The following is a 55,934-nucleotide window of genomic DNA, read 5'->3' as shown; positions in this document are numbered from 1 at the left end:
GACGGGGCTGATCTCGAACGCGTTGTAGTGGTCGGTCATGTGGCCATCGTGAAACATGACGTAACGTCAGGGTCAAGCCGGCCTGGAAGCCCCCGCCGCCCGGGTTCGGGACGCGGCGCCGGCCCCGGAGGTTCTCCGATCGCGCGGATCCGGCCGCCGCGCACCGCTCCGTAGGCGTCGGCGGACTTCCGGCGCGGGCCGGGGCGAGGGCGCTCCCGGCCCGCGCCGGTCGGGCTCGCGGGGTTCAGCCGGCCAGCTGGGCCTGGAAGAGGGCGCGGTTGAAGTAGGCCCTGGCGTCCCGGATGAGGCCGGCCTCGTCCAGTTCGTAGATGTTGATGCCGGACCAGTTGACCGGCCTGCCGTCCAGGGTGACGGCGGCCCCCCGCCAGGAGACGGCGACGTGGTTGCCGAGGGTGTGGGCCTCGGTGGGGGTCAGCCCGAGGAAGGGCTGGAAGGCGGGCAGGACGGCGGCGATGAAGTCGCGGATCGCGGCGCGTCCGAGTATCGGCGGGGTGCCGACGGGGTCGTGGAAGACCCCGTCCTCGGCGAACGCCTTCGCCCAGGTGTCGGCATCGCCCTCCTGAGAGGCGCTGAAGAACTGCAGGATGGCGGGAGGCATGGCCGGGAACGTCATGATGGTCCTTCGTGTCGGGTGCTTGACTCGTTGCGTCTGTGTCTGCTTCTGCGCGGCCGGGCGCGGCGGCGGTGGCGGTGCCCGCGCCGGGGTGCGGCGGCCGTTCACCGTGGTGGGCCCGTGGGCGTGGCGACGGGCTCCGCGACGGGCGACTTCCCAGGCCGCTGGCGGCGGTCGGTGAGCCGGGCGGTGAGGGCGAGGGCCGCGGCGAGGGCGATGAGTGCGCACACCCCGGGCCAGTCCAGCAGGGCGTAGGCGCGGATGCCGAGCCAGGAGCCGGCGCTGCCACCGAGGAACGAACACGTCATGTAGGCGGTGTTGAGCCGGCTGCGGGCCTCGGGGCGTAGCGAGAAGATGCGGGCCTGGTTGGCGATCTGGCTGGTCTGCACGGCCAGGTCGAGCAGCAGGAGCCCCAGGGCGACGGCCGCCAGCCCGGCCGCGCCGCCCGCGACACCGGCGGTCAGTGTCAGGGCGGCGGCGAGGATGCCGCCGGTGCACCAGGTGGTCACGCGGTCCGCTCCACGCCGGTCCACCCAGCGGCCGGCGGCCGGGGCGCAGGCCATGCCGGCCGCGCCGATCAACGCCAGAACACCGACGGCCTGGGCATCCATGTTGTAGTGCGGGCCGGTGAGCAGCAGGGCGAGTGCCGTCCAGGCGGCACTGAAGGCGCCGAAGAGGGCGGACTGGTGGACCGCGGAGCGGCGCAGGTGCGGCTCGGTGCGCAGCATTCGCACGCTCTCCGCCAGGAGTGCCGGGTACCGGTCGCGGGTGGCGGGCGCACTCGTGGGCAGGACCAGGCCGAGGGCGAGGGCGAGCAGGCCGGTGAGCACGGCGGCGGCCAGGTACGGGGCGCGCCAGCCGAGGTGTTCGCCGATCACGCCGCCGAAGGTGCGCGCGAGCAGGATTCCGCCGATCAGGCCGCCCTGAAGGGTGCCGATCACCGAGCCGCGCCGGTCCGGGGCGACCAGGCCCGCGGCCATCGGCAGCAGGAGCTGCGGGACGACGGTGGTCAGGCCGACCGCGACGCCGGCGATCATCAGGGGCGCGGCGGCCGGGGCGAGGCCCGCGGCCAGCAGCGCGCAGGCGGTCGCCGCCAGCAGGACGGTGATCAGCGGGCGACGCGGGAGTCGGTCGCCGAGCGGGACGAGGAGGAAGATCCCGGCGGCGTAGCCGAACTGGGTGACCGTTGCCACGCTCGCCGCGGCGGACGGTGTGATGCCCAACCCGCCGGCGATGAGCGGGGTGAGGGCCTGCGGGAAGTAGACGTTCGCCACGCTGACACCGCACGCCAGCGCCATCACCAGTGGCAGTCGCCGCCCGGGCCGCGCGGTGATCGGCGGGACGGGTGGATTGGTTCGGGGCACCGCGACTCCAATCGAACGAACTAGATGGTTCGGAAGCTGGAGTGAGACTCGCAGACCGGTGCCGGATCGTCAAACGAACTGGTTCGTTACTCTCGCTCCATGGCATACGACTCCACGGCGACCAAAGAGCGCATCCTCGCGGCAGCGACCGCCGAGTTCGCCGCCCACGGCGTCGCCGGCGCCCGCGTGGACCGCATCGCCGCCCAGGCCGAGGCCAACAAGCGGGCGATCTACGACTACTTCGGCGACAAGGGCAGACTCTTCGCCGCCGTCCTCGAACGCCTCATGGCCGACCTCGCCGAGGCGGTCCCGCCCGGTGACGAGGAGCTGCCGACCTACGCCGAGCGCCTCTTCGACTACCACCGCGCCCACCCCGAGGCTCTGCGTCTACTGATGTGGGAAGCCCTCGAACTCGGGGACCAGACCGTTCCCGGCGAACAGGCCCGTACCCGGCACTACCAGGACAAGATCGACGCGGCTCGTACCACGGACGGCGACGCCGATCCCCGCACCCGACTGTTCTTCACCCTCGGCCTGGTCGGCTGGAGCCTGGCCATGCCTCAGCTTCGCCGCATGATCCTCGGCGCGGACCACCGTCTTGACGACCTCCGCCCCGCCATCGCACGCGCCGTCCGGGTGCTGCCCACCGACAACCGCCCCAGCCGGCCGAATCCCGGCAGTGCGTAGGACCGGGAGGCGCCTCGGTCGAGGAGCAGGGGAACGCCGGCGGTCGACGACGCGCGGAGGCCGCCCGTCAGGGACCCGCGTTCGACGTCCGGGGCCGCCCGGTCCGCCTTCTCTCCGGCCGAGGTAATGGTGTTCGCGCGGGCAGGTCCGGACGCGTGGGCCGGGTGGTCGGGGCGCCGGCACCTTCGGGCGCCGGCACGGACGGTCGCTACCTGGGCTTCTTCCCGTGGGGGCCGTCGTTCTTCCGGCCCTGCTGCTTCTGCTTGCCCTCGCTCCCGCGGCCGGCGGAGGACCGGGCGGGTGCGGCGGGGGGCGCGGGGGCAGCCGGCTGGGCGACGGGAGCGGCGGTCGGCGCGGAGTCGCGGGCCGGGGGCGGCGTGCTCGGAGCGAGCTCCGTGGCCGCGGGGGTCGTCGCGGGTGCGGGGGCCGTCGAGGGTGCGAGGGCCGTTGAGGGTGCGAGGGCCGTTGAGGGTGCGGGTGCGGTGGGCGGGGGCGCCGAAGGCACCGCGGCGGGGGCCGGGAGCGCCCTCGGCGGGTCGTCGACGAAGGCCGTACTGCCTCCCGCGCCCGCCAGCGTCAGCACGGAGGCCGCCAGCAGGAGGACGGGCCGGGGGGCGGCGACGTGCGGCCTCCTCGAGGGTCGCGGTAGGACCGCGGTCCCGGCCGCGGCCGGTTCCGGCGCGGGCGGCGGTACGGCGAGCAGCCGGGCGCAGGTCGCCGCCGACGGGCGGTGGTCGGGGTCCATGTCGGTCATCCGGCGCAGGACGGCCACCAGGTCCGCGGGCAGGTGGGGCGGGATGGCGGGCGGGCGGTGGAGCCGGGCGGCGGCGGCTTCGATGGGGGCGCCGGTGTACTCGCGGTGCCCGGTCAAGCATTCGATCAGGAGCAGGCCCAGGGCGTATATGTCGGCGGATGCCAGGGCGCCCCGGCCGCGGATCTGCTCCGGGGCCAGATAGGCCGGGGTCCCGACGATCAGCCCGGTGCAGGTGAGTGCTTCGTCGTCGGACGATGCCTGCCGGTCGAGGATCCGGGCGACGCCGAAGTCCGCCAGTCGCGGGCGGCCGGCGGCGTCGACGAGCACGTTGGACGGTTTGACGTCCCGGTGGACCACCCCGTAGGCGTGGACGTGGGCGAGGGTCTGCGCCAGGTCCCGCCCCAGGTGTCGAACATCGGCGGCCGGCAGCGGGCCGGACCGCAGGACCGCTGCCAGGGTGGGGCCTTCCACCAGCTCCAACGCCAGGTAGGGGTGCTCCGCGACGGCGCCGTAGTCGTACACCTCGACCAGGCCGGGATGGCTCAGGCGGGCCAGCATCCGCGCTTCCGTGGCGAAGCGCCGGACGGTGTCGGCCGTCGCGTCCGGGCGGGGGATCTTGAGGGCGACGGCCCGGTTGAGCCGTTCGTCCACGGCCCGCAACACGTCCGCGCCGCCGCCGCGCCCCAGGACCGAGTCCACCCGGTACCGGCCCGCGAACAGTGTCCCGGTGCTCCTGCTGGCCGTCACGGTCATGTCGCTCTCCGATGCTGGATCCTCGCGCCTGCGGGACGCGCCCTCGGTCGCCTACCCGGGGATCCCCGGGGAACACGGGTCGTTTCGGCACCGGTCGCCGGGTCGTATCGCACTGGCCGAGGGCCTGCGCGAGGCCACCGAGTCGTGGGCCGACCTGCTGCGCGACTGCCACCGACGTGGCATGCGCGACCCCGAGCTGGTGGTCGGCGACGGCGCAATGGGGCCATGGAAGGCCCTTCGGGAGGTATTCCCCGCCGTGCGGCATCAGAGGTGCTGGGTTCACAAGGCCCGCAACGTCTCGAACGCCCTGCCGAAGTCCGCGCGGCCGGGCGCGACGAAGGCGATGCAGGAGGTCTACAAGCCCAGGACCACGCCCACGCCCACGCCCACGCCGAGAAGGCGATCGAGGTGATCGCCAAGACCTACGGCACCCAGTGGCCCAAGGCCGTCGCGAAGCTCACCGTCGACGCCGAGGAATTGCCGGCCCTCTACGACTTCCCGGCCGAGCACTGGATCCACCGGCGCACCACGAACCCAACCGAGTCCACGTTCTTCACGGTCAAACTCCGCACCAAGGTCACCCGCGGCGCCGGCAGCCCGGCGGCCGCACTTGCCATGGTCCTCAAGCTCGTCGAGTCAGCTCAGGCCCGCTGGCGCGCGATCACCGGCCCCCACTTGGTGTCCCGGTCCGCGCGGGAGCCCGCTTCGAACGCGGACAACTGGTCGAGCGAGAAGAACGGGCAGCCTGGTGGCCCCCTGGCCGGCTCACGCGTAGAGGTCCAGAAGGGCCTGGATGTAATCCTCCAGCCTGCCGGTCAGCACGATGGGGGTCAGGTCGGTGCGGCCCAGTTCCCGCCAGGGGACGGCGACTTTCTCGGCGTCTGGTGCAAAGGCCAAGGCGTCCAGGAGGCGCCAGTACAGATGTGCGGTGCGATCGTCGGTCAGGGAACCGCCCGCCTCGACGTAGCGGTCGGCGAAGCTCATGCCCGCAGGAACGCCGTGGAGCAGGGCCAGGGCGGTCGAGCAGTGGGCCACATCCAGGTCTGCTGGCCCCCAGGAGGTCTCCACCCAGTCGACGACGCCGCTGATCCGCAGGTCGTCGCCCTCACCGTCGAAGAGGATGTTGCCGGGGTGGAAGTCGCGATGCAAGAAGCAGGGCAGATAGTCAGGAGGTTCGCGGCGGATGACGTCCACGGCGCGCTGCCACAGATCCGGGCGCGCGGTATCCGTGGGCAGGTTCACCTGCTCGGGGCCGGTCCACGCCTGGTAGGCCCGCGGTCGGGTTTCCTCGTTCACCTGCACCTGGTGAATGCGCTGCAGTTGGCGGGCCAGTAGGTCGGCACGCCGGTCCGCCTCCTGGTCGGTCAAGCGAACCGTGCCCGGCAGCAGGGTCATGAGCAAGGAGGGATGGTCGCAGCACTCCGCCGTGGCATCGACGGCCACGAGCTGGGCGGCGGGCACATCCGTGTCGTTCAGCAGCCGCTGGATGTTCGCCTCGCGTGTCAGCAGCCCTTCGGCATGCTGGAGGTAGAAGGGCTTGACGAAGGACCGAAGCACCAGCGAGCGCCGGCCTCCCGGTCCGCAGATGTCCAGACGGCGCATCTGCGACGTCCATCCCCCACGCAAGCGCACGACATCTTCGATGCGCTCCGACGCGAGCAGTCCCTTCTCTACCCAGGATCGCGTCGCGTCCCAGCCCTCACCGTCGAGATCCACACCAAGGCGCTCGGCGCCCTCACCCACATCCATGGGTGGCAGGCTATCGAACACTCAACGACGCGAGGCCGAGCACCCGCTCACGCAGCGCGGCCGCGAACGCGGACACCGTGACGTCCTCGGGCCGCCGGCCGGCGGCCCGGGCGAAGTGCAGCGGCGTCGCGCCGTCGCCAGCCGCCTCGACCACCGAGAGCACCGCGACGGCCGCCGCGCGACCTCCATCCGGTCCAGCGGGGTCCGGGCCCGGCCGGGAGCGGCGAGGTGGCTCTCGACCAGGTCGGGCCCGCGGCCCGGATTGCGACGGTAGCCCCGTACGAGTTCATGGGTGAGCGCTTCGGCGGCCGGGAACTCGCCGCCCGTCCGTCTGCGCATCGCCGAGGCCCCCGTAACCCGCTGGGAGATGGCCCTCGGCGTGGGCGACGACATCGAGCGGACCCGGCCCGGGTAGCGGATCGGGTTCGAGACTGAGACGAACATGGGGAGTTTTGCCGACGCCATGGCCTGGCCGGTGCTGACGGGCCCGCTGCTGGACTTCTGGTGCGGGTTCCAGGGCGGGAACCGGCAGCCCCGACGCACGGAGAGCCTCTTCGACGGCGCGTTCGAGCGCGTGGCCGATGACGAGCACGGGGCCGACCTCGTGACGTTCGCTGCCGAAGGATCCTCGGTGGCCTGGCTGGGGCGCACGCGAACCGGAGCCGTCGCCTCCGTCGCCGTGGCCTCCGGGTACCACCTGTTGGCCCGGGAGCCTTCGTTCTGAGGGCTCACCGACCGGCAGGCCTTCGGCAAAGGCATACGAAGTCCGGTAAGCGGGACACCGGGCGCAGCGCTGAGGCGGCTTCGCGCCTGGTGAGGGTGGGTCTGGTACGGGTGGTTCGGGGCGTTCACGTTGCCGGTGCGGTTTCACCACTGACAAGCCCGACCCGGGTCGATGGCCTGCCGCCCTGGGCGCACCGTTCGGTCGGGACACTTTGTGGACAAGCCCAGACGCTCGTGGACCACTTGAGCCGATCGGTCCGTGCAGCGCGAGGTCGCCGAACGCCTGCCGCACCGCCTTGTCGAAGCCGCACCCGGGTGCAGCAACCGCTGGAGCTGGTCAGCGGTGGCGACCGTGGGGACGCCGAGCGCGCCGAGGACGTCGGCGCGCAGCGCGTTGGTCGAACCGTTCGGGCTGGCGGCGCCGCGCCGGTACGCGGTCCGTCCCGGCCGGGACGGCTCGACGAGCAGCTCCGGGAACCTGGGCGGCCCCGCGGCGGATGCGGGTTCGAGATCGAAGAACGCGTACTTCCGGAGCGGCCGTGACCCGCCGCTCGGGGTCGCCCGGCTACACCGGCTCAGCCAGGCGGTCGCCGAATTGGGGCGACCCGGCCCAGCGCGCTGATCCCGGCCCGGCGGGCCGTCAGGATCTAGGGTCGGTGCCGGACCCCTGACAGCAGGTCACCCGAGAGGCGGCGCGAGATGCCGGCAGACCCCACCCGAGAACACGACGTCCTGGTGATCGGCGCGGGGGTGTCCGGCCTCGCCTGCGCCCTCGACCTGTGCGGGGCCGGCCTCGACGTGCTTCTGGTGGAGCAGGCCGAGGCGGTCGGGGGGCGGGTGCGCACCGACCGGCGCGCCGGCTTCCTGCTGGACCACGGCTTCCAGGTGTTCAACACCTCCTACCCGCAGGTGAAGCGGCGGCTGCGACTGGCGGACCTGCGGCTGCGCCCGTTCACCCCGGGCGTGCTGGTGCAGACCCCGCGCGGCCGGCTCAGGTTCACCGATCCCACCCGGCGCCCCCGGGACGCCGCGGACCTGCTGCCCGGCCGGCTCGGGTCCGCCCGGGACATCGCCGCGCTCGGCCTGCTCGGCGCCCGGGACGCCCTGCTGCCGCCCGCCCTGCTCCGCCGGAGCCGGGACACCTCCACCCGGTCGGCGCTCGCCGCGTCGGGGATCTCCCCCGCGTTGGTGGAGGACTTCCTCCGGCCGTTCCTGTCCGGCGTCTTCCTGGAGGAGGAGCTGGAGACCTCCGCGCGCTACTTCCACCTGGTCTGGCGCAGCATGCTGCGCGGCACCCTCTGCCTGCCGGACGCCGGCATCGGTGCGGTGCCCGCGCAGCTCGCGGCGGGCCTGCCGGCCGGGGTGCTGCGGCTCGGCACGCCGGTGCGGGAGCTGACGGCGGCCGGGGCGGCGCTCGCCGACGGGACCGAACTCCCGGCCCGGGCCGTGGTGGTGGCCACCGGCCCGGGCGCGGCCGCGGCGCTGCTGCCGGGGCTGGCGGTGCCGGCCACCCGTACGGTGACCACGCTGTACCACGCGGCCCCGGTGCCCCCGCTGGCCGAGCCGACCCTGCTGGTGGACTCCGCGCGGCGGGTACTGAACACGGTGGTGCTCAGCGAGGTCGCGCCGGGGTACGCGACGGACGGCCGGGCACTGGTCTCCACCTCGGTACTGGGGGCGGCGGACCACCGGGAGGCCGAGGTGCGGTCCACGCTGGCCGGGCTGTACGGGACGGACACCTCCGGCTGGGAGCACCTCGCCTCGTACACCGTGAGGGAGGCGCTGCCGGCGATGCCGGCGCCGTGGCCACTGATCCGCCCGAGCCGGTTCGGCGCGGGCCGCTACGTGTGCGGGGACCACCGGGCGACCGGCTCGCTGCAGGGGGCGATGGCCTCCGGGACGAGGGCGGCGCGTGAGGTCCTCCAGGACCTGGGCCGCTGAGACTGTCGACCCGTGTGACAGACGGCCAGGCGGTCACCATCCGATACGCCCGCACGTCAGCAGAGGCACGGCACACCGCCAATCGTCCGCCTCCTTGCCGGGCCCCTGACGCATGACGAGCAGCGTCGTGGGGTCGAACCCCTCGTCGGGCTCGCGGACCTCGATCCGCGGCCCGCGCCGCCAGGTGCTCGACCGCATCGGCCGGCAGGCCGAGCGAGGCCAGCACGGTTGGCCTGGCCTGCCCCCACGCCGCTCCGGAGGCATCGGCCCGGGGAGGCTGATGCCCATCATGCCGGCGCAACCGGTGCCAGCCGTTGACGACTGAAGGAACGCCACCACCGCGGAGAAGACACCGACCGGCGTGCCCGGGTCCTCGAGGAACTCCTCGACAGCCGGGGACAGCGAGCGGGTCGCGTTCTCGTCCGGAACGTCGATGAAGTCGCTCACAGGACACCGAAGCGACGCAGGACCGCAGACGCCGAGGTGCCCGGGAGCAGTGCTGGCCCGGGCGGCCGCGTGACCTGAGCACCGGCGTCGAACGGGACATCGTCCAGGCCACCAAGAACGGCAAGCACGTCTCCGTGTCGGTGGAGCCCACCTACCGCAACGCCAACACCGGTGTGGTGGAGTCGCTTGAGTACAATTACTTCATCCTGGAGGACAAGGTCTTCAAGCACTGCGTGATCACCCAGACCCCGACCGGGGGCAGCACCACGGGTACGAGCAACTGCCCCAAGACGTAGGGCGACAGGGAGTCGACAGATGGACGCGCACCTCACCCGGCTGTTCGCGCTCCTCGGCCCGGCCTCAGGGCCGGGAGCGGCAGCCGAGGACTGGCAGCGCCTGGAGGCCGAGCTGGGCGTGACCCTGCCGGCCGACCTCAAGGCCCTCACCGAGCGCTACGCGCCGGTGCGGCTGAACGGCTCCGTCCATCTGTCGAATCCCTCCACCGAGGCCAACGGGCTCGGCCCGTACATCCGCGAGACCGTCGAGGCCTACCGGGACTGCGAGTTCACCGAGGAGAACTTCCCCGGCTTCGCCGAACAGCCCGCCTTCGGTGGCCCCGACGGCCTGATCCCGGTCTCCGGCACGCCGCACGGCGAGCACGTCTTCCTGCACCGGGGCCGGGGCGACGGCGATTGGTCGGTGGTGGTCTACGCGGGCGCCGACGACGAGTTCCACCGCTACCCGATGAGCTTCGCCGAATGGCTCCGCCGCTACCTCGACGGCGAATCCGTGGCTGGCCCGGGCAGCGCCCAGGTCGTCCCCGGCCCGGTCCGGATCGAGGACCTCCCGACCCGCCCCGGCGCCGCCGCCTCCACCGAGCGCCTCGGCCCGCCGCGCTGACGCCCCTCGATGACCTGGACCAAGGACCTCATCAAGACCAGTCGCCGATCACGACCCCGATACCTTCCCTAGTCCCGGCCGTCCGACTTCAACGGCTTGCCCTCCAGGGACGTGGTCGTGAGCGAGACGCGGAGCTCGGTGGTGACGTCGGTGGTGCTGGCCACCGCGCAGATCATCTCCAGCAGCAGGAAGCCCACGCGGTGCTTTCCGTGCACCATGCGGCCGGTGCCGGCGATGCCGCCGACCCCATCGAGCAATCAGTCGTAGATGCCCTGCGCGTCGCCGTCTTGCCACCCTTCGAATGCCGCCGCCTCGATGCCCAGAGCCAGCCTCTCGGCCAGGTACTCGGGGTCGTAGACGCTCTCGAAGTGGATCGTCAGACGCTCGAACTCGTGTTCCGCGCGGAACGCCCAGAGCGCCCACAGCCCGTCGACGCCGTTCGCCCGGGGCGTGGCCTTGAGGAGCCAGTCGTATCGCTCCATGGAGGGCGCGTGGAGATCCAGCCATCGGTCGCGTTCGCGCGGCAGAACCATCCACGGGCCCGGGACCTCTTCGAAGGCCGGCCAGGCCACCTCGGGGCAGTCCCAACGCCCGGTCCAGGCGCGGACCCTCTCCCGGTTGGCGATGAACTTCGCGCGTGCGCCATCCGCTTCCCGCCGCTTCCGCCTGCCCAGGACCATGGGCACCAGCCTTCCCAGATCGCTCCCGGCGCCTCACCTCTGTGCTCATGCGCGACTCAAGCCCGGCGGGTGGGCACTCGACCAGCGTATCGGCACACGGTGTCGTTCGAAAGCCATTGCCACGCAACGGCGTTGGGACATCTTTGCCGCTCCTCGGGTCTCTACGATCAAGGACCGGGCACCGGTGGACACCATCGCGGGCGACAAGGTGTTGGCACCCGGGACCCCGATGGCCAACCGGGTCCGGTTCCGGCCTGATCGACTGGGCCGGCCTCCTGCACTGACGGACAGTCAACACGGCGTTGCGGTAACGGTGTCGTCCCCAGATTGCTAAGGTCCCACGCACGGGGGAATCATTCGCCGACGCGGGGGCGTCGGCGTCGACGAAGGGGGGCCCTTCATGCCCAAGACCGCCAAGAGCGAGCAGGAAGCGAACGAGCTGCTCACCGCGTACTGTCTGGAAATCGACTTCAGCAAGCAGTGGATCGCCGCCGAGAAGTGGGCGACCAGCATCCGGATCGCGATGAATCCCGCCGAGGGGATCGAAAGCGCCAAGAGCACCATCGACTCGGACAAGCGGGACGTGCAGGACGCCGCGGCGCGCACGCAGCGCCAGACAGCGCTCACGCCACACCTGGGCGCGCTTCGAGCCGCGATCCAGGCCGACAACACCGTCAGCCTCGACACCGAGGGGAAGTTGCTCGCGGCCTGCACGGCGCAGTATGTCGGCGGGGGCGGTGTCGACCTCGGCTATCCGACGGGGCTCACGGCCAGCCAGTACGCCGTCCAGCAAGGCCGGTGGAACCACCTGGCCACCCTGGGGGCCGGGGCCCCGTTCATCGGGGGCTTCCACGCCCTGCCGCCGCAGGACAAGGCCGCGGCGGGCAAGGCCAACGTGGGGGCCACGCTGGCGACCCGGAAGTGGCAGGGCAACCTTTTCGTCACCATCGGCGGCGTGACGTTCAACCTGCACCTGGACGTCAAGATGTAGCTGGCGCCTGCTGGACACGACCGTCCCCGTACGTCCCGGCCGGTGTGCCCGCCGGGCACAACTGCTGGTTTCCCGAATTCCGTCGGTGAAGTCATCCAGGCGCGCGTCAGCGGCGAGTCTCGGCTGCTTGCGGGCGACCGGGACGGTCATTCTCCGGCGACACGGGATGCCAGCCACCGCCCCAGCTGGCCGTCCGCCGGCGACCCCAGGCGGGCGACCGCCTGTCGGGCGGTCTCGCGCTGGTCCACGCGGGGCGCCGGCATGCGGGGTTCGGCCAGGTCGCGGCCGGTGAGCGATCGGTGCCGTGGAACCCCCCGACCGTTGTGACCTCGTCGTACTCGTGCGCGCCAGCTGCGGCAGGCAGGCCTCGTCGCTTGTACGCGACGACCAGGAAGGGACCGCCGATCACTGCGAAGGGGTCGTCGGAGCCGTCGCGGTCGGGGGGAAACCGGCTCATGCCGAGGACCCTGGGCACGTACAGGCGGGCGGCTACTCCCGCGGCAGCGTGGGCAGGTACCGGGGGGCCGTGCGGACCCGCGCCTCCTGCTCGAAGGCGTACGCGTAGCCGAGCAGCCGGGCGTCGCTGAAGCGCGTTCCGAGGAAGGAGACCCCGAGCGGCAGCCCCTGGTCGGTGTAGCCGGCCGGCACACTGATCTGGGGGTAGCCGGCCACCACCGAGTCGTCGGTCGAGCTGGTGAACGGGCTCGGGGCGTCGGGCTGGAAGTCGACCGGCGTGGCCGGGAGTGTGGTGGGCGTGACGTTCGCCGGCGTGCCCCTCGCGCCGGACGCCGATCCGCTTGCCCCGCAGCGCCTCCCGGTCCAGCACCGTGCGGTAGTCGGCCGGGAGCGTGCCCTCGGCGGGTGCGGTGTCCGGGTCCGCGGGATCCGCCCCCTGGATCGCCCACAGGGTCAGCGCGGCGTCGGTGACGTTGCGGGCGATGGGCCCGGCGGTGTCCTGCCGGCTGGTGATCGGCACGATGCCGCTGCGGCTCACCAGCCCCAGCGTGGGACGCACTCCCACCGTCGACGTAGTGGCCGGCCGCCGGGTCCACGATCGAGCCGCCCGTGTCGGTGCCGATCGTCACCGCCGCCAGACTCGTCGCGGCGGCCGCCGCCGACCCGCTGGACGAGCCGCTCGCACTGCGGTCGAGCACGTACGGATTACGGGTCTGGCCGCCCACCGCGCCCCAGCCCGCGATGGCCATCGGGGAGCGGAAGTTGGCCCACTCCGTCATGTTCGCCTTGCCCAGGACGACGGCCCCGGCCTCGCGCAGCCGCCGGACCAGCTCCGCGTCCTTGGCGGGCCGCGCCGCGGACAGCGCCGTCGACCCGGCCGTGGTCGGCTGCCGGTCGGCGGTGTCCATGTTCTCCTTGAGCAGCACCGGGATGCCTTCCAGCGGTCCGCGCGACCCGTGGACGCGCCGTGCGCGGTCGCTCGCACGCGCGATGGCAGCCGCATCGGGGTTGACCGTGACCACCGCCCCGAGGCGCGGGTTCAGGTCGCGGATCCGGTCGAGGTAGAGCCCGGTCAGCTGTTCGGCGGTCAGCCGGTGGCGCTCCATCGCCTGCTGCAGGTCGGAGATCGTCATCCGGTCCAGGTCCGTGGTCCGGACCGCGGCCGGACGCCCGGCGGGTTCGGCCCCGGCCCGGGCGACGGTGGGGCGATCAGGCAGATCGAGGTGGCGGCCACCGCGGCGCCTCGTGCCACGGCCTGACGGACGGTCCCATGGTGTGTTCCTCCCGGGAGCATGGCGCGCGGGCGCGGCGACCGGCGGCGTACCGCCGCCGGAGCTGCGCGGCTACGCACCGCACAGTTCTCTTCTCCCGAGAACACTAGGAACCGGCCCTCAGCGCTGACATCCGGTCACCGCCCGGCCTTTGGCGGGGGCGTCTCCCACCGGGCTGCGGGGGAATACCCCACCGGCCCCGCCGGGTGCGGGCGTTCCGGGGACTCCGCGCGCGGTGCCGGACGCGGTGACCACCTTTCGCGCGACGACCGCCGGGGTGGTCGGCCCCGCCTGCGAACGCTGAGGCCCACCGGCTTGCGCGCGGGCTGGCGTGACGGGTCGCTCAGATGTCCGCGACGTGATCGGGCCCGGGCTGCGGCGCGGGAACCGACCTGTCGACCCCTCCCCCGCCGGAGCAGTGCCCAGGACTTGTGGACCATCCGGTTCGAGAACCGCTGCCTGGCCGAGCGCGAGGGGCAGGCCGCTTGACCGACGGTAGGAGCCACCAGCCGGGCTGTGGCTGGGACGCGAAAACCCGGTGAACGTCGCCGGCCGTCCCGGGATACTGGCCGCCATGGATGAGGTCGAGGTCGTGGTCGCGCATTCCGAGCGAGTGACTCTGCGTGTCGGCGATGTGTTCCTGAAGGTGGACGCCGACCAGGCGCGCATCGACGCCGAGGTCGAGGCGATGGCCCTGGCGCCGGTTCCGACTCCGGAGGTCCTATGGTGCAAGCCGCCCGTGCTCGCGATCACCGCGCTCCCGGGGACGACCCTCGGGCGCCTCGGCGGGCCGTCGACCGGGTCGCCGGCGGCGTGGGCCGCAGCGGGCGCCGCGATCCGGAAGCTGCACGACGCGCCGCTGCCACCACGGCCGGGCCGGGCCGGGCGGAGCATCGTCGCGCTGACGGCGGAACTCGACCACGAGTGCGAGTTGCTGGTCGCCAACGGCCTCCTGCCCGCCGACCTGGTCACCCGTAACCGCCACGTCGCGGCGGCCGCGCTCCGGCCCTGGGCTCCGGCGTTCACGCACGGCGACCTGCAGATCGCCCACGTCTTCGTCGACGGCGACCGGGTCACGGGCATCATCGACTGGTCCGAGGCAGGCCGGGGTGATGCCCTGTACGACCTCGCCACCTTCACGCTCGGACACGAGGAGCGCCTCGACGACGTCATCGCCGGCTACGGCACCGACGTCGACCTGGAGGTGATCCGGGCCTGGTCGTCGTTGCGAAGCCTGCTGGCGGTTCGCTGGCTCGTCGAGCACGGCTTCGACCCGTTCACCCCGGGCTGTGAGGTCGACGTGCTGAGATCCCGGATGTGAGACTTCGCGGGCCGCCCCGTCGCAACGACTCGCGCTCGCACGTCATCCCGTCCACAGGCCTTGGCCAGTGCTCCCCGCCAGGAGGGGTGACGCCACCGGTGTCGCCGGGGTCAGCAGGCGCATGCCGCAGCGGCAGGCGCCGGCTCGGTGCTCCGGCCGCTGCTGGTGGAGCGGGCGTCGCCGGTCGGGGTCGCGCTCCTGCCGAGCTCGTTGGCGTCGGCCTTGACGACGCGGTCAGTGGCCCTGATGCCGTGTCGTAGCCGAGGGAGACCCGCACGGGTCAGAGCCATCCGTTGCGGCGGAAGGCGCGGTAGAGGAGACCGGAGGCCAGCGCCATGAGGGCGAGGGCGAGTGGATAGCCGCAACTCCAGCGAAGTTCGGGCATGTGCTCGAAGTTCATCCCGTAGACACCGGCGACCATGGTGGGGATCGCGAAGATCGCCGCCCAGGCCGAGATCCGGCGCATGTCGTCGTTCTGCCAGGTACCCACCCGCGCCTGCTGCGCGTTCAGGACCGAGTTCAGCAGCTCGTCCAACGACTGGACCTCGGTGTCGGTGCGATTGAGGTGGTCCGCCACGTCACGGAAGTACGGGAGCACCTTGGGCGGAAAGCCCTTCTCCTCCTGGCCCGGCCCGCTCAAAAGCCCCTCCAGGACGGGGACGAGGGGCTGTACCGCGTCACGGAACTCCCGCACCTCCCGCTTGAGGGAGTAGATCTGCTCGGTGTGGTCGACGCGGGAGGTGGAGAACACGCAGTCCTCCAGCTTGGTAAGCGCGGCCCGCACCTTGTCCGCGGCGTCGCTGTAGGCGTCCACGACCACGTCGAGGACAGCGTGCAGCACGGACAACGGCCCTATGCGCAGCATGCCCGGGTCGGCTTCCAGCCTGCGGGCGGCTCCAACGGTCGGGTCGGCCGCACCGTGCCGCACGGTGAGTACGTACCGGGGGCCGACAAAGACCATCAGCTCCCCGGTCTCCACCGCCGCATCCGCATCGACGTACCAGAGCGTCTTGAGCGCGACGGCCAGCACGCCGCCGAAACGCTCCGTCTTGGGGCGCTGCCGCGCCTGGACCGCATCCTCGACCGCCAAGGGGTGCAGGCCCAGCTCCTCAGCCAGCTGCATCAGCTCGGCCTCGGTCGGATCCACCAGACGTACCCAGGCGAACTCGCCTTCACCCAGGCCGCGTAGCCGCTTCAGCATGAGCTGGCAGGCTTGGTCCTCCAGGCCGCACTCCACGCCCTCCGACCGGCCCGAGCGTTCCTCGTACATCACACATTCCATCCCACCCACCTGCCTCCACACGCCGATTTCATGCGCCACCGCCCTTGGGGAGACTCTTCCGCGGATGCTGGTGCACGTCCCGCTCGGTTCGTCCACTGCCTCCACCCTCATTCGGTTCTCGGACCTGACCGGCAAGCACGTCGAAAACGACGGCGATGGTGCGCGTCGTGGTGCGCCAGCACCCCGACCTGGAGGGCGGGCCGGTCGAGATCCAGGCGCTGGCGGAAGAGCTGGCCACGATGGAGAAGCTGGCGCTCGACCTGGTGACGATCGAGCTGCACTTCCCCGACGCCGAAGAGCCGGAGACGGTGGTCCTGGAGGCCGAAGCGTTCAACCGGCTTGCCTCGGCCGCTCCGATGGCCGACGTGCTGCGCGGCGCTTCGCCGACTCCGTGGCGGCCGCTCTCGCCACCTTCAGCAGCCTCCTCGTGGCCACGGTCGGCATCGTCATCTGGAAGGCCGCCGGCGGTGCACGCGCCGACCGCCGGGGCCTGCCGTGACCTGCGGCATCGGCGCCTTGCCCCGGCAAGGGCGGGGGCTTGATCTCCGTGATCCCGGGCAGACGGCGGTGGTGCTGAGAATTCTGTCCGTGGTCCTGATGATGTGCGTCGCCATCCTCGCCGTCCTCGCCGCCGGCCTCTGGTCGCCCTGGTGGTGGGCGGCGGCCGGCCCCTTGCTGGCCGTCGCGCTGCTGGGCGTCTGGGACCTGCTCCAACGCCGCCATTCGGTGCTGCGCAACTACCCGGTCCTGGGCCACCTGCGGTTCCTCATGGAGAGCATCCGTCCCGAACTCCAGCAGTACTTCGTGGAGCGCAACTTCGACGGGCGGCCCTTCGACCGGGACACCCGCTCCATCGTGTACGAGCGGGCCAAGGGCACCGACGCCGAGGAGCCGTTCGGCACCGAGCTCGACCTCTACGCGGCGGGCCGGGAGTTCCTGGTCCCGTCGATGGCCCCGTGTCCCGTCCCCAAGGACGCGCCGCGGGTGCGGATCGGCGGCCCGGACTGCACCCAGCCCTACGACATGGCGCTGCTCAACGTCTCCGCGATGTCCTTCGGTTCGCTGTCGGCCAACGCCGTGCTCGCTCTCAACACCGGTGCCGCCCTCGGCGGATTCGCGCACGACACCGGTGAGGGCGGGCTCTCCGAGTACCACCTCCGCCCCGGCGGCGACCTGGTGTGGGAGATCGGCACGGGCTACTTCGGCTGCCGCACCGAGGACGGGGACTTCGACCCGGACCAGTTCGCCGAGAAGGCGGCGCACCCGCACGTCAAGTGCGTGTCGCTGAAACTCAGCCAGGGGGCCAAGCCCGGTATCGGCGGTGTGCTGCCCGGCGCCAAGGTCAATGCGGAGATCGCCGAGGTGCGCGGCGTTCCACAGGGCCGGACCGTCAACTCGCCGCCCTACCACCGGGTCTTCAGCACTCCACGCGAGCTGGTGCGCTTCGTCGCGAGGATGCGCGAGCTGTCCGGTGGCAAGCCCACCGGCTTTAAGCTCTGCGTCGGCTCGCGCCGCCAGTTCCTCGCCGTCTGCAAGGCGATGCTGGAGGAAGGCACCACCCCGGATTTCATCATCGTGGACGGCGCGGAGGGCGGCACCGGCGCCGCACCACTGGAGTTCGCCGACAACATCGGCCTCCCGCTCACCGACGGCCTGATGATCGTCCAGAACGCCCTGGTGGGCACCGGCCTGCGCGAGCGGATCAGGATCGGCGCCAGCGGCAAGGTCGCCACCGGCAGCGACCTGGTGAGGCGGCTCGCGCTCGGCGCCGATTTCACCAACGCCGCCCGGGCGATGATGTTCGCCGTCGGCTGCATCCAGGCCCAGCGCTGCCACACCAACACCTGCCCGGTGGGCGTGGCCACCCAGGACCCGCGGCGTGCCCGGGCACTGGATGTCGGCGACAAGTCGCAGCGCGTGATGCGGTTCCAGGAGGCGACCGTCAAGAGCGCCCTTCAGATCATGGCCTCGATGGGCGTGACGGATCCGGCCGAGCTGGGCCCGCACATGCTGCAGCTGCGGGTGGACACCCACACCATGAGCTCCTACGCCGACATCCACTCCTGGCTGGCCCCCGGCGAACTGCTCCAGGACCCGCCCGCGGCCTGGGCCGCGGACTGGCACGCCGCCGATCCCGACCGCTTCACCGTCTGACCGCCCGCTCCCACCCTGCGCCCATCAGGGCGCTCCCACCCTCCGGAGGACCACCCCCATGGCACGCACCGTCGCCCGTGTGATCATCGACGCCCTGCAGGACCTCGGTGTGCGACACGTGTTCGGCGTCGTCGGCGATGCGCTGAACCCGCTGACCGACGCCATCCGCAGCACCGAGGGCGTGGAGTGGGTCGGCTGCCGCCACGAGGAGGCCGCCGCGTTCGCCGCCGGTGCCCAGTCGCAGCTGTCCGGCTCGCTGGGCGTCTGCATGGGCACCGTCGGGCCCGGCGCCGTGCACCTGCTGAACGGCCTGTACGACGCGGCGAAGAGCCGCACCCCGGTGCTGGCCATCGCCGGTCAGGTGCCCCTCACCGAGGTCGGCAACGACTACTTCCAGGAGGTCGACAACGACCTGCTCTTCCGCGACGTCGCGGTCTTCCGAGCCACGGTCACCTCGCCCGACCAGATGCCCCGGCTGCTGGAGTCCGCGGTGCGCGCCGCGATCAGCGACAGCGGCGTGGCCGTGCTGACCGTGCCCGGCGACCTCGGCGACCAGGAGATCAGCGACGACCGTCCGGCCCGCTTCCCGCGCACCCGCCCGGTCACCCGCCCGGACGAACCGGGCATCCTGGAGGCCGCCGAGCTGATCAACGCCGCCGACAAGGTCACCCTGCTGGTCGGCAGGGGTGCCCGACAGGCCCGTGAGGAGGTGCTGACCCTCGCCGAGCGGACCGCCGCGCCCATGGTCCTCACCCTGAAGGCGAAGGAGGGCTTCGAAGCGGACAACGACTACCAGGTCGGCCAGACCGGCCTGATCGGCAACCCCGCCGCCGCCCGGGCGCTGGACGGCTGCGACCTGCTGGTGATGCTCGGCACCGACTTCCCCTACCGGGACTGGTACCCGACCGACTGCAAGGTCGTCCAGATCGACGTCCAGGAGCGCAACCTCGGGCGCCGCATCCCACTCGACGCCGGTCTGGCCGGCGACGTCGGGGCGACCCTGCGCGCGCTCCTGCCCCACCTGAACGAGGGAGCGGGACGGGACCGCGAGCACCTGGAGTCCGCGCGCAAGGAGTTCACCCACTGGCAGGCCGGCCAGGCCAAGCTGGCCGACCCGTCCCACGACAAGCGCCTCACCGGCCGGCTGCGCCGGGCCCTCGACAACCCGGGCCACGACATCCGCCCCGAGGCCCTGGCCGCCGCGGTGAACGAACTGGCGGACCAGGACGCGGTCTTCACCTCCGACACCGGCATGGCGACGGTCTGGCTCTCCCGCTTCGTCACCATGCACGGCGAGCGGCGCCTGCTGGGCTCCTACAATCTCGGCTCGATGGCCAACGCCATGCCGCAGGCCCTCGGTGCCCAGCTCTGGGCGCCCGAGCGGCAGGTCATCGCGTTCTGCGGCGACGGCGGCCTGAGCATGCTGCTCGGCGACCTGATGACGATCAAGACGCACCGGCTGCCGGTCAAGCTGGTCGTCTTCGACAACCGGCGCCTCGGCATGGTCAAGCTCGAACAGGAACAGGCCGGCCTGGTCGAGTTCGGCACCGAGCTCGACAACCCCGACTTCGCCGCCGTGGCCAACGCCCTGGGCCTGACCGGCATCCGCGTCACCGACCCCGCCACCCTCCACGACAGCGTCCGGCGCGCCCTCAGCACCCCGGGCCCGGTCCTGCTCGACGTCCTCACCAACCCGCAGGAGCTGGCCGTTCCCGGCAAGCCCACCGCGCAACAGGGCTGGGGCTTCGCCATCGCCAAGCTCAAGGAGACCCTGCAGAGCAAGGAGAGCTGACGCCCCGGCACGGTGCCCCCGGAGCCGACCCGACAGAAGCGCGACCCGGAGCACCCGCGCGCCACCGCGCAGCGGTCGCTGAATGCCGAAACAGGTGCAAAAAGCCCCCACTCCCCGCGCATGAACCCGCCGAACCGGGTCAGACGAAGACCAAGTCCGCTGCTACGAAAGGTGATTCCGTGGAGAACATCATGTGGGAATACCAGGAGAACTCCGGCTACCAGACCGGCACGGACCTGACCGGCTACAAGGTCGAGGCCACCGACGGCCACATCGGCAAGGTCGACAAGCACTCCGAGGACGTGGACGCCCGCTACATCGTGGTGGACACCGGCCCGTGGATCTTCGGCAAGCACGTGCTGCTCCCCGCCGGCACCGTCACCTCGATCGACACCGCCAACGAGACCATCCACGTCAGCCGCACCAAGGAAGAGATCAAGAACTCCCCCGAGTTCGACAAGGACAAGCACCCCGGCGACGCCGACTACCACCAGCAGGTCGGCAACTACTACAACGGCAACCGGTCGAACTACTGACCATTGCCACACCCAGCGAGGCGGCCCGCACAGGACGACTGTGCGGGCCGCCTCGCGTGCTGCCGTGCTCGGCGGCCGGTCCTGACCTTGCCCGGGGACCACGCCCCCTGAGCAGCCCCGAGGAGCGAGCGCACCGCAGAAGTCGGACCAGGACCGGTTGTCGCGAACAGGGCCGGCAGGGCACCGGTCCGGTGCCCGACCCGTCCCACGAGGGCGCTGCGCAACGGCGCGGGGCCCCTCGTCCGAAGACGACGGGAGGCCGCTCCCGGCACGCGGCGACCACGCCGCACCGGTGACCGGCCGGCGCCGGGAGTGGACCTCTCGCGGCGGGGAATGCGCTGGTGACAGCCGCGCCGCACACGGAAGGCGGTTCATGGGCTCGGACAGGAAGACGCCCGACCACCGGGCGAGGGCGTTGCAGCGCTTGCCGCGCCGCGACCGCCGCGGCGAGGCCCGGCTGCCCGCGGTGCTCGCCACCCTGGCGGCCATGCTGCTCTACCTCGTCCTGCCGGAGCAACTGCTGTTCGTCCCGCGCTTCGTCCTGCCGGGCCTGGAACTGCTGCTCTTGATACCGCTGATCGCGGTCAACCCGCGCCGGATGACCCGGCAGAATCACTTCTCCCGGATCGTGTCGCTGACCCTGGTCGCTCTCATCGGCATCAGCAACCTCGTCTCGCTCGGCCTGCTGGTGCACGCCATGGTCACCGACAAGGCCCAGGAAGGCGGCCCCCTGCTGATCGCCGCGCTCCAGGTCTGGGCCACCGGCATCATCGTCTTCGGCCTGGCGTTCTGGGAGCTCGACCGCGGCGGCCCGGTGGCGCGCACCCAGGCGGCGCGCTCCGACCTGCCGCTGGCGGACTTCCGCTTCTCCCAGGACGAGAACGACGACGCCGTCGAGGAGGTCGCCGACGGCTCGTCCCGCACCAGCGACTGGGCGCCCACCCTGATGGACTACCTGTACGTCTCGGTCACCAACTCCACCGCCTTCAGCCCCACCGACACCATGCCGCTGTCCCCCCAGGCCAAGGCGCTGATGGCCATCGAGAGCATCGCCGCACTGCACAAGGTGGTGGTCGACCCTGACGCGGTGAAGCAGGCCCGCACCTACGCGAAGGACCTGTAGAAGGAGGCCGCCGGGAAGCTGGAGCCGGCCCGGGGACGCGGCAAGGCCCCGGCCATGACACTCGGTCCGCTCCAAGCATCGCCGCGACCTGTCCGGCGTCGGTGCGGGGCCGGCGGGACAAGACGGTCGTGCTGCTCGGCTTCGCGCTCGGCGCGCGCCGCCACGAACTCGCCTTCCTGCTGCTGGCGTCCGTCCGGTTCGAGGACGAGCGCGGCATGGTGGTCACCGTCGTGGTGTCCAAGACCGGCCCGCGCGAGGTGGCCGTCCCGTACGGCGAGAACCCGGACACCTGCCCGGTGCGCGCGGTGAAGGCCTGGATCGCCGACCTCGAGACCGCCGGCGCCGCCGACCCGGGCCTGCCGCTGTTCCGCTCGCTCCACGCCTCGGGCTCGATTCTCGGCGGGGTGACGCCCGAGACCGTCGGCGACTGGATCACCGCCGCCGGCCAGCGTGCCGGCGTCGCGGTCCGCTTCACCGGCCACTCGGTGCGCTCCGGCCTGGTCACCGCGGCCCGCCGCGCCGGCAAGGACGCCAAAGCCATCTCCGCCACCACCGGACACCGGCCCAACTCCTCCGTCCTGCACGGCTACATGCAGACCGAGGACCGTTGGCATGAGAAGGACAACGCCCTCGTCGGCCTGCTGTAGACGGTGCCCGGCAGAAACGGGACGCAGGAGCCTCATGCCGCCAGCCGGCAGTGGCCAGCGGGGTGTTGTGTCGGTGGCCGCCAGTGCGTTGTTCGGTAGGTCCCGAGAAGGCCTGAGCGGCCGCGGCAGGGCACTGCCGGGGCCGCTGCTTTCCCTGGGGCGCGCGCACGGCATCCGGCGCCCCTTGTGCGCTGCTGCGCCCCCTACCGTCTGCGTGGCGTAGCGGTCAGGATGGCCGGGTTGTCGTTCTGCGTGCGAAGGGGGATCCCTGGTGGGTAATCGGGAGAAGGACCAGCCGCTGAAGAAGGGCAAGGCGCCGCCCGGGAACGCGGACGGGAAGGTCGACAAGCCGGATCCGGGTAGTGAGGGGAAGCACCGGAAGCCGAAGCAGGACTGAGCGTGGACCTCGACCTCGTGAAGTGGCGGGCCGGCCTTGATGAGGCGATGGAGGCGCGTGGGGCCTGGCCCGAGCGGGCTCCGTGGCTGCGCGAGGCCGTGTCCGCTTTGCCGCGGGACTGGTTCGCGCCGGAGCGACTGTGGCGGTGGGACGGGGACGCGTACGTGGCGGTGGACCGGTCGGCCGATCCGCAGGGTTGGGCCGGCGAGCTGTACGGCGACCAGTCCGCGGCCGCGGTCACCCAGGTGAGCGAGGGGCTGGCGTCGTCCAGCCTGTCCGCGCAGGGCGTAGTGGTGGACATGCTGGACTCGCTGCTGCTGGAGCCCGGGCACCGGGTGTGGGACATCGGCGGTGGGCAGGGTTGGAACGCCGCGCTCGCCGCGCGGCGGGCCGGCCTCGGCCGGGTAGTGTCCACCGAGATCGACCCGGGGCTCGCCAAGTTCGCGCGGGCCCGGCTGGCGGCCGCCGGCCTGGACGTCGAGGTGCTGGTCGCCGACGCCACCGGCACGGCGCCGGATGGTGAACGGTTCGACCGGGTGATCGCCACCTACGCCGTCGAACGAGTACCCCCGGCGTGGGTGGAGGCGACCCGCCCGGGCGGGCGGATCGTCTACCCGTGGGGACGGCTGGGCCACGTCGCCCTCACGGTCGCCGACGATGGCCGCAGCGCGACGGGATGGGTGCAGGGCCTGGGCCAGTTCATGGCGGATCGGGCCGGGGCGGCGCCGCCGGTGGCCGGGTTCGCCGGGTACGCGGCGGTCCGTGGCGAGGGCCCGGCCGAGACCGAGCGGGTGGTGGAGCGGGATCTCGAGCCTCTTGAGGGGACCTGGGATCTCACGTTCGCGCTGCGGGTGGCGGTGCCGGACGCGGTGATCACCACCGGGCGGGACGAAGACGGGGTGAACGCCTGGGTCCACGACGGAGCCACCTCGTGGGCGGCGTTCGGCGCGGTGGGTGACGGCACGACCGTGCTGCACCAGGGCGGTGATCGGCGCATCGGTGACGAACTGATGGTCGCCTGGGCGACGTGGGACAGTCTGGGCCGGCCGGAGCCGTGCGACTACGGCATCACGGTGCGTCCGGACCGCCAGTTCGTGTGGTTGAAGGATCCGGTGGACGGCCCACGGTGGGCCGTCGGCGGGGCGGTGGCGGCCGGCGGGCCGGCTCGTTGAGCACGGTATGAGCAGCGTTCGTGCTGGTGGTGGTCTGGCTCGGGGTCTTGAACTGCGGGTGCCGGTGCGGTTGGCCGGGTCACGCGAGAAGGTGGAGCGGCGGGACGCGGACCACAGCTCTGCCTCCGCTGCACCCGCGGGCCGGCTGGTGCCTGGAGGAGGCCCCCGCCGGGGCCTGTCGGACACTGTGCCGCTCCGGGCGGCCGCGCGCGGTGCAAGATCCGGCGGCCGCGTTCACCGGATCAGGGGTACGCGCCGGCTTGGCCCCGACCTGCCCGGCTACTGTTCCGGAAACCCGCGCTCAAAGGCCCGCGGACCGTCCCGTACCAGTAGCGGGAGGCGGGAGGCGGGCGTCAGCCGCAACGGCGGCCAGCCTGCCGGCGGGCGCGCAGGAGCGCCGGACACCACATGGCGATGCCCGCCACCAACGGAGCCGCGAAGCCACCGGCCTCAGCAGTGGTGAAGACGGCCGTCAGCAGGGCGCCGTCGAAGGACAGCGGCGGCTCGCCGTGCTTGGCAATCATGCCGCCGTTCATGGCCGCGATCGCCGCCAGGCAGAGGGCCAGTCCCAGCCGGGTCCACAGAATAGGCAGCAGGAAGTGGAGGAGGGAAAGGAAGGCTGTGGAGAGGGCGAGGACCAGTGGCAGTCCGTTGACGAACACGACGCTCTCGCCCCGTCCGGCCAAGGCCTCGCGGGTGGCGATGAGCAGCATGGCGCCGCTGATCGCGGCGTAGCCGAGGAAGAGGACGGCGGCGGGCACCGCGAGCGCGGGATGCAGCCGCTCCTCGCGCATCGCCGGGTCGGCGGCGCTCTCCGCGGTCACAGGAGAGTAGATTCGGGACGTGCGGGCCGTTCGGTAGCAGTTCGCCGTGCGGACCAGCTGAGGGGGATCGGCATGGGAGCCATGCTCGCCCGCCGTGGCATCCCGGTCGCCGCAGCGGCGCCCTGGTTCACCCGAGGATGCGACGTACCTCTGGGCAGGGTTGACACCACAGGACGACCGGCCCGAAGGACGCCACCGCCGCGCTGTGGCCGGCGCCCGGACGTGCCGTCCGCCCCACGGAGCGGGCCTACGCCGCCAGGACCTGCCTGCGCGGACACCTCGAAGTCACCGACCGCCTCGGCGACGGCCGGCCACCGTTTCGCACCGCGGGCCTGCCGACCGGCGTGGCCGCCAGCACGAGCAAGGCTTCGCCCTACCGCGTACGGGCGGGCGGCCTCGTGGCCCGCATGGTCCAGTACTGGCAGGAGTCGCACGCCGTCGACATACCCGACCCAACGCACCTGATCCCTGGTCGGCCGCGCCGCCGCTGCTGCCGTAGAGCACGCCGGGGCGGGACGAATACGAGTCCGCCCCGCCTCGGCGCCACGGTCTACCGGCGCACACGTTCGCCGAGGTAGCCGCTGATCCGGTCGGCCTCGTACCGCATCATCTCCGCGAGCCGCTCTCCCGCCCACAGCAACAGGGTGAGGGTGAGCTCGCGGGCGTCCTCGACCTCCCGGCCGGTCCGCAGGTACCCGAGGAACGGCGGCACGAGTCGCACGCTCCGCTCGACCATGCCGGAGCCATCGGGGCCGGTCTGGAGGCTGTCGGCCAGGACGACGAGGATGTCCAGCGCGGTCGGGCCCGCCGGGTGCTCGTGCCGCTGCGCCTGGTGGACCGGGTCGCGCTGTTCGAGCAGCCACTGGTGGACGCGGGTCCAGTCAAGGGCGCAGACCTGAGCGAGGTAGCTGCACTGTTCGGCGGCGAGCCACTCGGCGAGCAGCAGAGCGTCTTCGCGCAATGTGCCAGCCGCCTGCCAGTCTTCCAGCGCGGCAGTGAGGTCCTGGTAGATCGTCCAGTTCGGCGGCGGCGCGTCCTTACCGTGGTGGGCGGCCTCGTCGAGCGCGACGGTCCGAAGCAGTTCGAAGGCGAGGGTGCGCGGGTCGGGGCCCGGTGGTGGTCTCAGGCACCGTGGCCTCCTACAGCGGGGGTGCGGGTGTCGGCGTCGCGGTAAGGCACGGCCGCCGGGTCAGGGTCGACGGGGGATGCTCAGGGTCGGACCGCGGTCAAGGGCATGAGGGCCGGGCTTGGGTCCCCCCTCACGGGCAGGCGGCACGACTGCGGTCGCGGGCGGAAGGGGCATGCTGCGTAGGGTTCGGACGGGTGAGGCCAGCAGCAGGGCGACCGGCACGATTTGGAGTACCGCGCCGATGGTGAGGGTCGTCCGTACGTCGAGGAGGGCGACGAGGATGCCGGCGGTCGCGGCGGCGAGCGGCCGTGCGCCGGCCGTCACCGTGGTGCTCGCCGCCTGCATCCGGCCCTGGAAGCGCGGGTCGCACAGCGCCTGGCGCAGGGAGCGCTGGCTGGTGCCGGCCGCGGTGGCCCAGAACAGCTGCACGGCGAGCGCCGTGGCCAGGGCGATCTGCCAGCCGGGGCCGGGCCGGGCGAGGAGCAGGGGCACCTGTGCGAGGGGGCTGACTGCGAATCCGGAGATGATGGTCGCGCCGAGGCCGATCCGGTCTGCGATTCTCGGGGCGAGGAGCGCGCCGGCCAGGCTTCCGGCACCGCCGGCTCCCATGATCACGCCGAATGCGGTCGGGGAGATAGCGAGGGCGGTCAGAAGGTAGTAAGCCCAGTACGTGTTCATGACCGCCAGGCCGAAGCTCAGTGTGGACAGGGCAGCGATCACCGTGCGGATCGTGGGCTGCCCGAGGACGTAGCGCACCCCGTCGGCGATGTCCCGTGCAAGGCCGCGTCGCCCTGCGGGCCGCCCGTCGTTCTGTTCGGGTACGCGGATTCGCCAGAAGAGCAGTGCGGAGAGGAGGAAGGACACGGCGTCGGCGAGGACCGACCGGGCGGGGCCGAAGGCGCCCACCAGCGCGGCGCCGGCGTTGCTGCCGGCGCTGTCGGCCACCGACGACGCGGCGCCGAGCCTGGAGTTGGCGTTCTGCAGCTGGTGCGGTTCGACGAGGGCGGGCAACAGGCTGATCGCTGCGGCGTCGTGCACCGTCTTGGTGATGCCGAGGACGATCGTGACCGCGTAGAGGTGGCCGATGGTGAGCACACCCGTCAGCGCGGAGGCCGGGATGGTCACCAGGGCGGTGGCCGCGGCGAGGTCCGAGGCGATCAGCTGGGGCCGCTTCGCGCGGCGGTCCGACACGGCGCCGGCCCACAGTGCGAGTGTGCTGGGGAGCTGGCCGAGGAACGCCAGGACGGCGACCTGGGCGGTGCTCGCGTGGAGGTCCAGCACGGCAAGGGCGGGGAGAGCGACGGAACTCACCGCTGATCCGGACAGGCTCGCGGCCTCGCTGCCCAGGAGATACCGGAAGGGCCGGCTCGCCCACGCCGTGGTCCGCGGCGCCCGAGCAGCCGTCGTCATCTGCTCCCACCACCGGATGCCCGGTCCGAGGCGATGACGTCGGAGCACCGGACGTCGGCCGGACGCGAGGGCGTGGGCCGGGCTTCGAAGAAGCCGGTCCGCGGCTCCGAGCGGAACGGCCTGGGAGGGGAAGGCCCCCTGCGAGCCGCACTGTGATCGGTGCGCCGACAGCCCGAGTCTCTGCGGGCGGGACAACGGGGCGCTGCGTGCCGGGAGCGCCGGACCCCGGTCATGACGCCGTCCTGGTGGTCGGCGCGTCCGTCCGTCTCGAAGGGGCGTTGAGTGACGTCGGGTCCGGGCCACTGGAACACCAGGCGGGTCATCCTCTTGGTCAGGACGTCGCCGACGGGGAGGTGGTCGCCGGACGCGCTGGCGGGGTGGATCGTCAGCCGGGGGTACCCGCGGCCCCGTACGTGGCGGTCCCACGCGCGGACGGCGTCGGCGAGTTGCTCGGCGAGCTCAGGGCCCAGGGGGCCGAAGGCGTGGGCGATTAACTCGGCCCCGTCCTCGGCGGCCGGGGTGTGGGTGAGGTAGGCGAGTGAGGCGGCGCCGAGCAGCGCGGCCGCGTCTGCGCCACGCGGAACGGCGGCGATCCCGGTGCCGCGCTCACGGCCGAGTGCGAGACGGCAGAATCCGGGCAGACGGGTCGCGAGGTAGAGCTGCAGCGTCTCGAACGACTCGCCGCGGGCGACCCGCACTCCGGTGGACACCTCGTGCCGCACCCCGAGCAACGCCTCGTCAAGACCCTGGATGTCGCGAGACGGGCCGTCCTCGAAACGCAGCCGCAACTCGCCGCCGGCGAGGTCGGCGACCGGGGTGGCGCGGCCCATCGACCCGAGGTCGCGAACGAAGCCGCAGTAGGTCCAGTCCCGTGCCCACAGCACGTCGCCGTGCCGTTGGAGGGCGATGGCGCGGGTGTAGCCGTGGACCTCGAGCGGAACCACCAGGTGGCCGCCCTCGGCGAGTTGCTCGCGCCACGCCGGGGCGATGTCCCAGACGTTGTGGGTGACCACGATGGCGTCGAAGCCTCCGCGCGGCACGTGCCGGGCGGGCGCGCCCAGTGCCCCGTCGCCCTGGAGGGCCAGGACCCGGCCGCTGCCCGCCTCCGCGGTGAACCTCCGGGTCCGGTTCACGACGTAAGGGTCGATATCGATGGTAATCACCTGCCCGGCCTCGCCGACGACATGCGCGATCAGCTCCGCGTTGTACCCGCCGCTTCCGACCTCAAGTACGGCGGCGCCGGGCTCCAGCCGAAGCTTCTCGATCATGTCGGCCTGCAGCCACACCGCGGACACCGAGCTGGTCACTCGCCCGGTCTCGTCCCGGCGGGTGACGACGGCCAGGTCGTCGTCGTAGGCGGTAGCCAGGTCCTTCTCCGGCGCGAACCGATGCCGGGGCACCGTGCGCAGCGCGCCCTGTACCGCGGCGGAGGGCGCCCAACCGGCCGCGATCACGGCGTCCGCCATCCGCTGGCGCAGCCGGACAGCCTCGGCGGGCTCCCCGGGGACGGATGGCTGGTCGGCGGCGGTCGGGTAGGCGTGGATCGTCGGCAGGTCGGGGATGACGCCGGGCCAGATCGCGTTCAGGGCGTGCGCGGTCGGGGCGAACACGTCGCCGAGGCAGGCCAGGGCGTGGAGGTCGTGCCATTCCCATCGGTCGAAGAGCTGGTCCTCCGGGTTCGTCAGAGTCCCGCTCCAGGTGCGGACACGGACGACGGCGGTCAGCCGTGGAATGCCGTGGGAGTCGTCGGTGAGCATGGTCACCACCGTGGTGTCGGCGGTGGTGGCGACAAGCCCGGTCTCCTCGGCAAGTTCCCGGCATGCCGCTTCCTCGAAGCTCTCCACCCCGGTGGTCTTCCCGGCGGGCAGTTCCCACATGTTCCCGCGGGAGTGGCCCAGGAGGACCCGGCCGGCGTCGTCGGTGACGACCACCACGGCTCCGGTGAGGGCGTGGCCGGTGGTCGGGCCCTTCTCCACCGCCCTGGTGTCGATGTGGCAGGGGCCGCGCAGGACGAGGACCGCGAGGTCGTCCGCGGCCAACCGCCGCGTTTCCTTCCACCCGGCGGTGAGCAGGCTGATCTCGTCCTCGTCGAGGGCGATCGCCCGCTTGTCGGCTGGGGTGTGCTCGACCACGGGAGTGATCACCACGAGCGTGCCGCCGGGCCGCAGCCGCTCCCCGAGAGCGTGCAGCACCCGGGTCCGGTCGCCCAGGAACGGGTACATCAGCCGCAGTGTGATGAGGTCATAGCCGTCGCCGTTCAGCTGCGCCGGGTCGTCGCGCTCGATGTCCAGCCGCAGCCACCGCACCCCGTCGATGTGGCCGTGCTCGGCCCGGGCCCGCTCCACCGCGCCGGCGGCGAAGTCCACGGCGTCCACCGTGTAGCCCAGACCCGCGAGATGGACGGCCAACTCCCCGGTGCGGCAGCCGACGTCGAGCGCTCGCCCACCACCGTCGGGCGCCGGGGTGTGCTCGGCCAACAGCGCCCGCTCGCGCTCCCCCGGCGGCCGGAACCCCCGGCCGCCGGCGTAGTGCTCCTCCCAGCTCTCGACGGCATACGCCACGTACTGCTCCTCTGCTCGGTGGGTGGTGTGGGTGGTCACGGGCGGTGGGTGGCGCGCATCCGGGCCAGGGTCCGGCGGCCTCGTTCCAGCAGTTCGGGGTCTTCGTTGGCAGCTCCGTACTGGATGCCGGAGACGGCGTCGAGGACTTGGTGGACGGCGAGGTGCTCCTCCTCGGTCTCCGAGAGCTGCCTGCCGTAGCCGGCCATCACGGCCTCGCAGAGGTCCGGCCGGCCGACCCAGGCGTCGGACAGGCGCACGAAGTCCCGCACCGCCGAGCCCGGTTCGGCACGCTCGAAGTCGATGACGTACAGGCTTCCGGTCACCTCGTCCCACCGGAGGTTCCGCAGTTGGAAGTCGCCGTGGGTCGGCACCAGGTCGAGGACGGAGAGCTGTTCGGCCCGCTTGGCCATGGCACGGATGTAGTCCTCGTCGCCGGGTGCGAGGTGGTCGCGGGCGCCGGCCAGGTGCCGCTCCAGCTTCTCCAGTGCCACCGGCGGCCCGTCACCCGGCCGCGCGGGCGCGCTGCGGTGGATCGCGGCGGCGAGCGCCCCGATCCGGTGAAAGATTCGTCGCTGCCGCTCGGGCGAGTGGCCGGCGCCGTGCAGGGAATGGCCCGGCACCGCGCTGATGACGATCGCCCGACGGCCCGGGTCGGCGGCCACCAGCCGGGGCGCGGCCGGGCCCAAAGCCGGTACCCAGGTCCGGTACGCCTCGACCTCACGGCCGTGGAAGCGGGCGTTCCGGTGGACCTTCACGAACCACTCGCCGCCCTCGGTGCCGCGAGCGTGCCACACGCGGCTGCGCTCCCGGGCCCAGGAGGCGTCCGTCCAGGCGCTGACGCGCCCGATCGCCTGTTCGGTGAACTCCCGCACCTCCCGGTCCGGTGCGTCCGGGGCCGCGCCGGTTGAGGGAACCGGGTGAAGGCGGTCCGCCGCGGGGTCGAAGGCGATCGGGTCGCCGGGCTGCTGGAAGTGGACGGCGAACCGGTGGCCGACCCGGTAGGCGTCCAACCCGGCCCGGCAATACGCCACCAGCGGGGACGGCAGGTCGGCCAGCGGGTACCAGCCCATCGCGTCGCACACGGCCGGCTCCATGATGCGGGGTTCGCCCCGCCAGTGCCGGACCTCGAAGAAGAACCCGATCCGGGCCCCTCCCGCCGGGCTTCGGTGGTGCACAGTGACGGCGTGGCGGACATCGGCCGGGTCGATGTCGACGCCGGTCTCCTCCTTGGCTTCGCGGATCAGCGCCTGAACGGCGTCCTCGTGAGGTCCGTCGTGGTGCCCGCTCGGCAGGTGCACAAGGCCTGACGCGTAGACCTGCCCGGCGCGGCGGGAGAGCAGCACCTCGGGGCTGGCGGCGCCGTCCCGGCGCAGGATGAGGTGGACGTCGACGGGTTCCTCGTGGCGGGGCGGAACCGACGAGGACCGCTCCGTGAGCACCGGGACAGGCTCCTCACCGGGCGGACCGGCGTGTCGCTCCGCTCCCGACGAGAGCGCGGCCGTCAGCTGCCCGGCGATCCGGGCGGTCTCCTCGGCCGGCACCTCGAGCAGCCCGGCGCTCTGCCAGAGCAGGGCGGCCGTCTGCTGCCGGTTGTACGGCACACCGGGCGGCAGCGCGGCCACGTGGATGTGGACATGGCTGTTGCCGCTCCTCGAGCCGAGGCTCTGCAGGTAGATCCGCTCGGTCGGCACGGCCTGCTTGAGCGCCGCCCCGGCGCGGTGGACGACCTGCCAGAGCTCAGCGGACTCCTCACCGGTGAAGTCGCCGATCACGTCCTCCCGGTGCTGGACCGGGGCGACCAGCAGCTTACCGAGCAGGGTCGGGTACCGGTCCAGGAACACCACGTGATGCTCGTCCCGGTAGACGATCTCGTGGCGGAACTCCTCGTCGCCGGCCAGCATCCGGCAGATGAAGCACGGACCGGCCTGGGACCGCTGTGCGTACGCCCGTTCGTCGAACTCGATTCGCTTCACCGCGGCTCCTCCTCATTCAGTTCACCGGTAATGGACTCCTCCAGCTGCGCCATGGTGGTGACGAAAGCGGCCTCGAGGTCGACGCCGTACAGCTCGGCGATCACGACGACGGACCACAGGCAGTCCGCGAGCTCGTGCCCGAGGTCGCGCCCTGCGGGCACCGGGCGGATCCCGTCGGCGGCCTGGGCAAGCTTCGCCAGGTCTCCGACATCTCCCGTGAAGCCGAGGACGAAGTCCTGTCGGGTCCACGTGCGGCCGCGCTGCGCCGCGTTCAGCCGGTCGTACAGGTCGTGGATGCTCATCGCCCGGCGGGCGATCTCGCTGAGTTCCACCGGTCAGCCTCCGATCAGGCGCGGGTCGTGCTCCATGTACGGCGGTACCGGGCGGCGGACGTGCCGATCTCGGGCGGCACTGGGCTGCTGGCGACCGAGATCTTCTGCCCCGGGGCGTAGTTGCGGGAGTCCGGCTGCCGCCTCAGCGCGCCCGGTCGATCCGGCCGGCCGTGGCGGTGCGGGCCGCAGACCGCGGACGCGGTCACCGGCCGGCCCGGACCAGGTCGAGGATCTCCGGGGTGGGCCCGCACGTCGCCGAAGGACCGGTAGAGGGTCCGCGGCGCGGCGTTGTGGACCTCGTTGCTTCCGTCGGCGACCACGATCACCGCGACCTCGGGCCCATAGAACTCCTGGCGGGCAGAGGTCGGCTTACCGTCGTCCGGCAGTACCCAGGACACCACACCGCCGGCCCGGCGCAGGGCAACGGCCAGCGCCTCGATCTGCGGGATGATGCCGCGCTCGTATGGCCCGTCGAAGAACGGCACCATGTCGACCACCACCAGCGCGGTGCGGGCCGGGTCGAGCCGGGTGTAGGCGTTCCGAGGGCCCCGGCGCCGCTCCTGGCGGGCGTACTCGCGCCGCGGGAGGCCGGCGCCTGAGTTGCCAGCGGTTGGGCGCTCACGCGCGCCCCGTCGCACCGACGGCCTGGGCGGCCATCAGGACCGACACCACCGCTCCGGACAGCAGGAGCCGGCCGTCCATCGCGGCGGCCACCGCCTCCTTGAGCGGCCACCACTCCAGGGTCATGCCCGTCTCGGTTCCGGTCAGCTCCTGCTCACCGACCGTCAGGTCCCGGGCGAGGAACATGTGCAGATGAGCGGTGCTTTTGGCCATCAGTGCGATCCGGCCGAGCGGGCTCCACGTGACGGCGGTGATGCCGGACTCCTCCTTCAACTCGCGGCGGGCGCCCTCCAACGGGTCCTCCCCCGGGTCCAGCTTTCCGCCGGGCGGGGTGAGGACCTCGCCGTGGACGTAGGAGCGGTAGCGGACCATGGCGATCCGGCCCTGGTCGTCCACGGCGACCGTCAATGCCCCGTCGACGCTGGCCTGATGGAACTCGAAGAAGTCGTCGCTACCGTCCGGCTGGGTCACCGTGTCGCGCTGGATCAGGTAGGAGCTGGTGTCCAGCAGGGTCTCGCGGTCGTGATGCTGCCACGGCTTCGGCACGGCCGGCTGGCGGGTGACGGTCGGTGCGCTCACGGGCGGGCTCCTTCGGACGGGCTGCTGGTGAGCAGCGGGAGGTGGTGCTGCAGGTAGGGCGGGCCGTGGAGGTCGAGGACTTCGGTCAGGGGGACCGTGCGCTGGGCCTGGCCCTGATCGCCGAGTTGAAGGTCGTTCTTGGAGCCGTTCCAGACGGCGTGCACGATGCGGGTGAGCGGGAGGCCGAGGCCAGGGTGGGGGTCGGGGAGGGTCCGCAGCCTGGTGATGCTCATCTCGATGCCGGCCTCCTCGCGGACCCCTCGCGCCGCGCTCTCCTTGGCGCTCTCGTCGCTCTCGCGCCAGCCGCCGGGCGGAGTCTCCAGTGGTGGGCGCGGGCGTCTGGTAACGGCCCGGGTCATGCGACACCCTCCCGTTCATCACGATCGGTATCCGGTCAAGTCCATTGAGTGACTCTGGCAGAGGGGACTGACAGCCGCCCCGGGCCGCGGTCCGGCACCGCTACCGGGTGGTCACCGGCCGGTCCGCTCGGCCGGTTCGATTGGGGGGCGCGGGCCGGGGAGCTCGGTGGCGTACTGCTGCGCCTGGAGGAGGTAGGCGGTGCGGTAGCTGCCCGCGCCCGCCTGGTCGGCGTCGGCGGTCATGAGTTCCTCGTGGGTGCCCTGTTCCACGAGGCGGCCGTCCTTGAGGACGTAGATGAGGTCGGCGGAGGCGCTGGCGGCCAGGCGGTGGGTGATCAGCAGCACGGTCGCTCCCTGGCCGGCCAGGCGCCGCAGGTTGTCGAAGGCCCGCACCTCGGCGGCCGGATCGAGCGCGCTGGTCGGCTCGTCGGCGATGACCAGGAACGGACGCCGGCCGTCGGCGCCGGCCGTGGTCGCCCGCAGGTAGGTGCGGGCCGTGCCGATCCGCTGCCACTGGCCGCCGGAGAAGTCGACCCCGCCTTCGAAGCCCTTCGCCGCCAGGGTGTCCCAGCCCCGGTCCTGCATCTGCAGCAGGGCCTCCATTCCGGCGAACTCGGCCGCTTCGGCGAGGGCGCGGGCGTCGTCGTGGTGGCTGGGCCGGCCGGTGGTGACGACCGCCCGCAGGGTGAGAGGCCAGTGGAAGAAATCCTGCGGGAGCAGCACGGTGGAGGCGAAGAGCTGCGCGCGGTCCGCGGTCGCGGTGTCGACGTCGTCCCAGCGGATGGTGCCGCTGTCGGGCTGGTACAGCCCGCAGAGGAGTCGGGCCAGGGTGGACTTGCCGGCGCCGTTCTCCCCGGCCAGGGCCACGATCCGGCCCGTCGGCACGGTGAGGGTGATCTTGTCGAGCGACGGCGCGCTGCGGCCGGCGTAGGTGAACGTGACGTTCTCCACGTGGAGGGCGTCGGGGCGCTCGGGCAGGTCGGTGCCGCCGGTGGGGATGGCCCGGGCGTCGGCCTCGGTGGTGAGCGTCTGCAGGTCCCCGACGTAAAGCGCTTCCTCGAAGAGCGCGTTGACGCTGCTGAGCAGGCCGGCGACGTTCGCGGCGCCGGTGCGCACCGCGACGACGGCGGTGCCGGCGGTGCCGGCGGCGGCGAGCGCCAGGTGCCCGGTGGAGACCAGCAGGCCGAGCAGGCCGAAGGTGGCGGCGAGGGCGAGACCGGAGGCAGCCGAGGCGGCGATCTTGGTGCGGGCGGCGGCCGCGGCCAGGCGGGCCTGCTCCGCGTCCGAGGCGAGGGCCATCTGTTCGAAGTGGTGCAGCAGGAAGGTGCCGGCGGCATGCACTCTGATCTCGGCGGCCGTGTAGGTCTGGGTGAGCAGCTGCGCGATGAGCTGGGAGGCCCGCAGGTGCTGGAGCCAGGCCATCACCGAGGTTCGCCGGCGTCTGGCGGTGATGGCCGCGCCCCACCCGCGGGGGGCCGCGATCAGCACGAGCAGCGGCAGCAGCAGTGGGGACAGGGTGAGCAGTACGCCGCCGGTGGCGGCCATGGAGAGGAGAGCGCTGAGCACCGAGACCGACTCGCTGGTCAGCCGGTGGACCGAGTTGATCCCGAACCTGGCTGACTCCAGCAGGCGGTTGAACGTCGGGTCCTCCATCGCGGCCATCTCCACCCGCTGGGCCCGGTCCAGCAGGGTGAGGGGCTGCTGCCGGACGGTCCGCTCACGGTCTCGATCGTGCCGTCCGTCCCGCAGCCGGCGCCGGGCGCGCCCGAGGGTGCCGAGGCCGCCCCGAGAGCGCCCACGGCCGGGCCGCACCCCAGCTTCGGGAACGTCAGCCTCACCAGCATCTGACAGCTGTCCGGCCGACGTTGCGGGTCGATAGGCTCCCCTTCGCCTGAAGGGGTGAGCGCAGTGGTGATGGCTCGCGAGACCGCCGTGGCGATGGTGCAGAAGGCCATGGCCGCGGACTACGCCACCGACGCCGAACTTGCCCGGGCCTTGGCGGCGTTGGACAGGGCTTTCGGATGCCCAAGCGGCTCTGTCAGCGACTTGGTCTTCTGGCCGAAGGGACCGGCACCAACGGCTGCGGAGGTTGTCGATCAGGCTCTGGAGTGCCGGCCCTTTGCACTCTGAGGACGGTCTTGGGCTCGACGCCGGACGACCACGGCTGCTGCGCCGCGGAACATCCTCCGCCTCCCCGGGCGCCGGCCGCCCGTGCCCGCTGGTCACCGGTCCGCCGAGGGGCACCCGTCGGTCCCGGCGCCTCGCGCACCCGACGACCGCACCGTGCCCCGGAGGAAGCTCCTACCGGCTCATCGGGTCCGTTCTGCCCACGCAGAACGGACCCGATGAGCCGGCGCCCGCCGCCACGGCGATCATCGCCGGTAGTCGGCGGTGCCTTTCGGACTCCCCGTTTCATGCGAGGCCCTCAGGGCAGGCGTCGTATGAGAGAGCGTCAGATGAGAGGGCGCCCACAGCGGCCTACGAGGGGGACGGATGTTCATCGTGGTGGCGTGCTTGGTGTTCGCCATGGGGCTTGTTCTGGTACTGCGGCCCCAGCTCGTGTGGGGGTGAACCGGCGGCTCCAGCGAGGGTGGGTGAAGGACCCCGATGGCGCGGAGCCCACGCGCAGGGGTTACACGATGCAGCGCGTGGTCGGGATCGTGTTCCTCGCTGTTGCCGTATGGATCCTCATCTCCCACCTGAGGTGAGCCCCTGGAGAGCGGGGGTGGCCAGGGGTGGGCGTCAGCGTGCGTGCAGCCTGCCGGGGTGGCCACCAAGGTGGCCCCGAGGAGGCCTGACCTCGACAGCGGCAGCCGGATGCGCCGCCCAGCCGCTGCACGCTCCGGGAATGCGTGCCCTGTAGCCAACTTCGACGCTCACCCCTGCGCGGCACGCTGGTGCACCAGTAGAACCCACGTCACCGGGCGGCGGTGCGTCACGGTGTCAGGACGACCCGCCCGAAGACCTCGCCGGCATCCATCAGCCGGTGGGCGTCTGCCGCAGCTTCGAGTGGGAGGACGGCATGGACGACGGCGCTGAGGTCACCTCGCACCGCGGCCTCCAACTGGTCGGCGCGTATCCGGGCCAGGTCAGCTCGCGGCACCGTGTCCAGACTGAAGGTCGCGATCGACAGCGACTGCCGAAACCGGCTCAGCAGCGCCGACCCGAAGTCCGCCGGAGGCGGCCCGGCGACGAGGCCGACCAGCACGAGCCGACCACGAGGTGCGAGCCGCGCGAGGAACGAGGGCAGCGCCGGCCCGGAGACGATGTCGACGATCACATCGAAGCCGGCCGGCTCGGGACCACGCGTACTGTTCCCGTCACGGTCGAGCACGTGTGTCGCGCCGTACTCCATCAACCGCTCGCCCCGCTCCGCTGACGACGTGGTCACCGCGACTGCCCGTGCACCGGCCCGGGCCGCGATCTCGACGGCTGCGATGCCGATGCTGCCGGCCGCGCCACGTACCAGCACGGTCTCGCCCTCGGCGAAGTGCGCCTGCTGCAGGGCGAAGTGCGCCACCGGGGCGGCGCTGCCGAGTGTCACCGCATCGACGGGCGTCAGGCCGGCGGGCAGCGGCGTGACGTTCGCGATCCGCGCGACCGCGTACTCGGCGTAGCCGCCGGAGAGGCCGGTGAACGCCCAGACGCGTCGGTTGAGCCATGACGCCTCGACACCCGCTCCCACGGCCGCGACCGTCCCGGCCACCTCACTTCCCGGCACCAGACCGTCGCGAGGCATGGCCGGGCCGAGCGCGCCCAGCGTGCCGCGCCGGATCACCGCGTCGACTCCACCGACCCCGATCGCCGCGGTCCGGATGACGACCTCACCTGCGCTCGGGCTGGGGACGGGGACATCGACGACCTCCATGCCGTTCGGGCCGCCGAAAGTACGGATCGAGACTGCTCGCATGCATCGCTCCTGACTGGTTCGGGCAGGTTGGCTCCCGTACGATCGAACGTAACGGACGGATGCGTCCACTTGCTGTTGTGAGAGAGATCGCCTGAAAGATGACTCACCTGCTGCGTGTCGACGCGAGGGAGAACCGCGATCGTGTCCTCGCCGCGGCCCGGGCGCTCTTCGCGGAGTCCGGGCTGGGGGTGACGATGCGACAGATCGCCCGGCGTGCGGACGTCGGGCCCGCGACCCTCTACCGCCGGTTCCCGACGAAGCAGGACCTGGTGCTCGAGGCGTTCGAGGAGGAGCTCGCCGAGTGCAGCTCGATCGTCTACGACGGCACCGCCGAGCCGGATCCGTGGCGCGGGCTCTGCGACGTCATCGAGCGCGCCCTGCTCCTCAACGCGCGCAACCAGGGCTTCACGGACGCGTTCATGTCGGCACACCCCGACATCGTCGACTTCGAGGCACACCGCGAGGAGCTGGGCCGCGCCGTCTCGACCCTCATCCGCCGCGCGCAAGCTGCGGGCCGGCTGCGTCCGGACTTCGTGCTCGATGACTTCGTCGTCATTCTCCTCGCCGGCCGCGGACTGACCGCCGCGCCCGCCTCCACGCGCGACGCAGCGGCACGACGTCTCGCGGCTTTCATGATCGACGGCCTCCGCGTCGCCGACGCCGAGCCAGGCACCCGCGCCAGTAGCGCCGCGCGAACGGGAAGCTCCGGACCGCGCCCCCGACCTCGATCGTGAAGAGCCGCCATGACACCAGCGCCGCGCCGGTGCAGCCACCGACGCGTGTTGCCGGCGCGGCAACACCGCGCCCGCCAGCCGAGGCGACGCCGTCATCTTCCGTCGTCACCTTCCCCACTGCCCACCTGGTCGGCTCGCTGAGCGAGTCGCCCGGTGCCGGGCAGGCAGCGGTCCCGGGGGCGCAGGGGCCGGTTGTCGGCGCAGGCGGCGCGGGCGGCGTAGGTGGTGCCAGGTGATCGGCGTCCGTGGGGATCACCGCGGTCCGGCGATCGATGCCGGTCTCCTCGACCCGGGAGCACTCTGCGCGGGAGGTGCCGATCACCTGGTCGGTCCTCGGGCCCGGCCGCTCCCAAGCCGGCCGGCACCGCGCCGCGGTCTGCAGGCGCGTGGCGCTACTCCCCGCGGCGGCGGGTTTCTTCCGGCGGCTGAACATTCGTTGACCTGCTCCCGGTCCGCTGCCAGGCTGTCGGTCGTGAGCCAATCCGAGCGCCTTGTGGGCCGCCTGCACGTCGATCTGCGACGGCACGCGAGCGCCATCTGTGCTGCCTGCCACTGACCGGCGCCCCGTCGCGCTGACGCGCTTCTCTCACCTGCCGGCCTGAACCGACGCGGTCTCCCCACCGGCGCGGTCTCCCCACCGGCGCGGCCGCCGCTTCGGCCCTGTGTGCCGGGTGGTCCCGTCCACCGCCGACCGTCCACCACCGGCGGTTCACCCGCCTCGCCGCGTGACGCGCAGTCCTGCTGCCCGTCCCCGTCGGCGTACCTTGCCGACCCCGCAAATAAAGGATCACCCATGCCCGTGACCTCATGGCCCACCCCCCGACCCACCTCCCGACGCCGCTTCCTCACGCTGGCCGCGGTCGCGGCGGCGGCGGCCGCCTGCGGCCGGGCGACGGCGGCAGGCGGCGGTGCCGAGACGAAGAAGCTCCGCTACCAGGGCTCGGTAGGGCAGGTGACGCTGCCCGAACTCGCCTCGGACCTCGGCTACTTCGGCGACGTGAAGCTGGAATGGGTGGGTAACACGATCAGCGGTCCGCAGGACATCCAGTCGGCGGCGACCGGGCAGACGGACTTCGGCGGAGCGTTCAACGGTGCCGTCGTCAAACTGATCGCGGCCGGGGCGCCGGTGAAGGCGGCGATCAGCTACTACGGCGTCGACGCCGCCTCCTACAACGGCTACTACGTGCTGGAGGACAGCCCGATCCGCTCCGCCCGGGACCTGGTCGGCAAGAAGGTCGGAATGAACACGCTCGGCGCCCACGCCGAGGCGGTGCTCGACACCTACCTCCAGCGCAACGGCTTCGCCGCCCCGGAGTTGCGCCGGGTCGAGCGGATCGTCGTGCCCCCGGTCAACACCGAGCAGTCGCTGCGGCAGAGGCAGATCGAGGTCGCCTCGCTGGGCGGCGTCCTGCGGGACAAGGCGCTGGCGGCGGGCGGGATCAGACCGCTGTTCAGCGACTTCGACCTGCTGGGCTCCTTCAGCGCCGGCACGTACGTGCTGACCGACAGGTTCCTCAAGCAGAACCCGAACACGTCGAGGGTATTCGTGACGGGAGTCGCGAAGGCGATCGAGTGGGCCAGGACGACGCCGCGCGAGGAGGTGATCGCCCGCAGCACAGACATCATCAAGCGCCGTGGCCGCAACGAGGACGCGGCGGCGCTCCAGTACTGGAAGTCCTTCGGCGTCGCTGAACCCGGCGGCCGGATCACGGATCAGACCTTCCAGCTCTGGATCGACTGGCTGACGGACCACGGTGAGATCAAAGCCGGGCAGGTCAAGGCAGCCGACCTCTACACCAACCAGTTCAACGGCTATTCGGCCGCCTCGCCCACCGCCGACAGGAGCTGAGCCCGCGATGACCGATCACATCAGCTTTCGTCAGGTCACCAAGACCTTCCGGGTACGGGGGCGCGCCGGGGACCGTCGGCACTCCGGATTCGTCGCCCTCGACTCGATCGAACTCGACGTTGCCAAGGGCGAGTTCCTGGCAGTGGTCGGGCCGAGCGGATGCGGCAAATCCACCTTGCTGGACCTCCTCGGGGGTCTGGCGGCGCCGACCTCCGGCGAGATCCTCCTCGACGGCCGACCGGTCACGGGGCCGGGGATCGACCGCAGCATCGTCTTCCAGCAGTACGCACTGCTGCCGTGGCGGACGGCCCAGCGCAACGTGGAGTTCGGCCTGGAGGCCGCCGGCGTACCGAGACGTCAACGCGCCTCCAGAGCAAGGGAGTACCTCGACCTGGTCGGTCTCACCGGCTTCGCGGACCGTCACCCGCACGAACTCTCCGGCGGCATGAAGCAGCGGGTCGCGATCGCCCGAAGTCTCGCGTACGACCCGGCCGTGCTGTTGATGGACGAGCCGTTCGCGGCGCTCGACGCGCAGACCCGCGAGTCGCTCCAGGACGAACTGCTGCGGATCTGGCAACGGACCGGCAAGACCGTCGTGTTCATCACCCACGGCATCGAGGAGGCGGTCTACCTGGGCGGCCGCGTGGCGGTGCTCACCTCGCGCCCGGGCCGGCTGAAGGAAGTCGTTCCGATCGAACTGGGTGAGCGCGCAGTCGGCCAGGACCTGCGCTCCAGCCCGGAGTTCGCCCGCTACCGCCACCAGATCTGGAGTCTGCTGCACGACGAGGTCAGCCGTGCGCAGCAGTTGGAGAGAGAGGTCAGCCGCGTATGACCGACCTGAACCCGCGCCCGGGGGTGGCCGTGCGGACGGCCTCCGCCCGACCCCGACCGGTGGCCGAGCCGGCCACGGGCAGGGCGTCGGCCGCGAAGCCGGTACTGTACCCCGCCCCCGTTTCGCCTGCCGAGCCGAAGGACCGGGCGCCCGGTGGCACGGACACGCCGGTGTCGGCGCCGGCCCGCCGACCCGGGCTGCTACGGCGCCTCGTGGGGCTGCTGCTGAGCGGCGCGACGAAGTCCGTCGCGATCGTCGCGCTGCTGCTGCTCTGGGAGCTCGCCCCACACTTCGACCTGGTGGACCCGACCTTCCTGCCGCCGTTCAGCGAAGTGCTGGACGCCTGGTACGGACTACTGCAGAGCGGCCAGCTGGCCGACAACACCCTGGCCAGCCTGACCCGTTCGCTCAGCGGATTCGGCCTGGCGGTGGTGATCGGTGTGCCGCTCGGCCTGCTGATCGGCTGGTACCGGCCGGTGGCCAACCTGCTCAGCCCGCTGTTGGAGCTGTTCCGCAACACGGCGGCGCTCGCCCTGCTCCCGGTGTTCGTGCTGATCCTCGGCATCGGCGAGACGTCCAAGATCTCGATCGTGCTGTACGCCTGCCTCTGGCCGATCCTGCTCAACACCATCAGCGCGGTGCGCGGTGTGGACCAGACCCTGATCCGGCTCGCCCGCTCGCTGGACCTCTCCGCACCCCGACTGTTCGAGAAGGTGATCCTGCCCGCCTCGGTACCGATGATCTTCACCGGCGTCCGGCTCGCCGGGGCGGTGTCGATCCTGGTGCTGGTGGCCGCCGAGATGGTGGGGGCCAAGGCGGGGCTCGGCTATCTGATCAACGCGTCGCAGTACAACTTCGCGATCCCGCAGATGTACGCGGGCATCGTGACGATCTCCGTCATCGGGCTGGTCTTCAACCAGCTGTTGGTCGAGCTGGAGCGCAGGTTCACTGCCTGGCGTGCCCCGCTGGGCAGTTGAGAGGTGTGATGTGAGTACGCAACAGGAGTTCGCGGCTGACGTCCTGGTGATCGGTGGCGGCGCGGCGGCCAGACCTGCGTCCGGTGCGAGGCCGACTGCCCGATGGCTGCGCTGTTCATCGCCCGGTACACCCACCCGCAGCCGCAGGACCCGCCCGTCCGTGACGACCGGTGGCTGACCGAGGCCGGGCAGCTCGGCAGCTACCGCGCGCAGATCGGCTGGGCCGGGGCCGGACCCCGGGCGCGCTGCGAGCGATCGGCCCGGCTCCGGGGCCGGCCGGATCGGCCGCCCCCCATCACCACCTCCTGAATGTCCGCACCGTACCCACCGTTTGAGGGAGAACCGATGACCAGCACCTTCGAGATCCGCAAGATCGGCGGCCGGATCGGCGCCGAGATCCTCGGCGTCGACACCGCCGCCGCACTCGACGCAGCGACCGTCCACAGGCTCAACGCCGCGTTGGTGGAGCACAAGGCGCTCTTCTTCCGCGGCCAGCAGCTGGACGACGACGGCCAGACCCGCTTCGCCGCCAACTTCGGCACCCTCACCACCGCGCACCCGACCGTCCCCGCGCTCGACGGGCAGCCGAACGTCCTGGCGGTGGACAGCGAGGACGGCGGCCGGGCCAACCGCTGGCACACCGACGTGACCTTCGTCCGTACGCCTCCGAAGGCCAGTACCCTGCGCAGCCTGATCGTCCCGCCGTACGGCGGGAACACCCTGATCGCCAACACCCAGACCGCGTACCAGGACCTGCCGGAGCAGCTGCGCGAGTTCGCCGAGCGGCTCTGGGCCGTGCACACCAACGACTACGACTACGCGCAGGGCAAGGAGCTGGACGCCGCGGACCGGGAGCGCCGCCGGGTCTTCACCGCCCGCAAGTACCGCACCGTCCACCCGGTGGTACGGGTGCACCCGGAGAGCGGGGAGCGCGGGCTGTTCATCGGCGGCTTCGCCCAGTCGGTCGTCGGCCTGCCGACCGCCGAGTCCCAGGACCTGCTGCGCAGTCTGCAGGCGTACGTGACCCGGCCCGAGAACGTGGTCCGCTGGCGCTGGGAGCTGGGGGACGTGGTGCTGTTCGACAACCGCGCCACCCAGCACTACGCGCCGGACGACTACGACGACCTGCCGCGCCGCCTGCACCGCGTCACCGTCGCCGGTGACGTCCCGGTGGGCGTGACGGGCGAGTCCAGCCAGGTACTGGAGGGTGACGACGCCTCGCACTACACGTCCTGACCGGCAGCCCGGCCGCGCGGAGTGCTCCGTGCGGCCGGCGCCACGGGGAAGGCCCGGACCGAGCGGTCCGGGCCTTCCCGTGCGGCCGGGCGCCGGCCCGGCGTGCGGCCGTCACGGCGTGGTGTACCGCCCGACCGGCCGCGGCAGACCGTAGTGCTCGCGCAGGGTGCTCCCGGTGTAACCCTCGCGGAACAGGCCGCGTGCCCGCAGGATGGGGACCACCTGCTCGACGAAGTCGTCCAGGCCGCCGGGCAGGAGCGGCGGCATGACGTTGAAGCCGTCGGCCGCGCCCTGGGTGAACCAGGTCTCGATGTGATCGGCGAGTTGCTCGGGAGTGCCGACCACGACCTGGTGGCCCCGGCCGCCGCCGAGCCGCCCGACGAGTTGGCGCAGGGTCAGCCGGTCGCGGACCGCGAGGTCGCGGATCAGCTCGAAGCGGCTCTTGGCACCGTTGATCTCGGTGACCGGCGGCAGTGGCGGCAGCGGCTCGTCAAGCGGGTGGTCGGTGAGGTCGACGCCGAGCACGGTGGAGAGCACGCCGACCGCGCGGGCCGGGTCGATCAGCTCGTCCAGCTCCTGGTCCAGCGTGCGTGCCTCCGCCTCGGTGGAGCCGAGGACGGGGACGACGCCGGGCAGGATCTTCACCTGGGCCGGGTCGCGGCCCGCCTCGGCAGTCTGTCGCTTGAGGTCGCCGTAGAAGGCCTGCCCCTCCGCCAGCGTCTGCTGCGCGGTGAACACCGCCTCCGCCCAACGGGCGGCGAAGGCCTTGCCGTCGTCCGAGGATCCGGCCTGCACGAGCAGCGGGTGGCCCTGTGGGCTGCGCGGGATGTTCAGCGGCCCGCGCACCTGGAAGTGCTTGCCGACGTGGTCGATGTCGTGCACCCGGTCCGGGGCGGCGAAGGCCCCGCTCGCTCGGTCCAGCAGCAGCGCGTCGTCCTCCCAGCTGTCCCACAGCGCGGTGACCACGTCGAGGAACTCGGCGGCCCGCTCGTACCGGACGGCGTGGTCCTGGTTGGCGCTGCGGCCGAAGTTCTGGGCGGCGCGGTCGCCGGCCGAGGTGACGATGTTCCAGCCGGCCCGCCCGTGGCTGATGTGGTCCAGCGAGGCGAACTGCCGGGCCAGGTTGTAGGGCTCGGAGAAACCGGTGGAGACGGTGCCGATCAGGCCGATCCTCGTGGTCACCGTGGCCAGCGCGGTGAGCAGGGTGAACGGTTCGAAGTGGCTGATCAGGCCCCAGCCCCCGTCGGAGCGGGCCTCGACGCCGTCGGCGAGGAACACCGAGTCGAAGGAGGCCGCCTCGGCGGTCCGGGCGAGCCGCTGGAAGTGCGCGATGTCACCCGCGGCGGAAGGATCGGTGCGGGGGTGGCGCCAGGCGGCCTCGTGGTGGCCGACACCCATCAGGAAGAGATTGAAGTGGAGTTGGCGCTCGGCGGGATTTTCGGGCATGGCGAAACACTCCGGAGCTCGGAAGACGGGCGGGGGAAGGGATCGACCCGATTCTCCGGCCCGCCCTCCGGCCGTTCAACGATTCACCTGGCGGTGGAATTAATGCGCCGTTGACGAGGGCTCACCGCAGCGCCCGGGCGGTCGAACTCCCGGCCGTCCGCAGCTCCATCGGACGCTGGTAGACGCTGTCGAGCACCCCGGCGCAGGCCGCGACCGCCAGCACCTCGACGCCGAACGCCGTCGCCGTGACCAGCTGTTCGGGTGCCGCGTTGGAGTGCAGCCGGATCTGTGCCGCCAGATACGGGCGCAGGCAGGACGCCACCGACATCCCCGCCTCACTGACCACCAGAACCTCGGGGTTGAGGACGTCCAGCAGCAGGCCGGCGGCGGGCGCGACGAGCCGGAGCCGCTCCTCGAAGAGCCGGATCGCGGTGGGGTCCCCGGTGCCGGCCAGGTCCAGCAACAGGCCGAAGTCGGGGCCGGGGATCAGGCCGAGGGTGTGGGCCCGGCGGGCGAGGGTCCGGTCCGCGACGGTGGCCTGGAGGCAGCCGGTGCGCCCGCAGCAGCAGGGCTCGCTGGAGCCGGGTACGGCGAGGTGGCCGATGTCGCCGGCGCGAGACCGCCGCCCGAGCAGCACGCTGCCGCCGGTGGCGATGGCCGCGTCGACGACGTTGCCGACGAACAGCTGGACGAGTTCGGTGGCCCGGCTGCCGGCGCCGAACAGCAGCTCCGCCCGGGCCAGCGCCCGGGCGTGGCTGTCGACGTGCACCGGCAGCCGGGTGGCGTCGGCCAGGACGTCGCGGACGGGGACGTCGTGCCAGCCGAGCGGGCCGTGGGCGACGACGCTGCCGCTCTCGGAGTCCACCCAGCCGCCGGTGACCACTCCGAGGCCGAGCACCGAGTGGCCGGTGGCCCGGCGGGCCAGGAAGCCCGGCAGGTACGCCCGGATGGCTCCCAGGACGGCGGCGGCGTCGCCACGCCGGGGCAGGCGCTCGTGGGCGACCACCCGTCCGCGCAGGTCCAGCAGGGCGAAGGTGAGCCACGGCACGCCGATGTGCACCCCGCAGGCGAGGTGGTGACGGGTGTCGATGTCCAACGGCAGCTGGGGGCGCCCCGCCCTGGGCGGACCGTCCGGCGGGGGCAGTACGCGCAGGAGCCCGAGACCGGTGAGGTCGGCGGTGTGCCGGGAGACGGCGGCCGGGCTGAGGCCGGTGGCCCGGCCGACGGCGCTGCGGGTCAGCGGGCCGCCGGTCAGTACCGCGCGCAGCACGGCCCCGGCCCCGCCGCCCTCGGTGGGCGCCGGGGTCCTGCCGTGCGCGGGCGGGGCAACCAGGGAGAGCATGCGGTCGATGCTCCCAGCGGTGTGTTGCACGGGCGTGGCGCGGGCGTGAAACGGCCCGGCCCGGCGCCCGACCGGGCCGGCCCGCCTACGGCATCGGTGCCTGACGGGCCCCGGCGCCCGGAACGATCGGTGCCCGGCGAGCACTCGCTCGCCGGGCACCGGCGTACCAATGCGGGGGTCTCAGCCCCTGCGGTGCCCCCGCCCCCGTCGCCGTCGCCGCCCCCCGCCCCCCGCCGTCGCCGTCGCACCTTCCGCTGGGCCAGGCTGCCGGCGCTCCAGTAACCGTCGAGGACGCGCAGCAGGCCCTCCAGGTCGCACACCACCCGGATGGACGACGAGGAGCGCCGCCGGATGACCAGCGGCCTGGGTCGGGCGGGTTGCTGGGTGTCGGGAAGCCCGCGTGCCGGCCTCGCGGCCAGCGGGCAGAGCAACGGCACCCGCCCCGCATGGCTCCACACCTACAATCACCACCGCGGACACACCGCACTCGCAGGCAAGCCACCCGCCCGCCGCGTCCCCAACCTCACGATTCAGAACACACCGTCCGGTCAGGACACTTTGTGGACGGTGGTGTCGTCGGGGTTCAGGCGGCGGCCGTCCGCCGATCGGACTTCGAGCGCGCGCAGGCCCTGTCCGTGCCGGCGGTCGACCAGCCGCGAGTGCGGCTCCTCCGGGGCGAAGAAGTTCTGTTCGCCCCATTGCCGCAGCGCCACGATGACGGGGAAGAGGGCGTTGCCCTTCGGGGTCAGGACGTACTCGCGGTAGGCGCTGCCGTCCGAGGCGGGCACGGTGTCGAGGATGCCGCCGGCGACGAGGGCCCGCAGGCGGGCGGTCAGGATGTTCTTCGCCACGCCGAGGCTGCGCTGGAACTCCCCGAAGCGACGGCTCCCGTCGAAGGCGTCCCGCACGATCAGGAGGGACCACCAGTCGCCGATCGCGTCCACCGATCGCGCGACGGGGCAGTCGCTGTCGTCGAAGCGTGTCCTTGCCACCATGCCGTCCTCCCATCATGTCGGTTGCAACATGATACCAACGTCGACTACGGTCCCAATCGGTAGCAAGTTGAAACCAGATGGGAAGAGGATGTCGAATGCTCGTCGACTGTGAGGCCGGGACGCGGCAGGCCGCGGCCCGCGACGACGGGGGGCCCGTGCCCGCCCTGACCCGCGGGGTGATCACCCTGTTCGCCGTGGCCTGCGGGACGGCGGTGGCCAACGTCTACTTCGCCCAACCGCTCCTCGCGACCATCGGCCACGACCTCGCCATGAGTCCGGCACTGGTCGGCGGCCTCGTCACGCTCACCCAGGTCGGCTACGGGGTGGGCCTTCTCCTCCTCGTACCGCTGGGTGACGTCGTCGACCGCAGACGGCTCATCGTCGCCCAACTGCTCCTCCTCGTGGTGGCGCTGGCAGCGGTCGCGCTCGCCCCCACCGCGACGCTCCTGCTCGCGGCGACGGCCGCGATGGGGCTTCTCGCCGTCGTCACCCAGACCCTGGTGGCCTTCGCGGCGTCCCTGGCCCCACCCGACCGCCGGGGAGGGGTCGTCGGTCTCGTGACCAGCGGCGTGGTCATCGGGATCCTGCTCTCCCGCACCGCCGCCGGCCTCGTCGCCGACCTCGCCGGCTGGCGCTCCGTCTACCTCGCCTCGGCGGGGCTGACCGCCCTGCTCGCGGTGGTCCTGCACCTGGTGCTGCCGCGCCGCGGCACCCTCCCGCCGACCTCCCTGCGGTACGGACAGCTGCTGCGCTCCACGGTCACCCTGTTCGCGCGGGAACGCGTCCTGCGGGTCCGGGCCCTGCTCGGCCTGCTGATCTTCGCCGCCTTCAGCACCCTGTGGAGCAGCGTCGCACTACCGCTCAGCGACCCGCCGTTCTCCCTCTCCCACACCGCGATCGGGGCGCTCGGACTGGTCGGAGCCGTGGGCGCGCTCGCGGCGACCGCGGCGGGCCGGCTGAACGACCGCGGACTCGCCCGACGGACCACGGGCATCGCCCTGGCGCTACTCGCCGCCTCCTGGCTGCCGTTGGCCTTCACCCGAAGCTCACTCTGGGCTCTGGTGGTCGGTGTCGTCCTCCTCGACCTCGCGGTGCAGGCGGTCCACGTCACCAACCAGACCCTGATCCACGCGCTGCGCCCGGACGCGGGCAGCCGGTTGATCGGCGGGTACATGGTCTTCTACTCGATCGGCAGCGCCACCGGGGCGATCGCCGCGACCTCCCTCTACGCGGTCGCCGGCTGGGGTGCCGTCTGCACGCTGGGTGCCACGTTCAGCTGCCTCGCGTTCGCGCTCTGGGCGCTCACCCGTTCCGACACCCCGGCACCCGGCACGCCGGGGGACGGTGCGCCGGCGGTTCGCGGCGGCCTCGCCGGCCGGGGTCCTGCCGCCGAGCGGCGGTGACGAGGAGTCCGGCGCCGGCTCGGAAGCGGACAGCGGGGCGGACGGCGTGATGCGCGCCGCCGTCCGCCCCACCGGGCGATCGGCGCCGGCCGAGCACCTCGGCCAGGCGAGTCACCCCGTCCGCGCCGTGGCCCACCGCGATGGTCCGGCGGACGAGCCCGTCGGCGGCGCACATCACGGCCGGAGTCGATACCGTGGGGCCTCCGCCGTGCGCACGACGTGAGCCATCGTGGAGACCCCCGACGTGAGCGGGTTGATCGCACCCGAGCAGGTGCCGCCCTCGTCGGCCCACACGCTCCTGCTCCGGAACAACACCGCAGTCCACGCACGCCAGCAGCTCCATCGCGGGTAGCTGCGCGACATGATCACTTCTTCTCGGTGGCGCCGCAGCCGAGGTGGCGCAGGCCCTCCTGTGCCTCCGCCGGACCGCCTTCCTGGCCTGCCAGTGCGGCCGGCAGAACGGGGCCGGGGACGTGCCCGCGCCCTGGTGAACCCTGGCAGAGCCAAGGGTTTGGCGCGGACGCCCTGACATGCTTCGCCCACTGTCGCCTCCTGGCTGTCTTCGGCTGATGGGGCGAATGGATCTGGAGGGATTGCCGAGAACGCCCGAGTGCGGCGCGCCCGCTGGCTCGCGACGGAACGCACATGCATGAATACGTAGCGTTGCACGCATCCTGTTCGTTTCCCGTCACGGATCCAGAGAGCCGGGCCTCGTGGATCTCGCCCCGGCCGAGGTGGTGGAGGTACAGGCACCAGGCGGAGGTGCCATCGCGGGCGTCGTCATGCGCGGGTCGACGGCGGCGGCCAGGGCGCGATCGGCGTCGGTCGGCTCCCGGGTCGCCGAGCGCGACACCCGCTCCTGCTTCCAGGCCGTGGGCAGCGGCTCGACCAAGGCCCAGTGCCTGTCGGACGAATCCGTTGAGTACAGCATTCGTTTCCCCCGACCCCATCATGCACACGACGTGCAAGTCAGCCCGAACGACTCCGCACCCGCGAACGGGCGGCACCAGATCATCCAGAAATTGACATACCGCCCCTAACGTCTGCTCAACCCCAGGCTCGGGAAGACGCTTGGCTGGGACACCCCCAGCCAAGCGCTTCTTCGAGCTGCCTGAAGACGATCCCACCCCCGTCGGGTTGCGGCGAGTTGTTGAATCCACCCGTTCGGGGGCGGGGCGTCGTGCGTACCGATCGGGGGTGGGTCAGTCCTTGCCGGGCACCGCCAGGATGCAGAGCAGGGAGCAGGCCACCGCCGCGGACGGGGCGGTGGTGGTGGGGGCGGTGCCGGCGGGCGCGTTCGCGGCGACGAAGCTCGCGGAGGCGGTGTTCTTCAGCGGGAGCGCCAGCAGCAGGGAGTCGCAGTAGACGGCGCGGCTGGTGCCGGCCGCGAGGGCGAAGGTGCCGGCGGCCTGCCGGCAGGCGGGCGTGCTGGCGTCGTTGACGGTGACGGACGCGGCGTCGACCGGTCCGGCGTTGCTGACGGTGATCCGCCAGTGCGCGGTGCCGAGCAGGCCCAGCAGGCCCACGGGGCTGGTCTTGGCCCAGGGCCCGGGGCCGCCGGGCAGACAGTCGTGGGAGTTGGCGGAGCCGCAGATCTCCTTCTCCACGGCGACCCGGGGCTGGCAGCCGGTGCCGGGCGCGACCGCGGTGGTGACGGTGTTGGAGGTGAGCGCGCCGTTCGCGTCGCTACCGTTCGCGGTGTTGGTGACGGCGGTGGCGGTGCAGGCGGCCGCGACGGTGGTGCGGAAGCAGACCTGCGGCCCATCACCCCGGTACTCGACGACCAGGGAGGGGTGGTTGCCGTTGGTGAAGTCCGCGGAGGTGGTCAGCACCAGCTGCGCGGTGACGGTGAGGGCCGGGTGCGCGGTGACGGAGATGCCGGACAGGTCGACCGTGCCGTCCGCGCCGAGCGCCGGGGTCGCGACGGGCGTGCCGTCGGGGTCGGTGACCAGGACCCGGGACGCCGACAGGGTGATGTGCGAGAGGTCGATGTCGGTCAGCCGGACCTTGTCGTAGCCCTGGACGTGGCCGCTCGCGCCGTCGCAGTAGAAGTCGCCGGGTTCGAGGGTGACCGAGGCACCGCTGTGTACACAGGGGCTGGCGCCGGTCGTCGGGTCGAGCGAGAACAGCACGCCGGCGTCGCCGAGGCCGATCAGGCAACGGGTCGTGGAGTCGTAGCTGTAGCCGTAGTCGCGGGTGTCGCCGCCGTGGGCACTCGGGTGCCCGGCCGGGAGCGGGAAGCCCGCGCAGGGGCCGCCGGTGGCCCAGTCGTGGCAGACGGTCGCGCCGGCCACCCCGCCGCCCCAGATCGGGAAGTAACTGCGGGTGCCGGTAACGGTGGTGACGGTCTCGGGGTTGAAGGTCAGCACGTTGCCGGCCAGCGCGCCGAGACTGCTCGGCGCGGCGTGCACGGAGCCGTCCAGGCCGTAGCAGGTGGTCAGGACGTTGGCGCCGCCGACGGTGCTGGTGCAGACGCCGTCGGGGTGCCCGGCGGTGTCGTACGCGGTGTAGGCGTTGTAGGTGTAGTAGTTGGCGTTCGGCCCGGAGGGGTGCTGGGTGTCCCAGCCCGCACAGGCGGTGAGGGCGGCCGTGTCGAAGCAGCCGAGCTCGGGCGGCCCGGGGACGGTGGAGGTGCCGGCCTGCGGTGAGCTGGAGACGAAGACCTTGTCGCCGATCGCGGTGAGCGCGCCGAAGTAGAGCGCGGTGGGCGTGCTCGGCAGGTCACGGTTGCCGGGGGCGACGGGCGCGTACGGTTGGCCGGCGCACGGGGTGCGGGTGGCGAGCGCCAGGCAGAGCACCCGGCCGTTGCTGGCGACGCCGTACAGGTTGTCGCCGGAACGCACCAGGCCCGCGAGGTTGTTGACGCTGCTGGGCGAGCCGCCGGTGGGCGTGAGGGCGGTGAAGCCGCAGTTCGCCTGCGCGTCGAGGTCCAGGCAGCCGACGCCGACCGCGGCGGCGGTGACGGCGGGGTACAGCACCTGGTTCGGGTGCGCGGGGTCGAACACGTACTGCGGGGTGAGCGGGCTGCCGATGTCACCGGTGACGCCGCTGCCGAGCGGGCCGACGGTGGTGTTCAGCGGCCGCGGCCAGGGGCCGCCGGTGCAGGGCTGACCGGCCGTCAGGCTGAGGCAGACCACCTGCGGGGCGCTAGGCGCGGCGTGGTGGTAGATGTTCCAGGACTGGATCTCGCCGGACGCCGTCCGGTGCAGGATCGGGGTGAACCCGTCGCCGCCGGTGGACTGCGCGGTGGGCTGGACGGGGGCGAGCAGCAGCGGGGAGACGCCGGTGCCGACGCCGCGCAGCACCGGGTTACCGGCCCGGACGGCGGTGGTCGCGGTGCCGGTGTCGGTGGCGCCGAACGTGCTTCCGTCGGTCGACCAGGACGGCGTCCACCCGGGCGGGACCTTCAGCGAACCGGGCACGTACGTTTGGGAGTTGCCCGCGCCCGCGATCGGGTCGGTGACGACGGCGGGTGCGGCGGCGCCGCCGGAGGTGCCGCCGCGGTAGGTGACGGCCCAGTTCAGGGTGTCGCCGTGCTCGGCGGTGGCGGCGCCCGGGTGGGTGGCGTTCTGCACGGTCTTCACCAGCGCGGACGCCCCGCCGGCGGTGTCGGCCGGGCTGGCGCCGGCCCCGGGGGCGACGCCCCCCAGGCCCAGCAGCAGGAGCGCGGAGGTGACGGCGACGGCCGTGGCGGCGCCGAGCGGACGGCGGCCGGTGCGACGGCTTCGGGCGGTGATCGGCATGGGCGGACGCGGGCTTCTCAGCACTGGTTCTCCACCTCTGATCGGCAGTCGGACTGGCGGGTCGTCAGTCCGGTCCGTCGACCAGGGTAAAGGTGCGGTAAGTATGGAACGGACCTACTTTTCATATTGGTCACATAGTGAACGAATATGACTCGGAATCTTTCCCCTCGACCGTCCGCACGACCTCCGAGGGCCGATCGCCCCCGAACATCACTTCCATGCCTACCCGCCCTTGGGCCGCTGACGTACGACACCCGCAGCCCGAGCCACCACACCGTCGGGTGACGTGACTCAGCCAGGCGAGTGACAGAGACGACCGCCGACTGCTACCCGGGCGGGCCGGTGTTCCATGATCGGTGCCGTCGCCGTCTCCGGCGGATCGTGTGAAACCGTGTCAGTGCCGTGCGATCGGTACGACCACGGCTGTTCGAGGAGTCCGTCCCATGCGTTCACGAGTCATCGCCCTCATGGCCGCCGCCATCGCGGCCACTTCGGCGCTCACGCAGCCCGCCCACGCCGCCCCCCTCATCGACGGGGTCTACCGGTTCGCGGCCCTCACGGACGGCAAGTGCCTGGTCTGGCCCAAGCTGCACGGACCTGTCGGCACAGTGTCACTGGGCGACTGCACGGACAGCACGTACACCTCGGCGAACTGGCAGGTACAGCAACGGCCCAACGGAACGATGAACGTCTCCGTGCCGAACTCGGCCCCGCGCGGCTGCCTGAGGCTGACGGACGACCATAAGGTGGGGATCAGCGACAACTGCGACCGGTACGCCGAATGGACCGTCTTCTACGGCTCCGCCGGCCCCGGCAGCACGGTGTGGGCCGACATCGAGCACACCCCCGGCGACCGGTCCGCCTCGTGGGGGAAGCTGGTCGACGATCCCGGCGTGACCGGCCGGCTCGTGGTGAGGCCGGCCCCCATCGAGCCGCACCACTGGACCTTGCAGCCAGCCGGTTAGAACACCCGGTCGCTCCCTGCGCACACGGGCCGGATTCCCGCACCAGGCGGAGGCGGAAAGTGGGAGTCGGGCCCGCGCGCACGGGCCGCACTTTCTGACCTGGTGGTTCAGAACAGGCCCGGCTGGCTGTCAGCAAGTTGTGGGAGTGCCGGCGGATTGCTCCGCCGGGGTGACAGCAGGCCGGGTTCCGGCAGGACCTTCGAGCTCGGCGTGCGGTTCGGCCGCAGGGCGGCCGGGGCCCCTGCCGGCTCCGGCCGGACAACCCACCACCAGGTCATTACCCCAGGCAGAACAGGTGAGGCGAGCGAGAGACGGGGGATATAGGCCGCGAGGTGCCAGGGTCATCCCGGTCTTCCGCTGTCACCCTGGTCAGGGCCCGCCACGCGACCACCGGTTTCGGCTGATGCTGTCCGTTCACGGCCTGGCCGACACGAAGGGCCAGGGCACGAGCCTGCCCTGGCCCTTCGTGTCGGCCTCATTGCCGTGGTCTCCAGGAAGGCCCAGTCCCGGTCGCCCGGGGTCGCCTCCGCGCGCCACCGGGCGCGCAGGAGGCCGTCCCCGTCGGGCAGCACGGCCGTGAACAAGGGACTGCGCCCATCGACGTCCATCGGCAGGACGGCAGGCACGGGCACCGCAGACCTGGGCGGCCAGTGCCGTGAACTGGGTCTCGTCGGCGACCGTGCTGGTGATCCGGCCGTCCCGGTCCTCCCACACGAATTCGACCAGGCCCTCGTCCGGGAGGCCGGCCACAACGGCGGGGACATCGGTGGAGAGGTCCGGCCAGAGCGCCAGCCGGGCCCGCGGGGCCAACCCCACCTGCCTCCTGCACCTTGGTGACGTTCAGTAGCATCACGCTATTTGCATCGCGAGAGATCGTCTCCGATGGGAACGACGTAACAAGGGGGATCTGTGTTCACTTTCGGACGCCGAAGGATGCTCGCGCTACTGGCCACCGCGGCCCTTGCCGAGCCGTTGCTGGCCGCTCGTCCGCCGACAGCGGCGGCGGCATCCGGAGCGATCGCGCCGCTGGTCATGCAGGTCGTGGCCCATGAGGACGACGACATCCTGTTCATGAACCCGGATCTGGCGGCCTCGCTCGCCGCAGGGGTGCCGACGGTCACGGTCTTCCTCACCGCCGGCAACCAGACCGGCGACCCCTGCCCGGCGAACTGTGGAGGGCAGCCCGACACCGACTGGGAGCGGACCGAGAACCGCCAGCTGGGAGCGATCAACGCCTATTCCCGGATGGCCGGGGTCAGCGACACCGTTCCGGGCACCGACGAGGAGAGCCGCTGGGCGCGCGGCATGCTCTCGGTCGGGGACCGTGAGGTCGAGCGGTACGTGCTTCGGGAACGCCCCAACGTTCATCTGATCTTCGTCAATCTGCACGACGGAGACCTCATCTCGCTTGAGCAGAACCGGGCGGCCACGGACTTCACCGTGACGCCTCCTCCCGTCGACAACCATCCCCCGGTGCAGCCGACGACGTACACCGGCGACGATGTGGCCAGGCTGCTGCAGGGGCTGATGATGGCCTACGAGCCTTCCGTCCTGCGGGGGCAGGACGAGTACCCCGACCCAGCCAAGAGGTGGCACCCGGATCACCTGGCGGCAGCCAGGTTCGCCGCGGAGGCCGCGCTGCTGTACCGCGCTGCGCAGCCCAGCACGGCGAACAACCTGGTCCAGGTGAACTACCGGGACTACAACATCGAGACCTCCCCGGTGAACCTTGAGGGGTCGGCCGTATCGGCCAAGCGTGCCGTTTTCGAGGAGTACCAGAGCCACGACCACTCCACCGGCAACTACAGCCCGGACTGGTTCTCTCGCATGTACTACCGCTGGTCGCGCGGCACGTCGTGGGCCGGGGTCAACGCGGACGGCCGGCCTCAGGCGTTCGTGGTCCGCAACGGGATGCTGTACACGTGCTGGCGCACGACGTCCGGCGGTTGGGCCGATTCCCTGCAGTTGGCCGATCCAGGGGGGCGGCTGGCGCCGGGGCTCGCCGTGGGGACGAACGCCGACGGTCGGCTGGAGGTCTTCGCGCACCGGCTCAGCGACCACCACATCGTCTCGTTGGCCCAGAACACCGCGAGCCAGGAGTGGCGTCAGCGCTGGACGGATCACGGCACGCCGAACCCCGGCGACCTTGCCTCGCAGGTGGGGTCGCCTGTGGTGGCCAACGACGACGACGGCCGGCTCGAACTCTTCGTCAGGAACGCCGGCGGTGGTCTCAGCAGCAAGTGGCAGACCTCTCCGAGCGGCGACTGGTCGAGCGCGTGGGCCGACATGGGCGGGAGCGACATCCAGGACCCGGTGTCGGCGGTGCGCAACGGTGACCGCCGTATCGAGGTGTTCGCCAGCACCTCGACCAAGATGCTGTCCTGGTGGCAGACCTCCCGCAACGGCAGCTTCGCCGGGCCCGGCGACATCCCGGGTGCCCGCCCCGCCAGCCCGCCCAAGGCGGTTCTGAACGGCGCCGGCCGGATCCACCTCGCCTACCGCGAGAGCGGCACCGGAGCCATGGGCATCAGCCGGCAGGAGGTGCCCGGTGGAAGCTGGACCACACCGTCCTTCTACCAAGGTCACGGGGGCGTCGGCGAACCCGCCGCGACTGTGGCGGGAGGGATGGTCACCCTGTTCGAGCGCAACCGCGGCACCGGGGTGAGCTGCACTGTCCAGGCCACAGAAGGCGTCTACGCGGCATGGAGGGACCTCGGAGGGACAGTACTGGACTACCCGGCGGCTGTGACCGACGGCGCCGGAGTAGCCCACGTGTTTGTCATCGGCACCAACGGCCGGATCTACGTCCACCCGATGAACACCGCCGACGGCATCTGGCACGGCCCCTTCTAGCCGCCCAGCAGGCCGGCTCACGTGGGCCGCCCCGGACCTGGCAGGCATCAGCCAGCGGACGGGGGACGCCGAGGGGGGCGGGTGAAC

Annotated in this window: 53 protein-coding genes and 5 pseudogenes (1 of these 58 running past the window's edge); 29 read left to right on the top strand and 29 right to left on the bottom strand. The window is 72.2% G+C overall.

All coding sequences use genetic code 11. The features are described 5' to 3' along the window. The 3 genes from ABZ497_RS26265 to ABZ497_RS26255 all read right to left on the bottom strand — a co-directional run. Nucleotides 1-39 carry the start of a VOC family protein gene (locus tag ABZ497_RS26265; RefSeq protein WP_359808721.1) on the bottom strand. Its footprint begins 468 nt before the window's first position, so only the first 39 of its 507 coding nucleotides appear in the window; its start codon is at nt 37-39; its stop codon lies beyond the left edge, outside the window. A 205-nt stretch (nt 40-244) separates the two neighbouring features. Then, nucleotides 245-619, bottom strand: a complete 375-nt coding sequence (locus ABZ497_RS26260; protein WP_359808719.1) for a nuclear transport factor 2 family protein — start codon at nt 617-619, stop codon at nt 245-247. Nucleotides 620-738: 119 nt separating this feature from the next. Then, nucleotides 739-1,932, bottom strand: a complete 1,194-nt coding sequence (locus tag ABZ497_RS26255; RefSeq protein WP_359808731.1) for an MFS transporter — start codon at nt 1,930-1,932, stop codon at nt 739-741. A gap of 165 nt (nt 1,933-2,097) precedes the next feature. Here ABZ497_RS26255 and ABZ497_RS26250 point away from each other — a divergent pair, with 165 nt between their 5' ends. Next, the gene (locus tag ABZ497_RS26250) at nt 2,098-2,685 is read left to right on the top strand and encodes a TetR family transcriptional regulator (protein ID WP_359808718.1); all 588 of its coding nucleotides are present in this window, start codon (nt 2,098-2,100) and stop codon (nt 2,683-2,685) included. 208 nt (nt 2,686-2,893) lie between these two features. Here ABZ497_RS26250 and ABZ497_RS26245 read toward each other — a convergent pair whose 3' ends face one another. Next, nucleotides 2,894-4,192 carry a serine/threonine-protein kinase gene (locus tag ABZ497_RS26245; RefSeq protein ID WP_359808716.1) on the bottom strand — a complete coding sequence of 433 codons (1,299 nt, stop codon included), beginning with the start codon at nt 4,190-4,192 and terminating at the stop codon, nt 2,894-2,896. A gap of 91 nt (nt 4,193-4,283) precedes the next feature. Here ABZ497_RS26245 and ABZ497_RS26240 point away from each other — a divergent pair. Further along, nucleotides 4,284-4,923: pseudogene (locus ABZ497_RS26240) on the top strand (transposase); the annotation flags it as partial. A gap of 34 nt (nt 4,924-4,957) precedes the next feature. Here ABZ497_RS26240 and ABZ497_RS26235 read toward each other — a convergent pair. After that, nucleotides 4,958-5,941 (bottom strand): aminoglycoside phosphotransferase family protein, encoded by a 984-nt coding sequence (locus tag ABZ497_RS26235; protein ID WP_359808715.1) that lies wholly within the window; start codon nt 5,939-5,941, stop codon nt 4,958-4,960. A 10-nt stretch (nt 5,942-5,951) separates the two neighbouring features. Continuing rightward, complete coding sequence (locus tag ABZ497_RS26230; protein WP_359808713.1) at nt 5,952-6,095, bottom strand: hypothetical protein; 144 nt, start codon at nt 6,093-6,095, stop codon at nt 5,952-5,954. A 138-nt stretch (nt 6,096-6,233) separates the two neighbouring features. Here ABZ497_RS26230 and ABZ497_RS26225 point away from each other — a divergent pair, with 138 nt between their 5' ends. From ABZ497_RS26225 to ABZ497_RS26215, 3 genes are all read left to right on the top strand, one after another. Continuing rightward, nucleotides 6,234-6,356, top strand: a complete 123-nt coding sequence (locus ABZ497_RS26225; protein ID WP_359808711.1) for a hypothetical protein — start codon at nt 6,234-6,236, stop codon at nt 6,354-6,356. Nucleotides 6,357-6,383: 27 nt separating this feature from the next. Continuing rightward, entirely contained in the window at nt 6,384-6,665 is a 282-nt protein-coding gene (locus tag ABZ497_RS26220; protein ID WP_359808710.1) for a hypothetical protein, read from the top strand. A gap of 698 nt (nt 6,666-7,363) precedes the next feature. Further along, on the top strand, nt 7,364-8,605 hold the full coding sequence (locus ABZ497_RS26215) for an NAD(P)/FAD-dependent oxidoreductase (RefSeq protein ID WP_359808708.1): 1,242 nt from the start codon (nt 7,364-7,366) through the stop codon (nt 8,603-8,605). Nucleotides 8,606-8,638: 33 nt separating this feature from the next. Here the strand turns inward: ABZ497_RS26215 and ABZ497_RS26210 are convergent, their stop codons facing one another. Further along, entirely contained in the window at nt 8,639-9,052 is a 414-nt protein-coding gene (locus ABZ497_RS26210; protein WP_359808706.1) for a hypothetical protein, read from the bottom strand. A gap of 134 nt (nt 9,053-9,186) precedes the next feature. On the opposite strand from ABZ497_RS26210, the gene ABZ497_RS26205 reads away from it, so the two are divergent. Both ABZ497_RS26205 and ABZ497_RS26200 read left to right on the top strand, forming a co-directional pair. Beyond that, nucleotides 9,187-9,348 carry a hypothetical protein gene (locus tag ABZ497_RS26205; RefSeq protein ID WP_359808705.1) on the top strand — a complete coding sequence of 54 codons (162 nt, stop codon included), beginning with the start codon at nt 9,187-9,189 and terminating at the stop codon, nt 9,346-9,348. A gap of 19 nt (nt 9,349-9,367) precedes the next feature. Then, nucleotides 9,368-9,952: an SMI1/KNR4 family protein gene (locus ABZ497_RS26200; RefSeq protein ID WP_359808703.1), complete on the top strand. Its 585-nt coding sequence runs from the start codon at nt 9,368-9,370 to the stop codon at nt 9,950-9,952. 68 nt (nt 9,953-10,020) lie between these two features. Here ABZ497_RS26200 and ABZ497_RS26195 read toward each other — a convergent pair whose 3' ends face one another. Both ABZ497_RS26195 and ABZ497_RS26190 read right to left on the bottom strand, forming a co-directional pair. Continuing rightward, on the bottom strand, nt 10,021-10,209 hold the full coding sequence (locus ABZ497_RS26195; protein WP_359808701.1) for a hypothetical protein: 189 nt from the start codon (nt 10,207-10,209) through the stop codon (nt 10,021-10,023). Further along, complete coding sequence (locus ABZ497_RS26190; RefSeq protein WP_359808700.1) at nt 10,210-10,632, bottom strand: hypothetical protein; 423 nt, start codon at nt 10,630-10,632, stop codon at nt 10,210-10,212. A 400-nt stretch (nt 10,633-11,032) separates the two neighbouring features. Between ABZ497_RS26190 and ABZ497_RS26185 the strand changes: the two genes are divergently transcribed. Beyond that, nucleotides 11,033-11,623 carry a hypothetical protein gene (locus ABZ497_RS26185; protein WP_359808698.1) on the top strand — a complete coding sequence of 197 codons (591 nt, stop codon included), beginning with the start codon at nt 11,033-11,035 and terminating at the stop codon, nt 11,621-11,623. 489 nt (nt 11,624-12,112) lie between these two features. Here the strand turns inward: ABZ497_RS26185 and ABZ497_RS26180 are convergent, their stop codons facing one another. The 3 genes and pseudogenes from ABZ497_RS26180 to ABZ497_RS26170 form a co-directional block, all read right to left on the bottom strand. Continuing rightward, nucleotides 12,113-12,295 (bottom strand): amidase family protein, encoded by a 183-nt coding sequence (locus ABZ497_RS26180; RefSeq protein ID WP_359808696.1) that lies wholly within the window; start codon nt 12,293-12,295, stop codon nt 12,113-12,115. Between the two features lie 163 nt (nt 12,296-12,458). Then, nucleotides 12,459-12,617, bottom strand: a pseudogene (locus ABZ497_RS26175) (amidase family protein); the annotation flags it as partial. Nucleotides 12,618-12,735: 118 nt separating this feature from the next. Then, nucleotides 12,736-13,185: pseudogene (locus tag ABZ497_RS26170) on the bottom strand (amidase family protein); the annotation flags it as partial. A gap of 739 nt (nt 13,186-13,924) precedes the next feature. On the opposite strand from ABZ497_RS26170, the gene ABZ497_RS26165 reads away from it, so the two are divergent. Further along, complete coding sequence (locus ABZ497_RS26165; RefSeq protein WP_359808694.1) at nt 13,925-14,671, top strand: aminoglycoside phosphotransferase family protein; 747 nt, start codon at nt 13,925-13,927, stop codon at nt 14,669-14,671. 280 nt (nt 14,672-14,951) lie between these two features. Here the strand turns inward: ABZ497_RS26165 and ABZ497_RS26160 are convergent, their stop codons facing one another. Then, nucleotides 14,952-15,941, bottom strand: coding sequence for a magnesium and cobalt transport protein CorA (locus ABZ497_RS26160; RefSeq protein WP_359808693.1), 990 nt, complete (start codon nt 15,939-15,941; stop codon nt 14,952-14,954). A 167-nt stretch (nt 15,942-16,108) separates the two neighbouring features. Here ABZ497_RS26160 and ABZ497_RS26155 point away from each other — a divergent pair, with 167 nt between their 5' ends. The 8 genes from ABZ497_RS26155 to ABZ497_RS26120 all read left to right on the top strand — a co-directional run bounded on the left by ABZ497_RS26155 (nt 16,109) and on the right by ABZ497_RS26120 (nt 23,774). Continuing rightward, the gene (locus ABZ497_RS26155) at nt 16,109-16,495 is read left to right on the top strand and encodes a hypothetical protein (protein ID WP_359808691.1); all 387 of its coding nucleotides are present in this window, start codon (nt 16,109-16,111) and stop codon (nt 16,493-16,495) included. 28 nt (nt 16,496-16,523) lie between these two features. After that, the gene (locus ABZ497_RS26150; protein WP_359808689.1) at nt 16,524-18,107 is read left to right on the top strand and encodes an FMN-binding glutamate synthase family protein; all 1,584 of its coding nucleotides are present in this window, start codon (nt 16,524-16,526) and stop codon (nt 18,105-18,107) included. A 58-nt stretch (nt 18,108-18,165) separates the two neighbouring features. Next, nucleotides 18,166-19,899, top strand: a complete 1,734-nt coding sequence (locus ABZ497_RS26145; protein ID WP_359808687.1) for a thiamine pyrophosphate-dependent enzyme — start codon at nt 18,166-18,168, stop codon at nt 19,897-19,899. Between the two features lie 179 nt (nt 19,900-20,078). Continuing rightward, a complete protein-coding gene (locus tag ABZ497_RS26140) occupies nt 20,079-20,435 on the top strand; it encodes a PRC-barrel domain-containing protein (RefSeq protein ID WP_359808686.1) in 357 nt (118 codons plus the stop codon). A gap of 373 nt (nt 20,436-20,808) precedes the next feature. Next, on the top strand, nt 20,809-21,558 hold the full coding sequence (locus ABZ497_RS26135) for a hypothetical protein (protein ID WP_359808684.1): 750 nt from the start codon (nt 20,809-20,811) through the stop codon (nt 21,556-21,558). Between the two features lie 77 nt (nt 21,559-21,635). After that, nucleotides 21,636-22,205, top strand: coding sequence for a tyrosine-type recombinase/integrase (locus ABZ497_RS26130; RefSeq protein ID WP_359808729.1), 570 nt, complete (start codon nt 21,636-21,638; stop codon nt 22,203-22,205). Between the two features lie 271 nt (nt 22,206-22,476). Then, nucleotides 22,477-22,602, top strand: coding sequence for a hypothetical protein (locus ABZ497_RS26125; RefSeq protein WP_359808682.1), 126 nt, complete (start codon nt 22,477-22,479; stop codon nt 22,600-22,602). A 2-nt stretch (nt 22,603-22,604) separates the two neighbouring features. Beyond that, nucleotides 22,605-23,774, top strand: a complete 1,170-nt coding sequence (locus tag ABZ497_RS26120; RefSeq protein ID WP_359808681.1) for a methyltransferase domain-containing protein — start codon at nt 22,605-22,607, stop codon at nt 23,772-23,774. A 353-nt stretch (nt 23,775-24,127) separates the two neighbouring features. Here the strand turns inward: ABZ497_RS26120 and ABZ497_RS26115 are convergent, their stop codons facing one another. The 10 genes from ABZ497_RS26115 to ABZ497_RS26070 all read right to left on the bottom strand — a co-directional run bounded on the left by ABZ497_RS26115 (nt 24,128) and on the right by ABZ497_RS26070 (nt 35,374). Continuing rightward, nucleotides 24,128-24,598, bottom strand: a complete 471-nt coding sequence (locus ABZ497_RS26115) for a hypothetical protein (RefSeq protein ID WP_359808680.1) — start codon at nt 24,596-24,598, stop codon at nt 24,128-24,130. 550 nt (nt 24,599-25,148) lie between these two features. Continuing rightward, on the bottom strand, nt 25,149-25,559 hold the full coding sequence (locus tag ABZ497_RS26110) for a hypothetical protein (RefSeq protein ID WP_359808679.1): 411 nt from the start codon (nt 25,557-25,559) through the stop codon (nt 25,149-25,151). Nucleotides 25,560-25,787: 228 nt separating this feature from the next. Further along, entirely contained in the window at nt 25,788-27,137 is a 1,350-nt protein-coding gene (locus ABZ497_RS26105) for an MFS transporter (RefSeq protein ID WP_359808677.1), read from the bottom strand. Next, a complete protein-coding gene (gene fxlM / locus ABZ497_RS26100; protein ID WP_359808676.1) occupies nt 27,134-29,737 on the bottom strand; it encodes a methyltransferase, FxLD system in 2,604 nt (867 codons plus the stop codon). Before fxlM ends, ABZ497_RS26105 begins: the two co-directional genes overlap by 4 nt. Then, nucleotides 29,734-31,671, bottom strand: coding sequence for a phosphotransferase (locus ABZ497_RS26095; RefSeq protein ID WP_359808675.1), 1,938 nt, complete (start codon nt 31,669-31,671; stop codon nt 29,734-29,736). The genes fxlM and ABZ497_RS26095 overlap by 4 nt, the downstream gene beginning before the upstream one ends. Further along, a complete protein-coding gene (locus tag ABZ497_RS26090; RefSeq protein WP_359808674.1) occupies nt 31,668-32,003 on the bottom strand; it encodes a nucleotide pyrophosphohydrolase in 336 nt (111 codons plus the stop codon). The genes ABZ497_RS26095 and ABZ497_RS26090 overlap by 4 nt, the downstream gene beginning before the upstream one ends. A gap of 14 nt (nt 32,004-32,017) precedes the next feature. After that, nucleotides 32,018-32,491 carry a hypothetical protein gene (locus ABZ497_RS26085; RefSeq protein ID WP_359808672.1) on the bottom strand — a complete coding sequence of 158 codons (474 nt, stop codon included), beginning with the start codon at nt 32,489-32,491 and terminating at the stop codon, nt 32,018-32,020. A gap of 130 nt (nt 32,492-32,621) precedes the next feature. Next, the gene (locus ABZ497_RS26080) at nt 32,622-33,203 is read right to left on the bottom strand and encodes an NUDIX hydrolase (RefSeq protein WP_359808670.1); all 582 of its coding nucleotides are present in this window, start codon (nt 33,201-33,203) and stop codon (nt 32,622-32,624) included. After that, nucleotides 33,200-33,562, bottom strand: a complete 363-nt coding sequence (locus ABZ497_RS26075; protein ID WP_359808669.1) for an NUDIX domain-containing protein — start codon at nt 33,560-33,562, stop codon at nt 33,200-33,202. Before ABZ497_RS26075 ends, ABZ497_RS26080 begins: the two co-directional genes overlap by 4 nt. A gap of 111 nt (nt 33,563-33,673) precedes the next feature. After that, the gene (locus ABZ497_RS26070; RefSeq protein WP_359808668.1) at nt 33,674-35,374 is read right to left on the bottom strand and encodes an ATP-binding cassette domain-containing protein; all 1,701 of its coding nucleotides are present in this window, start codon (nt 35,372-35,374) and stop codon (nt 33,674-33,676) included. Nucleotides 35,375-35,583: 209 nt separating this feature from the next. On the opposite strand from ABZ497_RS26070, the gene ABZ497_RS26065 reads away from it, so the two are divergent. After that, a complete protein-coding gene (locus tag ABZ497_RS26065) occupies nt 35,584-36,270 on the top strand; it encodes a DUF6199 family natural product biosynthesis protein (protein WP_359808667.1) in 687 nt (228 codons plus the stop codon). 227 nt (nt 36,271-36,497) lie between these two features. Here ABZ497_RS26065 and ABZ497_RS26060 read toward each other — a convergent pair whose 3' ends face one another. Next, complete coding sequence (locus tag ABZ497_RS26060) at nt 36,498-37,472, bottom strand: zinc-binding dehydrogenase (RefSeq protein ID WP_359808666.1); 975 nt, start codon at nt 37,470-37,472, stop codon at nt 36,498-36,500. A 98-nt stretch (nt 37,473-37,570) separates the two neighbouring features. Here ABZ497_RS26060 and ABZ497_RS26055 point away from each other — a divergent pair, with 98 nt between their 5' ends. From ABZ497_RS26055 to ABZ497_RS26030, 6 genes are all read left to right on the top strand, one after another. Next, nucleotides 37,571-38,206, top strand: a complete 636-nt coding sequence (locus ABZ497_RS26055) for a helix-turn-helix domain-containing protein (RefSeq protein WP_359808665.1) — start codon at nt 37,571-37,573, stop codon at nt 38,204-38,206. 793 nt (nt 38,207-38,999) lie between these two features. Continuing rightward, nucleotides 39,000-40,055 carry an ABC transporter substrate-binding protein gene (locus tag ABZ497_RS26050; protein WP_359808664.1) on the top strand — a complete coding sequence of 352 codons (1,056 nt, stop codon included), beginning with the start codon at nt 39,000-39,002 and terminating at the stop codon, nt 40,053-40,055. Nucleotides 40,056-40,062: 7 nt separating this feature from the next. Continuing rightward, nucleotides 40,063-40,887, top strand: a complete 825-nt coding sequence (locus ABZ497_RS26045; protein WP_359808663.1) for an ABC transporter ATP-binding protein — start codon at nt 40,063-40,065, stop codon at nt 40,885-40,887. Nucleotides 40,888-41,099: 212 nt separating this feature from the next. After that, entirely contained in the window at nt 41,100-41,864 is a 765-nt protein-coding gene (locus tag ABZ497_RS26040; RefSeq protein WP_359808661.1) for an ABC transporter permease, read from the top strand. Between the two features lie 102 nt (nt 41,865-41,966). Then, on the top strand, nt 41,967-42,173 hold the full coding sequence (locus ABZ497_RS26035; RefSeq protein WP_359808659.1) for a hypothetical protein: 207 nt from the start codon (nt 41,967-41,969) through the stop codon (nt 42,171-42,173). A gap of 36 nt (nt 42,174-42,209) precedes the next feature. Next, nucleotides 42,210-43,100: a TauD/TfdA family dioxygenase gene (locus ABZ497_RS26030; protein ID WP_359808657.1), complete on the top strand. Its 891-nt coding sequence runs from the start codon at nt 42,210-42,212 to the stop codon at nt 43,098-43,100. A gap of 111 nt (nt 43,101-43,211) precedes the next feature. Here ABZ497_RS26030 and ABZ497_RS26025 read toward each other — a convergent pair whose 3' ends face one another. Both ABZ497_RS26025 and ABZ497_RS26020 read right to left on the bottom strand, forming a co-directional pair. Beyond that, nucleotides 43,212-44,546 carry an LLM class flavin-dependent oxidoreductase gene (locus ABZ497_RS26025; RefSeq protein ID WP_359808656.1) on the bottom strand — a complete coding sequence of 445 codons (1,335 nt, stop codon included), beginning with the start codon at nt 44,544-44,546 and terminating at the stop codon, nt 43,212-43,214. Nucleotides 44,547-44,667: 121 nt separating this feature from the next. Beyond that, nucleotides 44,668-45,888: an ROK family transcriptional regulator gene (locus ABZ497_RS26020; protein WP_359808655.1), complete on the bottom strand. Its 1,221-nt coding sequence runs from the start codon at nt 45,886-45,888 to the stop codon at nt 44,668-44,670. A gap of 441 nt (nt 45,889-46,329) precedes the next feature. Between ABZ497_RS26020 and ABZ497_RS26015 the strand changes: the two are divergent. After that, nucleotides 46,330-46,428 (top strand): annotated as a pseudogene (locus ABZ497_RS26015) (IS481 family transposase); the annotation flags it as partial. Between the two features lie 8 nt (nt 46,429-46,436). Here ABZ497_RS26015 and ABZ497_RS26010 read toward each other — a convergent pair. After that, on the bottom strand, nt 46,437-46,883 hold the full coding sequence (locus ABZ497_RS26010) for a helix-turn-helix domain-containing protein (protein ID WP_359808653.1): 447 nt from the start codon (nt 46,881-46,883) through the stop codon (nt 46,437-46,439). A 95-nt stretch (nt 46,884-46,978) separates the two neighbouring features. On the opposite strand from ABZ497_RS26010, the gene ABZ497_RS26005 reads away from it, so the two are divergent. Next, entirely contained in the window at nt 46,979-48,286 is a 1,308-nt protein-coding gene (locus tag ABZ497_RS26005) for an MFS transporter (RefSeq protein ID WP_359808651.1), read from the top strand. A gap of 82 nt (nt 48,287-48,368) precedes the next feature. Here the strand turns inward: ABZ497_RS26005 and ABZ497_RS26000 are convergent. Then, nucleotides 48,369-48,571, bottom strand: a pseudogene (locus ABZ497_RS26000) (NAD(P)-dependent oxidoreductase); the annotation flags it as partial. A gap of 428 nt (nt 48,572-48,999) precedes the next feature. Between ABZ497_RS26000 and ABZ497_RS25995 the strand changes: the two are divergent. Further along, entirely contained in the window at nt 49,000-49,326 is a 327-nt protein-coding gene (locus ABZ497_RS25995; RefSeq protein ID WP_359808649.1) for a hypothetical protein, read from the top strand. A 162-nt stretch (nt 49,327-49,488) separates the two neighbouring features. Here the strand turns inward: ABZ497_RS25995 and ABZ497_RS25990 are convergent, their stop codons facing one another. Next, nucleotides 49,489-52,029 (bottom strand): hypothetical protein, encoded by a 2,541-nt coding sequence (locus ABZ497_RS25990; protein ID WP_359808647.1) that lies wholly within the window; start codon nt 52,027-52,029, stop codon nt 49,489-49,491. Between the two features lie 443 nt (nt 52,030-52,472). Between ABZ497_RS25990 and ABZ497_RS25985 the strand changes: the two genes are divergently transcribed. Both ABZ497_RS25985 and ABZ497_RS25980 read left to right on the top strand, forming a co-directional pair. After that, nucleotides 52,473-52,994: a hypothetical protein gene (locus tag ABZ497_RS25985; protein WP_359808646.1), complete on the top strand. Its 522-nt coding sequence runs from the start codon at nt 52,473-52,475 to the stop codon at nt 52,992-52,994. 909 nt (nt 52,995-53,903) lie between these two features. Beyond that, nucleotides 53,904-55,847 carry a PIG-L family deacetylase gene (locus tag ABZ497_RS25980; protein WP_359808644.1) on the top strand — a complete coding sequence of 648 codons (1,944 nt, stop codon included), beginning with the start codon at nt 53,904-53,906 and terminating at the stop codon, nt 55,845-55,847. Nucleotides 55,848-55,934 lie beyond the last annotated feature (87 nt).

It is taken from the genome of Kitasatospora sp. NPDC005751, assembly GCF_040630835.1.
In the GTDB taxonomy this organism is placed as follows: Bacteria; Actinomycetota; Actinomycetes; order Streptomycetales; family Streptomycetaceae; genus Kitasatospora.
The sequence above is the reverse complement of the archived record's forward strand: the minus strand, read 5'-3'. Positions and strand labels throughout refer to the sequence as shown.

Bases quoted from the DNA above. Each gene is read 5' to 3' on its own strand.
- ABZ497_RS26260 (WP_359808719.1), bottom strand. From the start codon at position 619: ATGCCTCCCGCCATCCTGCAGTTCTTCAGCGCCTCTCAGGAGGGCGAT.
- ABZ497_RS26255 (WP_359808731.1), bottom strand. From the start codon at position 1,932: ATGGCGCTGGCGTGCGGTGTCAGCGTGGCGAACGTCTACTTCCCGCAG.
- ABZ497_RS26250 (WP_359808718.1), top strand. From the start codon at position 2,098: ATGGCATACGACTCCACGGCGACCAAAGAGCGCATCCTCGCGGCAGCG.
- ABZ497_RS26245 (WP_359808716.1), bottom strand. From the start codon at position 4,192: ATGACCGTGACGGCCAGCAGGAGCACCGGGACACTGTTCGCGGGCCGG.
- ABZ497_RS26235 (WP_359808715.1), bottom strand. From the start codon at position 5,941: ATGGATGTGGGTGAGGGCGCCGAGCGCCTTGGTGTGGATCTCGACGGT.
- ABZ497_RS26220 (WP_359808710.1), top strand. From the start codon at position 6,384: ATGGGGAGTTTTGCCGACGCCATGGCCTGGCCGGTGCTGACGGGCCCG.
- ABZ497_RS26215 (WP_359808708.1), top strand. From the start codon at position 7,364: ATGCCGGCAGACCCCACCCGAGAACACGACGTCCTGGTGATCGGCGCG.
- ABZ497_RS26200 (WP_359808703.1), top strand. From the start codon at position 9,368: ATGGACGCGCACCTCACCCGGCTGTTCGCGCTCCTCGGCCCGGCCTCA.
- ABZ497_RS26190 (WP_359808700.1), bottom strand. From the start codon at position 10,632: ATGGTCCTGGGCAGGCGGAAGCGGCGGGAAGCGGATGGCGCACGCGCG.
- ABZ497_RS26185 (WP_359808698.1), top strand. From the start codon at position 11,033: ATGCCCAAGACCGCCAAGAGCGAGCAGGAAGCGAACGAGCTGCTCACC.
- ABZ497_RS26165 (WP_359808694.1), top strand. From the start codon at position 13,925: ATGGATGAGGTCGAGGTCGTGGTCGCGCATTCCGAGCGAGTGACTCTG.
- ABZ497_RS26160 (WP_359808693.1), bottom strand. From the start codon at position 15,941: ATGTACGAGGAACGCTCGGGCCGGTCGGAGGGCGTGGAGTGCGGCCTG.
- ABZ497_RS26155 (WP_359808691.1), top strand. From the start codon at position 16,109: ATGGTGCGCGTCGTGGTGCGCCAGCACCCCGACCTGGAGGGCGGGCCG.
- ABZ497_RS26145 (WP_359808687.1), top strand. From the start codon at position 18,166: ATGGCACGCACCGTCGCCCGTGTGATCATCGACGCCCTGCAGGACCTC.
- ABZ497_RS26135 (WP_359808684.1), top strand. From the start codon at position 20,809: ATGGGCTCGGACAGGAAGACGCCCGACCACCGGGCGAGGGCGTTGCAG.
- ABZ497_RS26105 (WP_359808677.1), bottom strand. From the start codon at position 27,137: ATGACGACGGCTGCTCGGGCGCCGCGGACCACGGCGTGGGCGAGCCGG.
- ABZ497_RS26085 (WP_359808672.1), bottom strand. From the start codon at position 32,491: ATGGTGCCGTTCTTCGACGGGCCATACGAGCGCGGCATCATCCCGCAG.
- ABZ497_RS26075 (WP_359808669.1), bottom strand. From the start codon at position 33,562: ATGACCCGGGCCGTTACCAGACGCCCGCGCCCACCACTGGAGACTCCG.
- ABZ497_RS26065 (WP_359808667.1), top strand. From the start codon at position 35,584: ATGCCCAAGCGGCTCTGTCAGCGACTTGGTCTTCTGGCCGAAGGGACC.
- ABZ497_RS26060 (WP_359808666.1), bottom strand. From the start codon at position 37,472: ATGCGAGCAGTCTCGATCCGTACTTTCGGCGGCCCGAACGGCATGGAG.
- ABZ497_RS26055 (WP_359808665.1), top strand. From the start codon at position 37,571: ATGACTCACCTGCTGCGTGTCGACGCGAGGGAGAACCGCGATCGTGTC.
- ABZ497_RS26050 (WP_359808664.1), top strand. From the start codon at position 39,000: ATGCCCGTGACCTCATGGCCCACCCCCCGACCCACCTCCCGACGCCGC.
- ABZ497_RS26045 (WP_359808663.1), top strand. From the start codon at position 40,063: ATGACCGATCACATCAGCTTTCGTCAGGTCACCAAGACCTTCCGGGTA.
- ABZ497_RS26035 (WP_359808659.1), top strand. From the start codon at position 41,967: ATGGCTGCGCTGTTCATCGCCCGGTACACCCACCCGCAGCCGCAGGAC.
- ABZ497_RS26030 (WP_359808657.1), top strand. From the start codon at position 42,210: ATGACCAGCACCTTCGAGATCCGCAAGATCGGCGGCCGGATCGGCGCC.
- ABZ497_RS26025 (WP_359808656.1), bottom strand. From the start codon at position 44,546: ATGCCCGAAAATCCCGCCGAGCGCCAACTCCACTTCAATCTCTTCCTG.
- ABZ497_RS26020 (WP_359808655.1), bottom strand. From the start codon at position 45,888: ATGCTCTCCCTGGTTGCCCCGCCCGCGCACGGCAGGACCCCGGCGCCC.
- ABZ497_RS26010 (WP_359808653.1), bottom strand. From the start codon at position 46,883: ATGGTGGCAAGGACACGCTTCGACGACAGCGACTGCCCCGTCGCGCGA.
- ABZ497_RS26005 (WP_359808651.1), top strand. From the start codon at position 46,979: ATGCTCGTCGACTGTGAGGCCGGGACGCGGCAGGCCGCGGCCCGCGAC.
- ABZ497_RS25990 (WP_359808647.1), bottom strand. From the start codon at position 52,029: ATGCCGATCACCGCCCGAAGCCGTCGCACCGGCCGCCGTCCGCTCGGC.
- ABZ497_RS25985 (WP_359808646.1), top strand. From the start codon at position 52,473: ATGCGTTCACGAGTCATCGCCCTCATGGCCGCCGCCATCGCGGCCACT.